Raw genomic sequence first — 41,406 nt, forward strand, 5'->3', positions numbered from 1 at the left:
AGCCAGGGCGTTTCCGTGGTTGACATGGCATACCTCTACATCGGCGGCGATATGTTCGACACCACCCAGTACGCTTATGTCGTTGGCGGTTCTGCCCGTTACGAAGGCCACTACACTGCTGTTACTGTCAAGACCGCTGATGGTGAAAAGGAACTGACCAAGGACAATAAGCAGGTAACTGCATATAATGAGGACACCGGTCTCATCACGATTGACGGCGTCAACTACTATGTTGATACCACCAAGACCGATATCATCAACGTGAACGGCAACAAGCTCCAGGAAAAGGTTTATGTTGACTGCTTCGGTTCTGCAGGTGAGATCCTCGACCTGCTGGTGATCTACTAATCCCCAGTACAGTCAAATAATTTGGTTCTGAGGTCACTCTCATGAATCACATCCACCCCCGGGCTACGGCCCGGGGGTGTTCTTTATCCTGTACGGACGAATTGGCGATTTTACCGGAATTTACAGCCAGACGCAGCACATAACTTTTTCTCTTTGGGCCATCATAAGTCCCGGAACGATTCCTCATCGTTCTTTCTGAACGTTACAACGACCAATCAAAGGAGAAATATTGTTATGGCAAGCAACAAGTCTTCCGGCAGCAAGAAGATCATGGTCCCCGGCGCCCGCGCCGCAATGGAGCAGTTCAAGATGGAGGCGGCCATTAACCTGAAGAAGGGCTACAACGGCTCCCTGACCTCCCGTGAGGCTGGTTCCGTGGGCGGCCAGATGGTCAAGAAGATGATCCAGTCTTATGAACCGAGGAGTGATCCTGCGCCGGTACCGGGACGCAGCAGAAAAGGCTGGGAGGCCATGGTCTCCCAGCCTTTTGCTTTCGTTACACTTCCATGACCACAGGCAGGATCATGGGGTTGCGCTTGGTCTTCCGGTACAGGTACCGGGAGAGTTCCCCCTTCATGGCGGACTTGATGGTGGCCCAGTCGCTGATGTTGCGCACCTGGCAGGCCTCCAGGGCCTCCAGGGCCACCTCGCGGAGCTCTTCCATGAGGCTCTCGGACTCCTTCACGTAGACAAAGCCCCGGGTGATGATATCCGGGCCGGAGACCAGTTCGCCGGTCTCGCCGGACAGGGAGACCACCACCACGATCATGCCGTCCTGGGCCAGGTGGCGGCGGTCCCGCAGGACCACGCTGCCCACGTCGCCCACGCCGTAGCCGTCTACGAAGACCCGGCCGGAGGGCACGGTGCCGCCCAGCTGGGCGGAGTTGGCGGTGAGCTCGATGACCCGGCCCACGTCGCTGATGATGATGTTTTCCGGGGGAGTGCCCATCTCCTGGGCCACCCGGGCGTGGGTCTGCAGGTGGCGCTGCTCCCCGTGGACAGGGATGAAGAACTTGGGCCGAACCAGCGCATGGATGATCTTCAGCTCATCCTGGCAGGCGTGGCCGGAGACGTGGAGGGCGCCGGCGTTCTCGCTGACCACCTCGGCTCTCTTCCGATAGAGCTCGTTGATGATGTTGTTCACGGCGTTCTCGTTGCCGGGGATGGCCGAGGCGGAGATGATGACCCGGTCCCCCGCCTGGATCTCCACCTGCTTGTGGGTGGAGAAGGCGATGCGGAAGAGGGCGGACATGGCCTCGCCCTGGCTGCCGGTGGTGATGATGCAGATCTTATCCCGGGGGAGGGATTTGATGTGGTTGATATCCACCAGTACCCCCTGGGGGATCTCGGTGTAGCCCAGCTCTGTTGCCACCCGCATGGAGTTCTCCATGCTCCGGCCGGTGATGGCCACCTTGCGTCCGTATCGGGCCGCCACGTTGATGATCTGCTGGATCCGGTCCACGTTGGAGGCGAAGGTGGTCACGATGATCCGCTCCTTACAGCTCTTGAAGAGCTCGTCGAAGCTGGCCCCTACCGCCCGTTCGGAGCGGGTGTAGCCGGGGCGCTCCACGTTGGTGGAGTCGGCCAGCATGGCCAGGACCCCTTCCTTGCCCAGCTGGCCCAGGCGGGTCAGGTCCATGATCTTGCCCTTGATGGGGGTGGGGTCGATCTTAAAGTCCCCGGTGTGGATCACCGTGCCCACAGGGCTCTTGATGGCGAAACTCACTGCGTCCGCAATGGAATGGTTGGCGTGGATGAACTCCACCGAGAACTTTCCTGCGCGGATCACATCCCCTGCCTCGCAGGTCACCAGCTTGGTGGTGTCCAGCAGTTTATGCTCCTCCAGTTTCAGGTGCACCAGGCCGAGGGTCATACGGGTGGCGTAGATGGGTGCGTTGAAGGACCGCAAAACGTAGGGCAGGGCGCCGATGTGGTCTTCATGGCCGTGGGTCAGGAAGATGCCGCGGATCTTATCCTGGTTCTTGATGAGATAGCTCACGTCCGGGATCACCACGTCGATGCCGTACATATCATCGTCGGGGAAGCCCATACCCACGTCCACCACGATGATGTCGTTGCCATACTCGTAGACCGTGAGGTTTTTGCCGATCTCATTCAATCCGCCCAGGGCGATAATTTTCAGTTTTTCTGCCATAGTAACTCCTTTTCTTCAAATTCCCCGCCAGAAGACCCGGGCAAAATTTGGTGCAGTGACACAGAGGAAATGCCCGGCGCACCCTCTCGCCCTGTCCCGCGGAGGGTTTGCCCGGCTCTTCCCCATATGCCCCATGGTTTCGCCATGGCTTCTGTGGGTTATCTATGGATTCCGCATTGGCGGAAAATTCACGGTAAAAATGATGTCCGCTCCGCCCCGAAGGGAGAGATCTCCCCCCTTTGCTTCACAAGGACGGCCGCAGACACAGCCGAAAAATCATCGCTTATAGTATATCACAACTCCATGGAAAAGTATACATCTTTTTCTTTTCCTGGGCACAGGGCGGAATCTATGGTAGAATAGAACCAAAAACAAGCTCCCCCGGGAGCAGGGAGGATCGCCATGAATATTCAGATTTTCGGAAAACCCAAATGCTTCGACACAAAAAAGGCAGAGCGCTACTTTAAAGAGCGCCGCATCAAGTTCCAGGCCATCGACCTGGCCAGATACGGGATCAGCAAGGGGGAGCTCACCAGCGTTCTCCGGTCGGAGAAGTTCCCGGACATTGTAGACCCCAAGCACCCGGACGCCCCCCTGCTGCAATACCTGGCCTACGACCAGGACAAGATCCAGAAGATCCTGGACGACCCCACCTTCCTGCGTACCCCCATCGTCCGCAATGGCAAGCAGGCCACCGCAGGCTACCAGCCCGAGGTCTGGAAGACCTGGGAATGAGGGACCCATTTCGGGACAGGTCGGAAAACTGCCTCTTGCATGATTAGAACATATGTTCTATAATAATTTCACAACATCGTTTAAAGAGGAGGGACCACCATGGGAAAGCATGCCGACCAGCGAGACCGCACCTTGTGCCTCATGCGCATCCTGTATGAAGAGACCGACGAAAAGCACCCCCTTCCGCTGAGCGCTCTGCTGGCCCGTCTGGCCCGACAGGGCATCGCCGCAGAGCGGAAAAGCATCTATCGCGACATGGCCGCCCTGCGCAAGCACGGCGTCCACACAGAGTACCGCGCCGGGCTGGAAGGGGGCTGGTATCTGGCCAGCCGGACCTTTACCCCGGAAGAACTGCGGATGGTCATGGACGCCGTGGCCGTCTACCGCTGCCTGAACCCCGACGTGCGCGCCGGCCTGCTGGAAAAACTCGCCAGCCTCGCCCCGGCCTATCAGAGAAAGACGCTCCACCGCCCGGTGACGCTCCGGCCCGGCCGGGAAGAGGAGGAATTGCAAAAAGCCCTGGACCGCATCCACACCGCCTGCCAGACCCAGCGGGCCCTGAGCTTCCAGCCCTTTCTCTACACCCCCCTGGGCCGCAAAGAGCCCGACGGCCCCCGCCGGATGGTCAGCCCCAAGGCCGTCATCTGGGAGGAAGAAGGCTACCACCTTCTCTGCTGGGACCATCGGGGGAAAGCCGCCGAGGTCTTTCGGGTGGACCGCATGAGCGAGGTCCTGGTCACAGGGATGCCCGCCCAGGGCGACGAGCTCCAGCCGGAGATCTGGACCAAGGTCCCCTTCAGCCTGAACCCCCAGCGCAGAGAGCGGGTCCGCCTGCGCTGCCGGTCGGAGTTCGCCGGGGAGATCCTTGACCGGTTCGGCTCGGACACCAAGCTGGAGTCCGAACCCAACGGATTCACCGTCACTGTAGAGGTTGGGGTGGGCGGCGCCTTCTGGGGCTGGCTCACCCAGCATAGCGAAGAGGCCACCGTCGTCGCGCCCCCCTGGGCCGCAAAACTCTGGTCGGAACGCTGCCGCCCTCGTGTGTCCCCGGGGAGCCTGCGGGGCCGCAGTGACGGCCCCCTCTGGGGACAAAGTCAGGCAGTTTGACCCCATACCCCCCTGCTCATCGGGCAGAACAGGGGGGTTCCGTCGGGCGACAAAGAGAGAACCGAAACAGAAAACAAGGGGCAGAAAGGTGTACGCAAACGTTCCCGAAACAGGGCGGTCACACATATCATAGAATCTATCCAGAAAGGAGACGTTACTATGGCAAGCACCAACAAAACCACCCAGCTTCAGAGAACCGGTAGATCACCTCGGACCCGGTGCTCTGGGTGGACTTCAACGCAGACAACAGTAAGATCGACTCAGAGGTCAGCGCCCGGGCGATAGTCCGGTTGTAATCCTACACCATCAGTAGGTGCATCTCAGCCTTTCCCATCAACCTGACCGATTAGGTGCAGACCTATGTCTTCTTCTATCCTGTGACCTCCTCCACCAGCGCCTCCGGCGGCGTGGGGGGCTTCTGGTTTGCCCCCGGGGCATCTGGAACTGCCAGCGGGAGCTTCTCGTTCCCGGGGCTGAACCCCTATGACCTCAGCAGTCTGGAGTTCCGCTGCGGAGACTCCGCTACCTACCAGACCGAGACCACCTGCGACGGCTACGCCATTAAAAAGTAAATTGCGAAATAAAAAGCCCCCCCGGGCCGTAGCCCGGGGGGGTTGCGTCAGCGTATTGCTGGGTTGCTGGGTCGGCCCAATCTATTGGATTACTTGCCGTAAACCAGGTGGGTCAGGACAACAATGCCGTCAGAATCGGGAGCGACATCGGGAACCAGAACCATATCGCCCTGGGTGATGCTGGTCACCTGCTTGCCGTTCAGGGGATACATAGCGGTGTCGTTATTGACCTTGGAAGGGATGACCTGGGGCACACCGAAGATCGCTTGGACGTTGCTCAGGAAGAAGCCGGTGTACTTGAAGATGCCCAGGATGAGCAGGTAGAGGGTGACGGTGAGGATGAGGGCCCGCCGCCGGGGGCTCTTCTCCCGGGCGGACTGGATGAGCAGACCGCCTATCCAGCAGATAAAGACCATGCCAAGCAGAAGGAAGAGGTAACGGGGCCCGGACCAGCTGTAAAACACCAGAGAAAAGGCCAGCGTGGCAATATTTTTCGCCCTGGTTGATTTCAGGGCGATTTGAGAGACAAGATTCGCAGTGAGAAAGAGAAAGACGAAGAGCATACTGGCGAAAACCATGAGATCACTCCTGGCAGTTGAGATGGGCGCAGGGAAGAGAGGAAATTATTTTCCTCATAGTACCTTTCGTTGCACTATAGCTTTCGACAGGATTCAACATCATTCGACAACAAATGGAAAGAAAACGATGGATTCTGTAAAAACAAAATCCATCGTTTCAGCAGGGTTCAAAAGAGCAGGAACTGGGCCAGTTTCTCCATGGCGTCTGAGGACTGTTTAAGGGGGAACATTTGAAAAACATGCCAGAGTTCCGGCCAGCATTCCATCACGCAGGGGACCCCGTGGTCCAGCAGTTTCTGGTAGAGCCGCAGGGAGTCGGAGTAGAGCAGTTCCTTTCCGCCCACTTGGATGAGGGTGGGCGGAAGCCCCTGAAGGGGGGCGAAGAGAGGGGAGAACTTGGGGAGGCTCCAGTCCTGGTTGGGGGCGTAGGCAGCCCGGGCGGCGTGGATATAGTGGATGGTGAGCATGGGGTCGGCTTCCTGCTGAGTCTGGTAGGAGTGGCCGCTGGCGGTCATATCGGTCCAGGGGGAGAAGAGGACCAGCCGGCCGGGGAGCATCCGTTTGGTCTCCTTCAGGTGGAGGGCCAGGCAGAGGGCCAGGTTTCCGCCTGCGGAGTCTCCCACCAGAGCGACATCCTGGGCGCCGTAGCCCAGATACATCAGGTAATCCCAGGCGGCCAAGGCATCGTCCAGGGCGGCGGGGTAGGGGTGCTCCGGGGCCAGACGATACTCAAAGGAGAGAACATCCCGCCCGGTGACGCTGGACATCTTGGAGGACAGCACCCGGGCGTAGCCCAGGTTGCCGCTGATATACCCTCCCCCGTGGCAGTAGAGAATGACTTTTTTGGGGTCGTGTCCCCGTTCCGGGCGCACCCATGCCATGGGGAGGTGATGGAGAGAAAAGGGCTCCCAGTGGAAGCCAATGGGGGGCGTAATGAGACGGCCCAGAATATCCTGCCCCTTCCGCTGGCGCTCCAGTTCTTCCGGGGTCATGGATTCCGGGGTCGCTGCGGAGTGGACCGCCCGCAGGGCGGTCATCATAGCGTTGATGAGCTTGTGGTTGCGTCGGTCTTTCATACGGTGCCCTCGTTTCTATTTTATAAAAGGGTTTCTTGAGTCCAGTATACTACAAATTCCTTGCCGACGCACTAGTTTTTCAAAAAGAGACCCCGGCCGGTTTTCTCCGGTCGGGGTCCTGGTCACGCAGGGGAAAAGGTCAGGGGCTTCCCGTCATGGGATTCCAGCAGAAGGTCGCCGGTCACGTGGGTCACCGTGAGGGTGGAGCCCTGCCTGGTGATGGTGAAGATCCCCCAGAAGGGACCCAGTTCCGGGTTCCCCGCAGGGTTCATCTCAAACATCACCGACCCGGGGGAATACTGTCCCTGGGCGCTTTCCGAAATGACATAAAATGTGCCGCTGTATTTTCCCTGTGGCTGGTCTTTTGGGGGACCGTACCAGAAGGTCATCTTGGTGTCAGCGGCAAAGGACAGGCCGCAGGAGCCGTCCGAAGCCACCCAGTCCCCCAGAAAGTCGGTGGGCAGGGGGCCGGTATCCGGGCGGTAAGAGGGGCTGAAGTCCCGCAGCGTATCCCCCCTACCGGCAGGGCGACAGACCCGTCGCACAAGCTCAGGCTGGGGGCATAGGTGAGGGTCTGCCCACTGCTGTCTTTCAGGGTGATGAAGAGGTTGGGGATGATGTCGCTCTGGTTCCCAATGAGCAGGACGGGCTGTCCGTCCTGGCTGGAGAAGAGGACCTTCCCCGGTTCCTGCTGATAGTGGTTGCTCTCGTTGCAGATGAGTTCCTGGACGGTGAGGGAGACAGTCTCGTCCAGGGGGACCAGGCAGTAGACCTCATCGCCGGTTTGCTGGGTGATCCGATCCTCCGGGATGTTCCGCAGGAAAGGATAGGCCTCCAGGGATTCGTGCTGCAGCAGGGAATTCAGACCGCTGCGATCCCCCTGGGGAAGGGTACCCAGGAAGGCGATGGCACCGATGTTTCCATTCTCCTTCATTTCCTGCCGCAGCTTGGTCAGGGAGGCATCTTCCGGGGCGGGGTCGGGCTGGGAAGTGCCTGGGGGATCAGAAGGGGGAGTGGGGGTCTCCTCCGGGGTGGAGGGGGCGCCGCAGGCCGCCAGCGACAAGGCCAGCAGCAGCGCCAGACAACCCATGAGCCAGGGGCGGATTTTCATAGCAGGATCTCCTTTTTGTCAAGGTTCCGGGGATGTCAGCTGCAAGCTGGTGACGATCCCCTGGATGGTGGGGTTCCAGACCGCCTCCTGGCTGCCGCCGGTGAAGTAGAGGTAGGCGGCGAACATAGGATAGGTCTCGGTTCCCAGGTCGGAGCCGAACTGGACCAGCACTTCACTGTGCCAGCCGTCGTCGTCCTGATAGACGATGGAGCAGGCGGGGTATCCGGCGACGGTAAGGTCACCGGTCTCATAGTTTTGGTAGTCGGGATGGGAGGCTTTTTCGTCGAACCCTGCGAGCCATTTGTCCACCCGTTCCTGGGAATCCAGCTTGGTCACCCAGCCCTTTACTCCGTCGTCGGAGTAGAGATCAGAGAGACCGGCCGGGTCCTGATGGAAACGGTCAGAAGGGTAACGGACGGTATAGAGGTCGCCGTAGCAGGAGAAGACCGAGGTGCCGGCCTTTTCCTGCTGGGTCACCTGCTGTCTGGCCAGGGCCTCAGAGCCGTCTTTCATAAAGGTGTAGGTCATGCCCATCATGTCAAGGGTGATGGTGTCGTCTTTCAGGGTACCGGTGCCCACGGTTTCTCCCCCCATGGTGAGGGTGATGGCGGTCCCGTCCAGGCGCCAGGTCCCTTCGTCCGGCTCTTCGGAGAGGAAAAGGGACATTTTCCACTGGTCGCTGAGTTTGAGCCATTTCTTTCCTGGGGTCATGGGCACCTGGTCCATCTGCATGGCGGTGCAGAGATAGGTCCCCAAGACCGCCTGGGGAGGGGGAGATTTGGCCTGCCTGCCGGAGCAGGCGGGCAGGAAGAGAACCGTCACCAAGGCAAGAAGGAGACAGAGGGAGCGTTTCATAGGGCGATCAATCCTCGTTTCGTGTGGCGCGGCGGAGGAAGGTGGGTCAGCGGTTGGTGGGATTCAGAATGGAATCGATGACAGCGCGTCCGCCGCCGTAAGAGATTTCGGAGGCTGCTTCTGCGACTTCCTCCAGGTCAAACTCGGGGTGCTTCAGCCACTCTACGTAGAGGGCGGTGATCCCGGAGGCCACGTACTCGGAGTAGAGGTTGAGCTTGACGGGGGAGACGGAAGAGACAGCCAGATGCTCGCTGTATTTTTCGTTAAAGAAGGCTTTCATGCAGGCCTTCAGCTTGTCATGAAAGAAGCCGTACTGGTCAGAGACGGCCAGCCGGTGGTAGAAGGCGGGGTTTTGGTTGAGGAGGTCGTTGATTTTCCGGAAGAGGGGAAGGGCGTCAAAGGAGGAGGTCAGCAGTTCGCACTCCTCTACCATCTGTCCTACGCAGCCCAAAAACTCATCCTGGATTTCGGTGAGCACGTCGAAAATAGACTTATAGTGCAGGTAAAAGGTTTTGCGGTCAATGTCAGCCCGCTGTGCCAGCTCCTTGATGGTGATTTTCTCGATGTTTTTTTCCATGATCAGAGCGGTGAACGCGTCTCGAATGCGCCCTTTGGTACGGATTTGGCGGCGATCCAGTTTTTTCTCGTGTTTTTGTTGCATAGTTCCAGGTCCTTTCTTTGGCGCGTATCCAACGGGAAAAAGAATAGCCTACGGCTTATATGTACTATAATTCACGCATGTTGAAAAGTCAACATCATTCCTTGGATTTGTTGGAGAAAGGAGCGGAAAAGGGAAAACCGCCTCCGACGGAGTCGGAGGCGGTTGAAAAAGCGGATAAGCCGCAAGAGAAGATAACGATAAAATTATCTCTCTTCGATCCAGTGCTTGCCGATGGGATCCAGGTTGGGATCCTTGTTCATGTTGTGAGCAATCATCAGAGTCTGGTTGCGGTTCTCAACATGCAGGGCATTCTCGAAGCCGGAAGCGTCGACGTTGCAGCGCATAGCTTCCTTGGTCAGGCGGACAGCCATGGGGTCCTTAGCAGCGATGACGCGAGCCAGTTCCAGGCCAGCGGGCATCAGGGAAGGACGATCCTCGACAACCTTGGTCACCAGGCCCAGGTTCCAAGCTTCGTCAGCGTTGATGAAGTTGCCGGTCAGCATCATCTCGTATGCACGGCCGGTGCCGATCAGACGAGGCAGCTGATAGGAGGAGCACATATCGCAGCCGCCGATACCCACGTTAGCATAGAAGCAGGAGAAACGAGCGGTCTTGGTGCAGATACGGATGTCGGAAGCCATAGCCAGGGAGAAGCCGCCGCCAGCGGAGACGTTATCAACCAGAGCGATCCAAGCCTGAGGAGTCTGGGTCATCTTCAGCTCCAGCTCGCCGAGCTTGATCTGATAAGCATAGAAGCCGGGGACGGTCTTCTCATACTCGTCCAGGCCCTGCTTAACGTCCAGGCCAGCGCAGAAGCCCTTGGACTCGTCGCCGCCGTACAGGAGGACAACACGGACGTTGTAGAAGTCTTCCTTCAGTCTTTCGCACAGGTCGGTCAGCTCAGCGACCAGAGTGTGGGACAGAGCGTTGTAAGCCTTAGGTCTGTTCAGGGTGACCTTCATGATGTTGGGCTCGACCATCTCGGTCAGCAGAGTCTCATAGGTAGGATAAGTAACGACCTGCGGATATTCGATCTTCATGATAATCAATCCTCCATATAAATTTTTGGCCAGAGGCCATAATCCTTATTTGCTTACGTCAGCCGGCCCTTGCGGGCCGACTGGCGAAAGAAATACAAAGTAAGTGCTGAGAGAGATTAGTTGGTGTTGCCGTTCTGAGCGACGTACATACCGTGGATGAGGTACTGGATGTCGCCGGAGCCCTCGATGTTGGGAGCAACAGCAGCGTCTCTCAGGAAGCGCTCTGCCTGGTACTCGTCGCAGACACCGTAAGCGCCCATAGCGTTGACAGCCATGGTAGCGACCTTGGTAGCGGTCTCAGCGGCATAACCCTTAGCCTGAGCGGTACGAGCCTGAACAGCGCGCATCACATCGATGTCGTCGGGCTCGAAGTGGTTGTGGTCGCAGTAGTCAGCAGCTTCCAGCAGCAGCAGCTCAGCAGTGTGAGCATAGGTCAGCATGGTGGACAGACGCAGCTGAGTGGTGGGGAACTTGGTGATGGACTTGCCGCGGTGCAGCTTTTCCTGGCAGTACTTCAGAGCGATGTCAGCAGCACCCAGAGCGGTACCAACGAACACGGCGGTGAAGCCCAGCTTACCATAAGCGGTGGTGCCCAGCAGCTGAGTGAAGCCGTCGCCGGGCTTGCCCAGGATCTGGTCCTCGGTGACCTTCACGTCGTCCAGGAAGATGTCATAGACCTCGGAGCCGCGATAGCCGATCTTCTCCCAGGGGGAGGAGATGGAGTAGCCTTCGCAGAACTTGTCGATCACCAGACCGGTGACCAGGTCCTTGCCGGACTCCTCGTCCTTCAGCAGAGCGAACAGCACGCAGGGGCCGTCATAACCAGCGTTGGAGATGAAGCGCTTCACGCCGTTCAGCTTATAGGTGCCGTCAGCCTGCTTCTCCAGGCGGGTCTTCAGCATCTTGGGGTCGGAGCCGGTCTCGGGCTCAGTGAAAGCGAAGGAGACGGTCTGCTCGCCGGTGCAGCAGGGAGCCAGATACTTTTCCTTCTGCTCGGGGTTAGCATACAGGTCCAGAGCTTCCAGGCCCAGGATGTACACGTCCAGGCACTTACCGACGGAGGGAGAAACGCGGCTCAGTTCCTTGATGACGATAGCCTGCTCCACGTGGCCCATGCCCAGTCCGCCGTATTCCTCGGGGAAGCTGATGCCGATGAAGCCGCACTCTGCCAGCTGCTGATGGATGTCGTGGGGCAGCTGGGGATGGGACTGGCCATTGCTGACCTGAACCATTTCGCCTTTTTCGATCTCCTCGATGCGGGGCAGCAGGACGGATTCAGCAAAGTCCTTGGCAAGGTCATGAATCATCTGCTGGTCTTCGTTCAGTTTGAATTCCATGTAAAATTCCTCCTGTAAAAATAATTCTTACGTAAACAGGCATTCGTCAATATTGCCTGGGCACGAGAAGAATGCCCACAGCAATATCTTAGAACGGGCAACTTCTACGCCGTTATTATATCATAAGAAACCAAAGGGCACATGCCACATATTGATTATTTTTCTCATAAACCGTACTTAATAGGTACTATCTGCGGAGGGGGCTTCCCGGGGAAAATAATCAAAATTGATAAAAAATGCAGGAACCATTGCACGAAAATTACTAAAAAAAAAGGAGAAGCATCCGGGGAGAGCGCATAAGGCCATAACCAGGGAAGAAACTGTGAAAATGTAAAAAAGCCTCTTGACGAAACACGGTTCTTCCTGTAAGATAAGACAAACCAAAAAGGAGATCCTGGTGGTGCGGCTTTATCCGAAGGAGGAGTCGTTCCCTTTTTTTCCGGGAGGAAACCGGCATGCCCAGGGGATCCGGTGAAGCTGATTATGATACGTTTCCTGCAAGGAGACGATATATTTTCAATGTGTATAAGGAGTTGCTGAAACATGGAAGTGAAAGTTGTTGGCGTATACGGCGCTGGTACAATGGGACGAGGCATCGCACAGGTTGCCCTGCAGGGCGGCTACGACGTCGTGCTGTACAACCACAGAACCCCCACCCTGGAAAAGGGCGTGGCAGGCATCAAGCACAACTTTGAGAAGAAGATCTCCAAGGGTAAGCTCACCCAGGAGCAGGCCGACGCATGGATGGGCCACCTGAAGGCGACCACCGACCTGAACGACCTGAAGGACGTGGACATCGTCTTTGAGGCTATGGTGGAAGACATGGAGCTGAAGAAGGACGCCTTCGCCAAGATGGCACCTGTCATCAAGCCCGAGGCGATTTTTGTTTCCAACACCTCTTCTCTGAGCATCACGGAGCTGGCCGCCGCTTCCCAGCGTCCCGAAAAGTTCCTGGGCATGCATTTCTTCAGCCCTGTGCCCGCCATGAAGCTGGTGGAGATCATCAACGCTTACGACACTTCCAAGGATACCATCGAGACCGGCAAGGAAGTTGCTGTTCGTTTCGGCAAGGAGTTCGTTACCGTCTCCGACGTGCCCATGTTCATTGCCAACCGCGTCATGTGCCCCATGATGAACGAGGCTGCCATCCTGGCCGGCGAGAACGTGTGCTCCTACGAGGACATCGACAAGGCCTGCGAGCTGGGCTACAACCTGCCCATGGGTCCCCTGAAGCTGGCTGACGCCATCGGCATCGACGTGATGATGATGGTCATGGAGTCCCTCTATCAGGAGACCGCCGACTCCAAGTATCGCCCCGCTCATATGTACAAGGTGCTCTACCGCGCCGGCCGTCTGGGCCGCAAGACCGGCAAGGGCTTCTACGACTACACCAAGTAAGAAACCGGCGCAGACCGGAGAACCAGCGGCGCCGCCTCAAACCGAGGCGGCGCCGTGTTTTTGTTGTCTCTTGCAAGGAAGTATGGTAGGATAAAAAATACGATTGCCCGGCGCAAGAGACTTGCCGGGGCAAACAGAAAGGAAGGAGGGACTTGCAGCGATGCGCATTGCCAACGTAGTGAATGATTCCATCGTGGATGGCCATGGACTTCGTTTTACCGTGTTCACCCAGGGCTGTCCCCACCATTGCCCGGGATGCCACAATCCCGACACCCATGATCCCGCCGGAGGGCGGGAAGCCTCTCAGGAAGAGCTGCTGGCAGCCATGGAGAAGAATCCTCTCATCGAGGGGTTGACCCTGTCAGGGGGAGAGCCCTTCCAGCAGGCAGAGGCCTGTGCGGCGCTGGCTGCGGCGGTCCGCCAAAAGGGCTGGAACGTCTGGACCTACACCGGGTACCGATACGAGACCCTGCTGGCCGCAGGGGACCCCCATTGGGATGCCCTGCTGCGGCAGACCGATGTGCTGGTGGACGGGCCCTTTCTCCAGGAGGAGAAATCCTATGAGCTGCACTTCCGGGGCAGCCGGAATCAGCGGCTCATTGACGTGCCGGCCAGTCTGGCCCAGGGGAAGGTGATCCTCTGGGAGGAACAGGATGTTCTGGCCCAGTTTACGGTGCCGGAGTCCTGAGCATCAAAAGGGAGGAGACGACATGACACCGGAGGAGATGAAAACCTATTTTCAGCACCGGGAGCTGGGGGTGCAGGGGGCGGCAGGAGAGTACGCCATCCTGGTCCCCCTGGTGGAGCGGGAGGGGACCCTCTGTCTGCTCTTTGAGACCCGGGCCTCTACCCTGGTGGGCCACCAGCCCAGCGAAGTCTGTTTCCCCGGGGGCCGGCGGGAGCCGGGAGAGAAGCCTGTGGAGACGGCCTTGCGGGAGACCTGGGAGGAGATCGGCATTCCTGCGGAAGAGATCGAGATCCTGGCGCCTCTGGACGTGATGCAGGACATCAGCGACCGGGTGGTCTATCCCTTCCTGGGCAAGATCTCCCCCAAAGGGGTGGCGGAGATGGCGGTGAGCCGGGCCGAGGTGGCGGATGTGTTTTTTGTCCCCCTGGAGGTGCTCATGGACTATGAGGAGGAGGTCTACCGCTACCGGGTCTCCGCCCAGGTAGACGATGGGTTCCCTTACGAGCGGATCGGGTTTCCCCGCACCTATCCCTGGCGCACCGGATGGATGGATGTGCCCATTTACCAGTACGAGGGACATACCATCTGGGGCATGACCGGGCGTATGGTCCGGTGGCTGGTGAAAGAGCTGCGGACCATGCAGGAAGGAAACGAGGAGGGATGAGCTGTGGAGAGCAGGGAATATCTGGGACAGTACACCCTGACCCAGTCAGATGAATATTTCAAGCTGGGCCGGGACAGCGTCCTTCTCTCCCGGTTCTGCACCCTTCGGCCCAACTGGATGGTATGTGACCTGGGATGCGGCGTAGGGTCCCTGCTCCTGCTGCTGTCCCAGCGGGAGGAACGGCTGCACCGGGTCGGGATTGAGCAGAACCCGGGGGCAGCGGACCTGGCCCGGCGGAACCTGACGGAAAATGGTCTGGAGGGGGAGGTCCTCACCGGAGACCTGCGAGACAGCTCTTTGCTGCCGGGGGATCGGTTTCACCTGGTGGTGTCCAACCCGCCCTATTTCCGGGCGGGATCGGGAAAATCCGGAGGAATGGCCCGGATGGACGACACCTGCTCGGTGACCGAGCTGTGCCGCAGCGCGGGACGGCTGGTGCGCACCGGCGGACGGTTTGCCCTGGTGTACCGGCCGGAGCGGTTGGCGGAGCTCTTTGCTGCGCTGTTGGAAGCACGCATCCAGCCCAAGCGGATGCAGCTGCTGTCCTACCGGATCGACCACAGCCCCTATGCGGTGCTGGTGGAAGGGGTCAAGGATGGGGGACCGGGGTTGGAGATCCTTCCCACCCACTATCAGGAGCAGACAGGGAAATAGGAGGAACACCATGGCAGGAACATTGTATTTGGTCGCCACTCCCATTGGAAACCTGGGAGATCTGACCTTCCGGGGGGTAGAGACCTTAAAGCAGGTGGATTTCATCGCAGCGGAGGACACCCGCGTCACCGTGAAGCTGCTGAACCACCTGGAGATCAAGAAACCAATGGTCAGTTATTACCGGCACAACACCGGGACCCGGGGGGAAGAACTGATCGCCCGCCTGCTGGCGGGGGAGAGCTGCGCACTGGTCACCGACGCCGGAACCCCGGCCATCAGCGACCCGGGGGAAGAGCTGGTGGCCCAGTGCGCCCAGCACGAGATCCCCGTGGTTCCGATTCCCGGAGCTTGCGCTTTTGTCAACGCCCTGGCAGTGTCGGGGCTGCCCACCGGCCGGTTTACCTTTGAGGGCTTTCTGGCCATGAACAAGAAAAACCGCCGGAGCCACCTGGAGAGTCTGGTGGGGGAGACCCGGACCATGATTTTCCACGAGGCACCCCATAAACTGCCTGCTACCTTAAAAGACTTGCGGGAGGCCTTTGGGGCAGACCGGCGGATCAGCCTCTGCCGGGAGCTCACCAAGCTCCATGAGCAGGTGTGGCGGACCACCCTGGGAGAGGCGGCGGACCACTACGCCCAGACCCCGCCCAAGGGGGAATTCGTGCTGGTAGTGGAAGGGGCGCCCCAGCAGGAGAAGGAAAGCTACACCCTGGAAGAGGGACTGGAACAGGTGGAGAAGCGGCTGGAGGAAGGGACCTCTCTGCGGGACGCGGTGAAGCAGACTGCGGCGGCCATGGGACTGTCCCGGAAGGCCCTGTATGATCTGGCAGTGTCTCGAAAGGACTGAGTGGTCCGCTCCCTTTTCTGATAAAAAATGACAAATACAGAGCGTATAATTCAATAACCCTCTGGAGATTCCCGGAGGAAAGAACAGGAAGGGCACATTCCCGGTGGGGAATGTGCCCTTCCTGTATGGGGAGATGGGAAGACAGCTTACTTATTATGCTGGAGTTCTTTCAGGCAATGGACGCAGATGTTTTTGCCTTTGAAGACGGTGATATCTTTGGCGCTGTCGCAGAAGATACAGGCAGGTTGATATTTTTTCAGCATAATGGAGGAGCCATCCACATAGATCTCCAAGGAATCTTTTTCAGCGATGTTTAAGGTGCGGCGCAGCTCGATGGGCAGGACGATACGGCCCAGTTCATCGACTCTGCGGACAATACCTGTGGATTTCATAGAGAAGCACATCCTTTCGTGTCAGCTGTTTTGTCTCTCTCTTTTTGCCGTGGGGGCCCAAAGGGGGCGGCCACGACAAAAACAGCCAAAAACTACAAAAAACTCATGGAAACAATTTGATTATAACAAAACGTATTTAGAAGTCAATCGAAAAATGTCGCTTATTCGGAAAACAGGAAAAAGAAGGAAGAACATGATTTCCAGTTCTGCTGCATAATCTTGGAAAACAGGAAGGGAAGTCCGGAAGGAGGAGACGAGGATGGCAATGACAGTGATCTGGACCGGGATGACCGCCCTGTCCCTGGTATGCGGCCTGGCCTTGGGGAAGGCGGATGCCCTGGCGCCCGCCGCCCTGGAGGGGGCGGCGTCAGGGGTGGAACTGGCCATCTCCATGGCGGGGGTGCTCTGCCTGTGGATGGGGGTGATGGAGGTGATGCAGCGAGCGGGGCTGGCGGAAAAGCTGGCCAGGCTGCTGCGCCCGGTGCTGGGCCGGTTGTTTCCGGACTTTGCCAGAGACCGCGGGGTGATGGACACCCTGGCGGCCAACGTATCGGCTAATCTGCTGGGATTGGGCAACACAGCCACGCCCCTGGGAATCGAGGCGGCCCGGCGGATGGGCCGGCGGACGCCGGGGGTAGCAGGTGACAGTTTGTGTATGGTGTGCAACACAGCTTCCATCCAGCTCATTCCCACCACCGTGGCGGCGGTTCGGATGGGGGCGGGGTGTGCGACCCCCTTTGATCTATTGCCAGCGGTCTGGGTGACCTCGGCCCTGTCTGTGGTGACGGGGATTTTAGCGGCGAAAGGGTTTTCCCGGGTTTGGCGGGACTGACGAAGGAGAGGGAGAGAGCATGAAGCCGTTGCTGGACCTTTTGGTGCCCGGGATCATTGCAGGGGTCTCCTGCTATGGCATGGCGAAAGGAGTGGACGTATACGAGGCCCTGTTGGAGGGGGCGGCCCGGGGCTTGGAGATCTTACTGCGCATCCTGCCGGCGCTGGTGACGCTGCTCACGGTGGTGGCCATGCTGCGGGCGTCGGGTGCGCTGGAGCTGGCAGCCCAGTGGATGGAGCCGGTGCTCCGGTGGGTGGGCATCCCTCCGGAGACGGTGGGACTGATGATGGTGCGGCCCATCAGCGGCAGCGCGGCCCTGGGGGTGGGCTCGGAGCTCATCACCACCTATGGCCCGGACTCCCTGGTGGGGCGGACGGCAGCGGTGATGCTGGGGTCCACCGAAACCACCTTTTATACCATTGCCGTGTATTTTGGCGCTACGGGGATCAAAAAGACCCGGTATGCGGTGCCGGCCGCTCTGTGCGCGGACCTGGCGGGATTCTTTTTTGCCTCCCTCACCGTCCGGCTGTTTATGGGATAAGTTGAGTCTGGCGGCGGGGTGTGGTAGAATGGAGGGCAAAGAAAAGGCGGACACGGGATTCGTGTCCGCTGTAAGCGAGGTGCTTATGGGAGAGTCTGGTTCAGCCGATGGATTCGACGGCGCCAGGCAAAGTACTGGGCCAGCCAGACCACCAGAAAGATGGCGGTAAAGAGGCCGGCGTAAGAGAGTACACCGATCACAGAGTGCGCCATCCAGTGGGTCAGGTAGGCCACCGGGAGCATGGCCAGGCTGGTCAGCAGAAAGTACAGGCCGGTCTGCTTCAGGATGCTCCAGGTTTCCATGTCCCAGATGACCGAGGCCCCGGCGAAGACGGCGCCCAGCAGGCCGCACAAGGCGGTTTGCAGGGTCACTGCTTTGAGTTCGCTTCCCACGGCCTGGACCATGGCGGGAACGCAGGCGGCGTAGTATTCTCCGGAGAACACCCAGGAGGAAAGAATGGAGATCAGGGTCCCCAGGGCGATGCCCAGGGGGATACCCAGCAGAATACGAGAAAGTAAGGTCTTTTTCATGGTGTGTCACCTCATAGTCCAAAGCGCTGTTTGAGTTTGGAGACGTACCGCCGGGAGACGTACGTGGTGGTCCCGTTGAGAAACCGGACGCAGATGGTCCCGGCAAGGCTCAGGTCAAAGCCCTTGACCTGGTGCAGGTTGATGAGTTCCGACTGGGAGATGCGGGCAAAGCGGGGGGCTTGCAGCCGCTGTTCTGCCTCGTAGAGGCGGAGCCGGAGCTGGAACTCTCCCTCGGCGGTCACCGCGAAGAGTTTTCCAGCGGCGGTGTAGACCCTTATGATCTCCTCTGGCCGAAGCAGGGTCATGGTGTCTCCCTGGAAGCCCGGCAGGGCGTCCAGGACGGGTGCGGAGAGGGTTTGCAGGATGGCGCTGCATTCGTCGGTCATCTGGTTGGTGCAGAGGATGAGTTTGGGTTCGGTACAGGACGGGTCGATTTTTACTTCGATCTGCATGGGATCCCCTCCTTTTGGTGTTCTCATGGTACAGGAAAAGGGCCGCGTTGTCACGGGCAAGGCCCTAAGTGGTTGATTTTTCACGGTAAGTGGTCGCTGCCATTCTATCACGGAGGAAAGGACGGTGTCTATGGAAGGTCTGACGCTGCATACCCCCCTGTCTGCCCTCACCGGGGTGGGCCCCGCCAGGGAGAAGGCCCTGGACAAGCTGGGGCTGCGCACAGTGGGCGATCTTTTGTCCTACTTCCCCCGGGAGTATGAGGACCGGACGGTACGGGAAGGCATCGCCTTGCTCCCGCTGGAGGAACCGGTGTGCTTTCCTGCCCTGGTGGCAGAGCCCTTCCGCACCAGTTACATCCGCAAGGGGATGGAGCTTACCAAGGGCCGCCTGGTGGACGGAACCGGCCAGGTGGCCGTGACTTTTTTTAATCAGAGTTATGTGGCCAAGGCCCTGCACCCCGGAGAGACCTACTATTTCTATGGAAAGCTGTCCGGAGCGGGGCTGCACCGGCAGATGACCAACCCGGTGTTCGAGCGGGAGGGGCATCAGGTGCATACAGGTGGTATTGCCCCGGTCTATCCTCTCACCGCCGGTGTGACCAATCGGCTGATGATTGGCTGGCAGCGGGAGGCGGCCACTTGTCTGCCCCAGATCCAGGAGACCCTGCCGGAGAAGGTGCGGCGGGCCTGCGGATTGATCCCCGGGCCCAAAGCCTACGAAGCCATCCACTTCCCCTCCTCCTGGGAAGAACTGTCCAAGGCCCAGCGGCGTCTGATGTTTGAGGAACTCTTCTGCCTGAATCTGGGCTTGCGGCTCATTCGGGGACACCGGAGCCGGCAGAAGGCAGTCCCCTTTGTGCGGCAGAATCTTGCCGCCTTTTTGGAAAAGCTCCCCTTTCCCCTCACCGGCGCCCAGCGCCGGTCGGTGGAGGAGGCGGCGGGGGATTTGCAGCGGCCTACCCCTATGAACCGTCTTTTGCAAGGGGACGTGGGATCGGGAAAAACGGTGGTGGCTGCCGCCTGCGCTTTTTTGGCCTGGGAGAACGGCTGCCAGACCGCCCTCATGGCCCCTACGGAACTGTTGGCCCGGCAGCACCTTCGCACCATGGAGACGCTTCTGGAAGGGACAAACATCCGGTTGGGGCTGCTCACCGGGTCCATGACCCCGGCCCAGAAGCGGCGGACCTGGGAAGCTGCGGCTTCCGGGGAGGTGGACCTGCTGATCGGTACCCATGCCCTGCTCAGCGAGCCAGTGTCCTTTTCCAACCTGGGCCTGGTCATCACCGACGAGCAGCACCGGTTTGGGGTGGGTCAGCGGGCGGCCCTCTCTGGAAAGGGAGTGGGAGACCTGGTGCCCCATGTGCTGGTCATGTCGGCCACGCCCATCCCTCGGACCCTGGCGCTCATGATCTATGGGGATCTGGACCTGTCGGTGATCGACCAGCTTCCCCCCGGCCGCACCCCGGTGGAGACCTTCCTCATTGGGGAGGACAAGCGGCAGCGGCTCTATGGTTTTGTACGTAAGCAGGTGGCCCAGGGACGACAGGTGTACATTGTCTGCCCTGCGGTGTCCGAGGAGGACACCAAGGGCAGGAAGGCAGTGGAGCAGTACGGCAGGCAGCTGCGGGAAGAGGTCTTTCCCGACCTCTCCGTGGCCATCGTCCACGGACAGCAGAAGGCCCGGGAAAAGCAGAGCGTTATGGAGGCCTTTGCAGCCGGGCAGGTGGATGTGCTGGTCTCCACCACGGTCATCGAGGTGGGGGTGGACGTTCCCAACGCCACTTTAATGATCGTGGAGAACGCCGACCGGTTTGGCCTCAGCCAGCTTCACCAGCTGCGGGGCCGGGTAGGCCGGGGACAGCATCACTCCTATTGTATTTTAATTTCCGATAACCACAGCGAAACCACCCGGAAACGGCTGAAAACCATGACCGCCACCAACGACGGTTTTGTGATCGCCGAGGAGGACTTAAAGCTCCGGGGCCCGGGGGACTTCTTCGGGGCCCGGCAGCACGGTTTGCCCCAGCTGAAACTGGCCAGCCTGGAAGGGGACTTGCGGCTGCTTCACCAGGCCCAGGACCAGGCCAAGACCCTGCTGGAGGAGGACCCGGGGCTGGTGCGTCCGGACCACCAGGCCCTGCGCAGCCGGGTGGAGAAATTGTTCCAGGTCAGCGGCGACACCATGAACTAAACAGGACCAACGGACGAAAAAACCGCCGTTCCAACGTTTCGGGTTGGGACGGCGGTTTTGGTTACGGAGGGGAGAGGGGGTCCTGGGAGACCAGGAGCCGCAATTCTAAGGAGAGAGCCACAGGGGAGAGCTGGAAGAAGATCACATGTTCCCCTGGTTTGGCGTCGTTCACAGTAAGGACGTGGGTGGCTTCCGGGGGGATCACCGCGTTGTGTTCCTGCTTCCGGTCCTGGTAGGCAATGATCAACCGCAGCTCCACCGGGTTGGGGTTGCGGATCTCAATTTGGTAGGCTTTGTCCTCTTTGGCCTGTTCCCAGCGCAGGGAGCTGGACACGAAGGGGGACTGATAGCAGTTGTACTGCTGGGCGGAAGGCAGGTCCTGGGGGAGTTCTCCGGCGGTGAGAGAAAAGGTTTTCTCTGGCTGGCTGCCCTGGAGAAGGAACAGTCCCACCGCCAGCAGCAGAGCGGCGCATCCCGCCAACCCCCAGAGAAGGACCCTTTTCCGGGAGAGTGGTTTGGGCAGATCGGGCAGGGACTGGGTCAGGGTTTGCGCCATCTCATCCGGGGAACCGAAGGCGCCCACCAGGTCATCATACGTGGGCTGGGGAATCTCCTCTGTCAGGGGAAAGAGGGACTGGCGGAACTCCTCCAACACCAATTTGCGCAGCTTGCGCCCCCGGGGCAGGGCGTGGAGCAGCTCCTTTTCATAGCGGGAGAGGGGGGACATCAGGCTTCCTCCTTTCCGGAGAGAATGTGGTTGATGCCCAGGAAGAAGCACTCGTAGGTTTCCAGCAGGGCGGACAGATGGGCGCGTCCTTCCGGGGTGATGGTATAGTACTGGCGCAGCCGCCCGTCGGGGGCGGTCTTTTTTTCGGACTCTTTCAGATAGCCTGCTCGGGTGATGCGGTAGATGGCGGCGTAGGGAAAGACCACGGACAGGGCGCCGTGGCTGCGTGCCTCCAGCAGGGGGGACAGCTCCCCAATGTAGTGTTCTTTCTCGCTGAAGAGAAAGAGGATGAGCAGCTCGGTCAGGGCTTTTTTCAGGTTTTCTTCAAAGCTGGTGACCGGCTGGGCGGGCATCTCCTGCTCCTGGGGTTTCTTGCCCATGGCCCCTCTCCTCCTTCCTCTGGTTTGGTACCCTCACTATAGCACAGGGAAGGGGTCTTGTGAATCTTTTTCAAAGACAAATTTTTTTATTGACAAAAAAGTTGCTCCATGGTATGGTGACAGTAGAAAGGGGAGGCCATCCCCTGCATAGAAAACCCACCCCCGTATCGTGTTAGAATCGACAGGAGGGATGTTTTATGAAAAAGCGAATGGTATGTTGGACCCTTTTGGCGGCCTTTCTTCTCCTGGCGGGGTGCTCCGTCCATCCGGAGGAACCCAAGGAGACCCTAGACCCTCTGCTGGCCCAGGAACTGAACGTATCCTCGGAGATGGCGGAGAAACTGGCCTCCGGCATCCAGACGGTGGACCAATGGGCGGAGGGGGAGCAGGCCAAGCTCCACGTGCGCCAGACCTTTGGCAACTGCCAGGAACTGTATGTGCTCTATGACGTCACCTTTGCAGAGGGGATCGATCCCGAGGGGGAGAACGTTTATATGGAAGGCGCACGATTCACCGACGAGAAATGGATTCGTGCGGAGAGCCACCAGTCGATCAAGCGGGAGGGTCAGACGGTCACCTATCTGACCTATCTCGCCCGGACCTACGGCGCCTGGGAAGACAGGCCCTACACCTTTGAGGTAGGCCCCCTGCGGCAGAGCAGCAGCGGTACCGACCCGGCCTCCTGGGCGGTGCTGGCAGAGGCGGTGCAGGTCTCCTGGACGCCTAAGAACACCGGGGAGGTCTGGAAAGGGACCATCCTCTCCCAGGAAGGAGAGGACTTGGGTCTGGTCACCCTCTCGCCCTTCGGCATGTATTATCTTCTCTCCTCCTCCCGACAGCCCAGCTATGACGCCCTGGAAGCCACGGTGAAACTGACCAACCAGGAGGGGGAAGATATTCCTATCTATTCCTTTGGCGGAAGCCACAGCAAGGGAACGCGAGGAGGAGAAGCGGTCCTGCTGAGCGTCAGGGGGGACTATCTGTTCCCGGAAGTGATGGACCTGTCCCAGGTGAAGAGCCTGTCCATTGACGGGCATACCGTGACCTTTGACCGGTAAAGAGGGACAACAGTGGGGGCGGGCTGCTGGGAGCGTTGAGGCGATCCAGGCCCTTGGCCTCCCGGCGGACTTTCTGTAAGAGCCTCCTGCCAGGGGGCGTAAGTGACAAAAACCCCGGAGGAATTAGCACCGGGAACGGTAAAGTGAAAAAATTGAAAAAAGGACTTGCTTTTTTGGGCAAGGGGATGCATAATAGGGTTAGCACTCAGGGGTTCTGAGTGCTAACCCTATGTTTGGAGGCAATTACAAATGGAAAAGAAACAATTTAAAGCCGAGTCTCAGCGGCTGATGGATCTCATGATCAATTCCATTTATACCCATAAGGAGATCTTTCTCCGTGAAATCATTTCCAACGCCAGCGACGCTGTGGACAAGCTGGCCTACCGTTCCCTCACCGACGACAAGGTGGGTCTGAACCGGGAAGACTTTCAGATCGTGGTGGTGCCCGACAAAGAGGCCCGCACCCTCACCGTGTCCGACAACGGCATCGGCATGACCCAGGAGGAGATGGAGAACAACCTGGGTACCATCGCCAAGAGCGGCTCCCTGCAGTTTAAGAAGGAGACCGAGGACGCAGACGACGCAGAACTGGACATCATCGGCCAGTTTGGCGTGGGCTTCTACTCTGCCTTTATGGTAGCCAGCAAGGTGACGGTGATCTCCAAGACCTACGAGTCTGACACCGCTTTCCGCTGGGAGTCCGAGGGCGTGGACGGCTACACCATTGAGCCCTGTGAGAAGGAGACCGTGGGTACCGACGTCATCATGACCATCAAGGAGGATGGGGAAGAGGAGTCCTACAAGGAGTATCTGGACCCCTATCACCTGTCCAACCTTATCAAGAAGTATTCTGACTACATCCGTTATCCTATCCGCATGGAGATGGAGCACAGCCGCCAGAAGCCCAAGCCCGAGGATGCCGGCGAGGACTACAAGCCCGAGTACGAGCAGGTGAAGGAATGGGAGACCATCAACTCCATGGTGCCCATCTGGCAGCGTCCCAAGAGCAAGGTCACCCAGGAAGAGTACAATGAGTTCTACAAGGGCAAGTTCGGTGACTGGCAGGACCCGGTGCTCACCATCCACGTGGCCGCAGAGGGTAACTTTGAGTACAAGGCCCTGCTGTATGTGCCCAGCCAGGTGCCCATGCATTACTACTCCACCGAGTATAAGAAGGGCCTGCAGCTGTATTCCTCCGGGGTCATGATCATGGAGAAGTGCCCCGATCTGCTGCCTGACCATTTCAGCTTCATCCAGGGTATCGTGGATACCCCCGACGTCTCCCTGAACATCTCCCGTGAGATGCTCCAGCACGACCGCCAGCTGAAGGTGATCGGCAGCAACATCGAGAAGAAGATCAAGAACGAGCTGGTGAAGCTCATGAAGGATGACCGGGAGAAGTATGAGAAGTTCTGGTCCTCCTTTGGGATGCAGTTTAAGTATTCCCTCATGAATGCTTATGGTCAGAACCGGGATACCATCCGGGACCTGCTGCTGTTCTGGTCCTCCAAGGAGAACAAGCTCACCTCCCTCCAGGAGTATGTGGACCGGATGCCCGAGTCCCAGGATAAGATCTACTATGTGTGCGCCGACAGCGTGGAGCACGCCGCCAAGATGCCCCAGGCCGAGCGGGTGCTGAAGGCAGGCTACGAGGTGCTCTACCTCACCGTGGACGAGGACGAGATCGTCCTGCAGATGCTGGAGAACGTGAAGGACAAGCCCTTCGTCTCCGTGTCTGACGAGAACGCCCTGCCGGTCACCGACGCAGAGAAGGCCAGCGTGGAGCAGGCAGAGAAGGACCACAAAGAGGTGCTGGAGTTTGCCCAGGAGACCCTGAAGGATCAGGTGTCCAAGGTGCGTCTGTCCAAGATCCTCCAGAGCGGTTCCGTGTGCCTCACCGCAGAGGGCCCCGTGACCCTGGAGATGGAGAAGTACTTCCGCAAGATGCGCACTGACTTCCCCATGCAGGCCCAGCGGGTCTTGGAGCTGAACCCCGCTTCCGATGCCTTCCAGGCTCTGTGCCGGGTCTACGAGACCGACAAGGAGAAGGCCGCCACCTACGTGGAGGTCCTGTACAACCAGGCCCTTATCATTGCGGACCTGCCTCTGCCGGACCCTGCCCGGTACGCAGAGCTGGTGTGCAGCCTCATGGCATAACACATATCTCTAACCGGACCCATCGCCGGGGGCATTTGCCCCCGGCGATTCTTTTTGCTGCGGGGACTTGACAAGGCGGGAAAGGTCTGGTATACTCCTCCCTGTGGTTAGCTAAAGCTAACTAATGAACAGATGCGGGGCGTGTGCCCCTTCTTTTCTCCCGACTGGTTAGCTAAAGCTAACCTTTGAAGGGAGTATGCGTACATCGGAACGATAAGGAGGAACCGAACAATGGAAACCATGGCTGTTATTTTTTGGTCTGGTACTGGCAACACAGCCGCAATGGCTGCGGCGGTCGTAGAAGGCACCGGCAAACAGGCCAAGCTGATGAACGTGACCGACACCAACGCAGAGGAAGCTGCGCAGTATGAAAAGCTGGCCCTGGGCTGCCCCTCTATGGGCGACGAGGTGCTGGAAGAGGATGAGTTTGAGCCCTTCTTCACGGCGCTGGAAGGCAAGCTCAGCGGCAAAAAGGTTGTGCTGTTTGGCTCCTATGACTGGGGCGACGGACAGTGGATGCGGGACTGGGCCCAGCGGACCAAGGACGCAGGCGCGATTCTTTGCGCGGAGCCTCTCATTGTAAACCTGACGCCGGACGCCAGCGGGCTCAAGCAGTGCCGGGCTTTGGGCGAGGCTTTGGCCAATGGCTGAGGGCGTTTGACCAATCAGCGGAACGACTTCTTTTTTGATGACACGGGAACCCCACAGAGGAGCTCTGCGGCGGTTCCCGTGTCATTTTTGTCTTTAAAATGGAAGAAACATGCGGGGAAGGGAAAAGATGGAAGGCCAAAGGGAAAAGAGGGCGGGAAAGGGTGGGCTTTCCGGTTGACAAAGTTTTTTGGGGCACATATAATGAAAAATAATGCCCCTTAGGAGGCAAAACCAAAAGATAAGTGAGGTGGAACAGGATGGACGCAGGCGGTAGTAACGGCACTTTGGGGGGCCGATGTTTTCAGTTGACGGACGAACCGCCGGAATGGGCGTCCGTTTTCCTCCTTTAATTGTATAATCGGCCGACCGGGTGTCTTACTTCCTGCTAAGAAACTGGGCGCAGACCTGCGCCTTGAAACGAAAAAAGCCGGGAGGAGATGCCACATGGCAGAGCGAGCAATTGTTACGCTGGAAGAGACCCTCACCGCTTTGGTAGAGGGGAAAAAATATACGACCCTTCGGGATATTCTTGTGACCATGAATGCGTCGGACATTGCGGCGCTGTTTGAGGAGATGCCCGAGGCAAAGCTGCCCCTTCTGTTTCGGCTGCTGCCGAAAGAGCTGGCGGCGGAGACCTTTGTTGAGATGGAGCCGGAGGCCCAGGAACTGCTGATCCAGGGTTTTTCCGACAACGAACTGAAAGACGTCGTCGACGAGCTGTACGTGGACGACGCGGTGGACATCGTGGAAGAGATGCCCGCCAATGTGGTCAAGCGCATTTTGAAGCAGGCCGACCCGGAAATGCGCAAGATGATCAACGAGATCTTGAAGTACCCGGATGACAGCGCCGGGAGCATTATGACCACGGAGTACGTCAGTCGCCGGCCGGTGATGACGGCGGAAGAGGCCATCAAGCGGATTCGCCGCACGGGTGTGGATAAGGAGACCATCTATACCTGTTACGTGACCGACAACAACCGAAAGCTTATCGGCATGATCTCCATTCGCACCCTGCTGCTCAGCGAGGACGACGACGTGCTGGAAGAGATCATGGAAAGTAACGTGATCTCGGTTAACACCCTGGAAGACCAGGAGAGCGTGGCCCAGATGTTTGCCAAGTACAACTTTGTGGCCCTGCCGGTGGTGGACCAGGAAAACCGCCTGGTGGGTATCGTCACCGTTGACGACGCCATCGACGTTATGCAGGAAGAGGCCACGGAGGACTTTGAAAAGCTGGCCGGTATGACCCCCAGCGATAAGCCCTACCTGCGCACAGGAGTGCTGGAGACCTGGAAGTCCAGAATCCCCTGGCTGCTGGTGCTCATGCTTTCTGCCACCCTGACCAGTATGGTCATCACGGGGTTTGAGACCTCTCTGGCAGCCTATTCCGCGCTCATCGCCTTTATCCCCATGCTGACTGGTACCGGCGGCAACAGCGGTACCCAGGCTTCGGTGGCGGTGATCCGTGGTCTGTCCCTGGGCGAGGTGGAGTTTACTGACACGGTGCAGGTCATCTGGAAGGAGATCCGGGTGGCGGTGATGTGCGGCGTGACCCTGGCCGCCTGCAACTTCGTAAAGCTCATCCTGGTGGACCGGATGCTGTTCCACAACCAGGCAGTGACCATTCCCGTGGCGGCGGTCATCTGCCTGACCATGGTGTGCACTGTCATCTGCGCCAAGGTGGCGGGCTGCGTGCTGCCCCTGCTGGCTGAGCGGATCCATCTGGACCCGGCGGTGATGGCCAGCCCCTTCATCTCCACGGTGGTGGACGTGATGACCCTGGTGATCTATTTCCAGGTGGCGCGTGTGATCCTGCATATTTGACCCCCTGACGTTGGGAGCAAGTCCGCTCTCCGTAGCGCGGGAACGGAGCCTTCCGGCTTCGGGCCCGCCCTATGGAGAGCGGTTTTGATTGCCACAAGGAATGAACGGAGGAATCGATATGAGAAGAAAAGACCTTGCAGTAACCGAACCGGAAGCGGTGGATGAGATCATTCACGGGTGCGACTGTGTCCGGCTGGCCTTTGCCGACGGGAACAAGCCCTACCTGGTGCCTGTGAGCTTTGGGTACACCCGGGAGGAGGGCGTGGGGAAGCTCTACTTCCACAGCGCAGACGCCGGGAAAAAGGTGGAGCTCTGCCGGCGGCTGGGCTACGCAGCCTTTGAGATGGACACCAAGCGGACGGTGAAGGCCAGCGACCAGGCCTGCAACTTCTCCATGGCCTACCAGAGCGTCGTGGGGGAGGGGAGCGTGAAGGAGCTCACCACCCGGGAGGAGAAGGCAGCAGGACTTCAGGTGATCATGCAGCAGTATTCCGGCCGGGCCGACTGGGACTTTCCGGCGGCGGCGCTGGACAAGACCTGTGTCTTCTGCCTGACAGTGGAAGAGATCAGCGGAAGAGAACATCATTAACGTACGAAACGGAACAAGGCCGTGAAAGCAGCGCTTTCACGGCCTTGTTGCAGAGAGGCTTATACCAGTTCTTCCACCAGCTGGATGGTGTACCCATCGGGGTCGGGGAGGAAGTAGAAACGGAGAGAGGGATTGGGAGAGGCAGGGGGCGGAAGGGGGATGTCGTGGGCCTCCAGCGTGCGCAGGAGGGCGTCCATGTTGTCGGGGGCGAATCCCATGGAGATCCCCAACCCGACGGGATGGGGCAGGGGAGCGCCGGTGCACAGCAGCTCCAGTTTGGTGCCGTCCGGGGTGCCCAGCATGGCGATCTCGCCGCTCTTGGCGGGGAAACGGGAGTGGATGGGCAGGCCCAGCAGATCGTGATAGAAAGCCAGGCTCTTGTCCAGGTTGCTGACCTGCAAGGTAGTCCAGGTAAATTTCATCGCAGGTACTCCTTTCCGGGAACGGTGGTCCCAGTGTCAGAGTACCACAACCGGGACCGGGAGACAAGGGGTCAGGGACGGGAAGAGAGGGCGTGTTTCAGGTTCTCCCACCACTCCACCGCCTTGAAGCGGATGACATAGGGCTGGGATTCCTCTGTGAGCAGGGCGCTGTCTTTCCGGGAGAGCCCGGCGGTTTCCAGGGAGCCTTCCGTGACCGAGGGCATACAGAGGGAGGGAAAGACCACGCACCACCAGTTCTTCCCCTGCCCTTCCCCGATGATGACCCGCAGGGCCTCATAGGTCCCGGCGGGAAGGGAGAAGCCGTCGTACTGCCGGGTGGGGAACCAGGTGTCCTCCAGGGTTACGGTAACGGGGTAGGTGTAACCAGCAGACTCGATCGCCCGGGCGGCGGTCTCCTGTAAGGCGGGGAGCTCTGCCCGCAGCAGGGCTTCCGCCTGCTCTGCCGACAGGTCCCCTTCCAGCAGATGGTTGGCCTGGGCCAGCACCTTGTCCCGGACCTGGAGTTTCAGGGCCTGGTCCTCCGGGGTGTCGGAGTTGGCCAGCACATGGAAGCGAATGACCTGATCGGCCAGATGGTTTTGCTGGACCTCCGCCCAGAGGGCGGTGCAGACCAGAAAGGCGACGAAGAGGGCGCCCATCTGCCGCCAGGGGAGGGAAATGATTCGCGTATGTAAGCTGTTCATAAAACAACACCGTCCTGTTTCGTAGTTGACGAAAGTATGGACGGTGTTGTTTGTGTTTATACCGGTTCGGTCAAAAAAACCTCTGGCTGCTGGGTGCGCAGAAGGTCTGCTGCCTTCTTGGCCAGGGCTTTCTGTTGGAAGAGGCCTACCACTGTGGGACCGCTGCCGCTCATGGCTGCGCCCAGGGCGCCCTCCGAGAGAAGGGCGTTCTTGATGGCGTCGATCTCCCTGCGCTGGTGGAGGGAAAGCACGTCCTCAAAGACGTTGAACATCCGCCGGGCCACCCCGGTGAGGTCGCCGGTGCGGAGAGCTTCCAACATCCCCTTGGTGTCGGGACGGAGCCGCCGCTTCTTTTTGTCCCACTCCCGGAAGAGAGCGGGGGTGGAGATGGAAAACCGGGGCTTGCAAAGCACCAGATAGCAGGGAGGCAGGGTAGTCAGGGGCGTGAGTTTTTCTCCGCGGCCCTGGGCCAGGGCAGTGCCTCCCATGACGCAGTAAGGAACGTCCGATCCCACTTCTTCGCCCACTTTTGCCAGCTGGGGCAGGGTGAGAGGGGAGCCGGTGAGCTGGTTCAGTCCCCGGAGAACGGCAGCAGCGTCGCTGCTGCCCCCGGCAGTTCCGGCGCAGACGGGAATGTGCTTTTCGATGGAGATGAGCAGGTCGTTCCAGGTCTGACCGGTGGCTTTGCGGAAGGCCAGGGCGGCGGCCACGGCCAGATTCCCCTTGTCGTTGGGGAGAAAGCGCAGGCCGGACTCTGCCCGCACGCCGCCAGGGAAGCCCATGTTCAGGCGGATGGTGTCGCACAGAGAGACCGACTGCATGACCATTTCCATCTCGTGGTACCCGTCAGGACGGGCCCCCAGAATGTCCAGGGTGAGATTGACCTTGGCGGGGGCCTGGAGGGTGAGGATGCTCACTTGATCTTCCGGGCTTCCAGGTAGAACCGCTTGTCGTGGGCCTCGCCCATGGAGAAGGTCTTGCGGGGGAGAGCACCGTCAAAGATGACGGTGGGGAAGAGCTGGTCCTTACCCATGGAGGGCAGCAGGAAGCCGATGCTGTTGGGCTGGGCGGTGAGCTGGTCTACCACGTCCTCGCCGTGGATGTAGTCGATCTTTCCGCCGTTTTCTTCCAGGTAGCGGTCCAGGAAGGACTGGAGGGTACCCACGGCCAGCTGGGCAGTGGGGTTGGGGACGGTGACAACGCCCTTTTCCCCGTTGTGCACGTAGGTGATAACGTGGCCTTCCCCTTCGCCGTAGTGGGCGCCGGGGTAAGCGGCCAGGAAGTCGTCCAGGAGCTTCTGGGGGTCTACGTCGAAGAGGACCCGGTGAATGGCCTCAAACTCCAGGGAGTCGTCGTGGAGGTTCACCAGTTCCACCAGAGCGTAGCGGGCGGGATGGGTCTCCCGCTCAGCTTCGGGGAGGGTGGCTTTCAGCTCTTCCCAGCAGGCCTTGGCAGTGGCCAGGGAGTGGTTGCCGTCGCCCATGGCGAAGGTGAGCACGGGCTTTCCTTCTGCGTGGTAGAACTGGGCAAACCGCTGGGGATCGGCCAGCTTGGTGAGCTTGTCCATGACCTCGTCGTTCTGCTTCTGGTCCAGACGGTAACCGGACACCCGGCCGCCCTGCTCCATGAGGGTGGCGCTGTAGAGCATCTGCATCTTCTTGCGGTTTTCCTTGCTCTGGAGGGGTTCGATGATCTGCTTGTCCGGGTCGTCGATGAGCACCATGATGTGAGGTAGCTCAATGGGGGCGTTCTTACGGACCTTCATCCGGGGCGGGATGCGGGAGAGGACGGTGCCCTCGGTGGCGCGAATGGGGGTGCCGGAGCCCTTCTCGTAGCTGTACTGTTCCAGATCCAGCTTGCCCACCAGACCCAGACGGGTCTTGCCGTTGTGGAGCTTCCGCTCCAGGAAGATAAAGGAGTTTTCAATGGGGCGCAGGCGTTCCTCTTCCAGGTACTGCTCCATGGTCTCGTTGATCTTTTTGATCTCTTCCTCTACGTTGTCGCTCTCCAGCTTGCTCTCGGGGAGGATGAGACGGAGGGTAGAGGGGGCGTCGCCCACGAACTGATCCACTCGCTCCCAGTATTCGGGCTGGGAGGTGTACTGGTCGCAGGCCACCACGGCCCACTTGGTGAGGCCGCAGTCAAAGGGGAGCAGAATATCTGCAGGGGAAAAGGCAATCTTGCTCATGGTGATTCCTCCGTTGATGTTGAGATTTTGGGGTGATTACAGTTGCTCGAAGAGCAGGGGCATGAGGACCGCTGCGCCGGCCTGATAGAAGGGGCCTTTCAGACCGGATTCCTCACAGTAGGGCAGACCCAGACCGGTGTCTTTCCGGCTGTCATACAGCAGGTAAGGGACAGGATCGCCGTCGTGACCCCGGGTGGAAGTGAGGGTCTTGTGGTCGGAGAGGATGAGCAGACGGTAGTCGGTGCCCTCTTCCTCCAGGGCCTTGGTCAGGGGGCCCACCACCCGGCTGTCCAGCCACTGGATGCCCTGGAGCTTTCCGGGCAGGTCGCCGTTGTGGGTGCATTCGTCGGGGGCTTCCACGTGGACGGCCACAAAGTCCTTGCCGCTGCGGAGCTCGTCCAGGGCGGCAGCCACCTTGCCCTCGTAGTTGGTTTCCAGTTCGCCGGTGGCGCCCTCTACCTCCCGGATGTCCAGGCCGGACAGACGGGCGATGCCGAAGCACAGGGGAACGGCGGAGATGACGGTGCCGGTCTTGTGGTACTTATCCCAGAAGGAGTCCAGGGCCACGGCGCTGCCCTCAGCCCAGAACCACACGCCGTTGGCGGGGAGCTTACCTTCCTTGCGGCGCTGCTGGTTGATGGGGTGCTGATCCAGCACCTGGTGGGCCAGCTTCATAAGCTCCTTCAGCACGGCGGCGTTGTCGCAGCCGGAGGGGAGCAGGGGACCGATGACCTCACCCAGATGATCGTGGGGAGGAATGAGGGAGATGCCAGTGATGTTGGCCCCGGACTGCACGGCAATGTGACGGAAGGATGCGGCGGGGTAGACCTTCATCCCGGCCTTTTGGGCGGCCGCCTGGAAGGTGGGGTCCTGGAAGAGGTCGGTGACCAGCTGGATGGACTGTTCCCCTTCAATGGAGCCGCCGGAGTGGGAGAGGATCTTCTTTTCCTCGAAGGGCAGGTCGCTGTCCTCGTAGGCCACCATGTTGCAGCGGTAGGAGACGTCGCCGGTGGCCAGCTGGATGCCGGTGGCAGCAGCTTCCAGAGGGGAGCGGCCGGTGTAGCAGAGGTTGGGGTCTGCGCCGAAAATGGAGAGGATGGCGGTGTCGCTGCCTGCGGGCAGACCGGCGGGGCAGTTCACAACGCTGCCCACTTCACCCTTGGCGGCCAGGGCATCCATCACGGGGATGCTGGCGGTCTGCAGGGGGGTCTTGTTTTCCAGGCTGGGGACGGGGTTGTCGGCCATGCCGTCTCCGATGATGAGGACATATTTCATGGTGGGGGGAAGCTCCTTTCGGGGTGGAATTGGAAAAAGAACGTAGGAATTACGTTGGGTCAAAGGGGGTGGGGCGGATGAAGTCGTGCCAGGTGGTCCGCTCGTGGAAGGTCCCGTCCTGCACGTCCAGCAGCTCCAGAATGAGGGTGTTGGAGAGCAGGAAGCCTTCTGGGGTCAGATGCCAGCGGTGGCCGGACTGCTCTGCCCAGCGGTGCCGCTCAAAGAACTCCAGCCGTCGGCTGATGGGCTCAAAGTTCAGGCCGAACTTTCTCCGGTACTCCCATTCTTCGATGCCTCTCTGGGTGCGCAGGCGCAGGAGGAGATACTCTCTGGCCTGTTCCGTTCGGCTGATGGGCTGGGACTCGTCAATGGGAGGAGAGCCCGTCTCCACGCCGGCGATGTAGGCCAGAAGGTCCCGCTGGTAGGAGTAGCGGCAGCCGTCGAAGTAGGAGTGGGCGCCGGGGCCGAAGCCTATGTATTCCCGCCCCATCCAGTATTTCAGGTTGTGGCGGGATTCCATGCCCGTTTTGGCGAAGTTGGAGATTTCGTACTGCCGGTACCCGGCCCGCTGGAGAAGCTCCACGGCTTTCAGGTAGAGATCTGCCTGGCAGTCGCTGTCCGGAAGAGCCAGACCGTGGTCTACTTTGTAGGCCAGGGGGGTGTTGGCCTCTACCTTGAGACCGTAGCAGGACAGATGCTCCGGTTCCAGGGCGATGGCAGCTTTCAGGGTGTCGATCCAGGACTCCATGGTCTGGTCGGGCAGACCGTAGATGAGATCCAGGCTCAGGTTCTGGATATGCGCTTTGCGGACGTCTGCCACCGCCTGTTCTACCTGCCGGGGGGTGTGGATGCGGTGGATGCACCGCAGCTGTCCGGGGTCTGCTGACTGCATCCCCAGGGAGATACGGTTGACACCGGCCCGGCGGAGGCGGGCCATGGAGCGCCAGTCCACGCTGTCGGGGTTGCACTCCACGGTGATCTCGGCCTGACGGCTCACAGAGAGCTTTTGCTGCAGCAGGGCCAGAATCTCCCGCAGCCGTTTCTGTCCGTAGTAGGAAGGGGTTCCGCCGCCAAAATAGATGGTGTCCACCGCCCGGCCTTTCAGCAGGGGTGCGAAGGCCTTCATGTGGGTGAGCAGCGCTTTCTGGTAGCGGTTCATCAGTTCTTCCTGCCCGGCCAGGGAGTAGAAGTCGCAGTAGTCGCACTTGCTTTTGCAGAACGGAATATGGATATAGATTCCAAGAACACCAGACATAAAGAATCCCTCCAATTCTGCTAAGAATACAATGTATCTTCCTATTATACGATTCTTTCCCCCGAATGGCAAGATAGTATCGGTTCCGTGGGGGATTTGGGGGAAGGATGGTTGTCACCGGTGCTCTGGGGATGGTATACTGTGGGACAGTTGTGTCAGGTGAGCTGGGCAATGAGAGGAGCCAGAGATTCCAGGTCCACAAAGTCCACGGCCCCGCCGTAGGTGTCCACCATGGTTCGGGTGTCCGGGTCCATGGTTTCACGGGGCTTCTTTTTCAGGAAGCGAATGAACATGGCCATCATGAGTTTGTGCTTGGGACGAAGGACCTTGTAGTCGATCCCGCCCCGCAGATGAAAATAGACGGCGCTTTTTTGCAGGGCTTCGGGGACCTGCTTGGCCAGCGAGGCTCGGATGGTCTGAACGGTTTCTTCCCGGGCAGGGTCTCCCAGCCCCACAGTGGCCAGGAGGAACCGGGGGTGTTTCTCCTTGGGGAGCTTCCCCAGGGTTTGTTTCAGTCCCATTACGGTCCCGGCGTACAGGCCCCCGATGTAGACCAGGGTGTCCACCCCGTCCAGGGAACCCACCTGGCGGAAGGGCCGAGCGGGAATCCCGGTTTTCTGGGAGAGAGCCTGGGCATAGCGCTGGGAGGTTCCGTAGCAGCTGCCGTAGACGATCAGTGCATTCATACAAGGGTGTCCTTTCTTTTTTCGTCGGCGAAAGCCATGAGCTCTTCTTCGCTGGTGATCTCTCCGGGGTAGGGATAGGACCGGGCGGTTTTCTGGAAGCGCTGCCGGATGGCAGCGGCGGCCTCTTCGTCCTTCTCTGCCAGCAGGGCACAGAAGTACTGGGTCCGCAAAACGGAGGGATAGGCTTTCATGGATTTCATAAAGGAGCGCTGCTGCTGCTCGTCCAGTTGTGCGGCGGGGTTGGGATGGCTGCCCAGCAGGAGCTGGCAGCACACCAGGTCGCACCGGAGCAGACAGCGGTAGAGTCCAGGGAGCGGTTGTCCAGATGTCAGCAGCGCAGAGATTGCCTCTTCTGCCTGGGAAAAGGCGTGGGCATCCACCAGACGGTTACAGGCAAAGACCTGGATGGCAGCGGTCAGACCGTTGCCGGGCCCTTCCTGGGTGGGCAAACGGAACCAGTCCTCTGGCATGTCTTTGAGACGGACCCCCTGGGCGGTCTGCCCGGCGATCTCCAGTTGGATCAGAAGAGCCCTCCGGGAGACCGGGTCATTTCTTAAAGAGAGGGCGTTGCGTCCGTCGTTGTCGATCATCCCCAGACGGAGGGGGATGCCGTTGGTCAGGGCCAGGAACAGGCCAATAAGGGCGGACAGCAGGAGAAGGTCCGAGACCGCCGGATGGGAAACCACCCGGGAGAGAAGAAAGCACACCAGAGCGGTGATGGCGTTCATGAGAGAGCCGCCCAGATGATAGAGCAGCTGGGGGGTAGTGTCGTCCCAGTGCTCCGGGGGCAGCATGAGGCACTGGCCGGCGGTGCCCGCCAGGGACAGCCGTTTTAGGCGGATACCCTGAGGCGTTTTGATCCAGACAAAGCTGGCGATTCGGAAGGAAGAAAACCGGTAGCCGGTGAGCAGACCAAAGACCAGGTGCCCTGCTTCGTGGAGAATGATCTGTACGTAGAAGACGGCCAGAAGGATCAGGAGCAGCCCTGCCAGGTACAGGATCAGAGGGCTGCCTGGAGGACGAAGTGCATCGCCGGCTCGGGCCAAGAGATGGCCGAAGATACCGCCCATACCCATGGCGAGAAGAAACACGATCACCTGGGATGGTTTGAGACGGCGGAAGGGATTGCGGGGACGTTTCATGGTTTGAACTCCTTGCGAAAGAAAAAGATAGACAGATTTTACCATAGACCATCTGGTTTGACCAGAGGAAAGGAGGGTGCAGCGTTGCGAAGGCTGACCATGACCATTTTACCGGCCCAGGAGGGGAAGGATGTGAACACCCTCCTGCGGAAGGAGTTGGCCCTGTCCGGGGCCAGTGTCCGCCGGGCCAAGCAGCGCCCGGAGGGGATCTTGTTGGACGGACAGCCGGTGTTTACCACCGCCCGGGTACAGGCGGGGCAGGTGCTGTCTGTGGAAGTGGGAGACTTAGCCTGCAATGAGGATATCCCTCCGGTGGACGGCCCTCTGGACATCTGCTATGAGGACGAAGACGTGGTGGTGGTGAACAAGGCGGGCGGGGTGCCGGTACATCCCAGCCAGGGCCACCACGGGGATACCCTGGCAAATGTTCTCATGGCCCACTATGCCCGGATCGGGCTGACAGCAGCCTTCCACCCGGTGAACCGCCTGGACCGAGGGACCTCCGGCCTTATGGCGGTGGCCAAGCACGCCCACGCCCATGAGCTGCTGCAGCGTCAGCTCCAGCGGGGCGACTTGCGGCGGCGCTATGTGGCGGTGTGCGAAGGGATCGTCACCCCCGAGACCGGGGTGGTGGAGCAGCCCATCTGCCGGGAACCGGGCTCGGTGCTCCGGCGGCAGGTTTCCCCGGAGGGGGCCTTTGCCCGGACCCATTATGAGGTTTTGCAGACCGGTGGGGGACGCAGCCTGGTGTCCCTTACCTTGGATACCGGCCGGACCCATCAGATTCGGGTCCATATGGCCTATCTGGGGCATCCCCTCACCGGAGACTTTCTCTATGGAAGGGAGCACCCCGACCTGCCGGATCGGTTTGCCCTGCACTCGGCGGAGCTGACCTTTTTCCAGCCCATTACCGGAGAACCGGTAACCCTCCGGGCAGCGGAGCCCCCAGTATTTCATTCCTTATTGAACCAGACAGAAGAGGAGGAAATCCCATGAATCCATTGTCCATGCTGCCCATCCCCCTGCTGCAGTGGTATGGAGAGAATGCCCGGGACCTGCCCTGGCGGAAGGATCCCAGCCCCTATCAGGTGTGGGTATCGGAGATCATGCTGCAGCAGACCCGGGTGGCAGCGGTGTTGGGATATTATACCCGGTTTATGGCGGCCTTTCCTACGGTGGAGGCCTTGGCGGCAGCCCCGGAGGACCAGCTCATGAAGATGTGGCAGGGGCTGGGCTATTACAGCCGGGCCCGCAACCTGCAAAAGGCCGCCCGGCAGATCGTAGAGGACCATGGCGGCGTGTTTCCCTGTACCTACGAGGAACTGCGCACCCTGGCCGGGGTAGGAGAATATACGGCCGGAGCCATTGCGTCCATTGCCTTTGGCCAGCCCACCCCAGCGGTGGACGGGAACCTCCTTCGGGTATCTGCCCGTATCCTGGGGGATGACATAGAGATCACCTCCACCAAGGGAAAGAAGAAGCTGACCCAGGCCCTGCAGGAGATCATCCCCCTGAACTTTCCCGGTCAGTTCAACCAGGCCATGATGGACCTGGGGGCCATGGTGTGTCTGCCCAACGGCGCACCCTTGTGCGACCGGTGCCCAGCGGCGGACTTTTGCGTGGCCCATCAGCAGGGGAGGACGGAGGAGCTGCCGGTGCGAAAAGCCAAGAAACCCCGGCGGGTGGAGGAACGACAGGTCTTTTTCTTCTTTTGGGAGAAGAAGGTGGCCTTGCGCCGCCGCCCGGACAAAGGCCTCCTGGCGGGACTGTGGGAGTACCCCAACCTGCTGGCAGAGGAGGAACTGCCGGAGGAATGGGGAGAGCTGGTTTCCGGCGAGCCGGAGTTTGCCGGGACAGGGATCCACATTTTCACCCATGTGGAGTGGCACATGCGAGGGCAGCTTTATCGAGTGTCCGGCCCGGACCTGCCCGAAGGATGGGTGTGGGCGGACCGGTCTGCCCTTCGGGAGACCTATGCGGTGCCCAGTGCCTTTTCCGCCTTTGAGACCATGGTAGAGGAGGAACTACGATGAGCGAATCTTTTTGGGACCCCACCAGCTGTACCCAGTGTCCCCGGCAGTGCCGGGGAGACCGGACCCAGGGGAAAGGACGATGCCGGATGCCCTGGGAACCCATGCTGGCCCGGGCGGCCCTGCACCACTGGGAGGAGCCGCCCCTCTCCGGAACTCGAGGGACAGGGACGGTGTTTTTCTCTGGTTGTTCCCTGGGATGCCTGTTTTGTCAGAACGACAGCATCAGCCAGAAGGATTTTGGAAAAGTAGTGGACCGAAAAAGGCTGCGGGAGATTTTTGAGGCGCTCATTGCCGCCGGGGCCCATAACATTGACCTGGTCAACCCCACCCACTACGCTCATGTGGTGAAGGACGTGCTGGAGGAGCCTCTCCCGGTTCCCGTGGTGTGGAACAGCGGAGGATACGACCGGGTGGAGACCTTACAGGCGCTGGAAGGAAAGATCGCCATTTATCTCCCGGACTATAAGTACCCGGACGCCCAGGGGGCGGCCCGGTATTCGGGGGCAGAGGACTACCCGGCAGTGGCGCGCGCGGCCATTCAGGAGATGGTGCGGCAGACCGGCCCCTATGTGATCGGGGAGGACGGCATCATGGAGCGAGGGGTCATCATCCGCCATCTGCTGCTGCCCGGACGGCTGGCCCAGGCCAAAGAAGTGATGGACTGGGTGGTGGAGACTTTCCCGCCCCATACGGTGCTCTTTTCCCTGATGAGTCAATACATCCCCTGGGGGCGAGCGGCGGAGGACCCGCAGCTGAGCCGCCGCCTGCGGAAAAGCGAGGTGCGGGCGGCCCAGGCGTACATGGAAAACCTGGGGCTGGACGGGTTCAGCCAGGAGGAGAGCGCGGCGAAAGCGGAGTATATCCCGGATTTTGACTTAACCGGCCTCTGAAAAATGAAAAAGTGTGTATAAGAAGCCTTTGTGCTGTGAAGAATAGGCTGTGAAGACAACCTCCTGCGGGAGGTTCCGAGAATTTGCGCACAGTTGGAGGTTTCTTATGAAACAAAAATCGAACCATCGGAAGCCGGGTGGCTTCCTGGAGGGGAAGGGCTACTACATAGCCCTGTTCCTCTGCGTAGCAGCCATTGGAATTTCGGGCTATTTTCTGTTCAGCGGGCTGGGAGAGCAGCCTGAGGGCTTCGGACCGTCCTCTGCGGTCAGCGGCCAGGCGGAGATGAAGAAGGACGCCAGTGACTCCGCCGGCGGCCAGCCGGAGGACAAGGAAGGCGCGGCAGCCTCCGAGGACGAGAAGAAGGAGGACTCCCAGGAAACCGGCACGGAGACCCAGACGCCGGAGAAGAAGGAGCCCACCAAGCCGGACCCGGAGGCAGCGGCTTCCCTGGCTTATGCCTGGCCGGTAGAGGGAAAAGTGCTGCGGGATTTCAGCCTGGAGGTCTTTGCCTATGACGAGACCATGGGGGACTGGAGAACCCATGAAGGGCTGGATATTGCGGCGGAGGCGGGCGCACCAGTGGCGGCCTGCGCCAAGGGCACCGTCAGCGAGGTCCGGACGGACGAGATGCTGGGGGTCATGGTGGTGGTGGACCACGGCAAGGGCATGGAGAGCCTGTACGCCAACCTGGCGGAAGGGGTCAATGTCCAGGTTGGTACCCCCGTGGAGGCCGGCACGGTGCTGGGCACCGTAGGGAACACGGCCATTTCCGAGAGCGCCGATCCCAGCCACCTGCATTTTGAGCTTATTGAATACGATGTATCCATTGATCCTCTGAACTATCTGCATTAAACAAACCCCCAGCGCTCTCCCAAACAGGGAGGGCGCTGGGGGTTTCTGTTGGTCGTTAGGGCAGAGGAGGTTCGTTCTCAGAGGGCGGTGGGGATGTGTTCCGATGCCTGGCAAGCCCTTCGGCCAAAAGGGCCCGGCCTTTGAGATAGAACAGAAGGCTGGACAGAAGCAGGGCCAGCAAAAACAGCCCGATGGTATTGGGCAGCGCGGCGGATACGTGGGCCAGAGTCAAAAGCCCGTAGGAGAGGGCGCTGGAGAGCAGGGCAGCGGGCAGGTAGAGCAGGCTGGTCACGGTTTGCAAGGTGCGGAAAGGGAGGGACGTAATGTAATCGTCCATAGAGATACCTTTCTGCTTGAGGGTGCGCTTTTTTAAAAGGCCGATCAGCAGGAGAAAGCCCACCAGAAAGAGTTTATCACAAAAAATTTTTAAGCCTGCGGCCAGCAGGATCCATACGATACCCATAGGGAGACCTCCTTTGGGATGGGTGATCCCATGATAAACCCGACAGCAGCGGGAAGGTCAAGGAAAAAGAAACATCCCCCGGTCCGGCAGGGACCAGGGGATGGAAAGGGTGAGAGACAATTAAGCCAGCTTGGACTTGGACAGCTCGGTGAGAGCAGCGAAAGCGGGCTTGTCGTTGACAGCCATCTCAGCCAGCATCTTACGGTTGATCTCCACGCCAGCCAGCTTCAGGCCGTGCATGAAGTTGGAGTAGTTCATGCCGTTGAGCTTGCAAGCGGCGCTGATGCGGGTGATCCACAGCTGACGGAAGTTGCGCTTCTTCTGCTTGCGGCCCACATAAGCGTAGGTCAGGGACTTCATGACCTGTTCGTTGGCCATCTTGAAGTGCTTGGACTTAGCACCCCAGTAGCCCTTGGCCATCTTCAGGATTTTATTTCTTCTTTTGCGCGTCATCATCGCGCCTTTCACTCTTGCCATGGTATGTCAGCCTCCTATCTGTTGTAGTAATTATTTATACAGGATCATGCGCTTGATTGCGGACTCGTTGGTCTTATCCGCATAGGCGCCGGCGCGGAGGCCGCGTTTACGCTTGGTGGTCTTCTTGTTCAGGATATGGCTCTTATTGGCGTGGGCACGCTTGACCTTGCCGGACTTGGTGAGGCTAAAACGTTTTTTAGCGCCGCTGTGAGTTTTAATTTTAGGCATGGCGGAAAACTCCTTTGTAAGATTTTACTTTTTGTTGTCTTTGCTCTGTTTGCAAGACAGGAACATGGTCATGTGACGTCCATCCAGCTTGGGCTCTTTATCCATGGTCGCCACGTCGGCGCAGTCTGCTGCAAACTTTTCCAGCAGGCGCTTGCCGATATCGGTATGAGCCATTTCGCGGCCGCGGAAGCGGACAGCGACCTTGACCCGGTTGCCGTCAGCGAGGAACCGCTGGGCGTTGCGGACCTTGACATTGAAATCATTGACGTCGATTCCCGGGGACATACGCACTTCTTTGACTTCCACGATCCGCTGGTTTTTCTTTGCTTCCTTGTCGCGCTTGGTCTGCTCGAAGCGGTACTTGCCATAGTCCATGAGCTTGCAGACGGGCGGGACAGCATTAGGGGAAATCTTCACCAGGTCCAGGTCAGCCTCGTTGGCCTTGGCCATGGCCTCTGCCAGGGGCATGATACCAAGCTGTTCCCCCTGGGCGGAAATCAGGCGTACTTCCTTGTCGTGAATTTCCTCATTGATCTGATGAGCCGTGTTACTGATAGTGAACGCACCTCCAGTTCTGAAAGATAAGCATAAAAAATGGATACCTGAGAAAGGTATCCGCACATAGGAAAAGCAACATCTG

Annotated in this window: 47 protein-coding genes and 1 pseudogene; 22 read left to right on the plus strand and 26 right to left on the minus strand. The window is 59.4% G+C overall.

The features are described 5' to 3' along the window. Positions 1–348, plus strand: a 348-nt coding sequence (locus SOR61_RS04485; RefSeq protein WP_320611480.1) for a hypothetical protein, incomplete at its 5' end; no start/stop codon positions are given. A gap of 234 nt (positions 349–582) precedes the next feature. After that, positions 583–765: pseudogene (locus SOR61_RS04490) on the plus strand (alpha/beta-type small acid-soluble spore protein); the annotation flags it as partial. Between the two features lie 79 nt (positions 766–844). Here SOR61_RS04490 and SOR61_RS04495 read toward each other — a convergent pair. After that, on the minus strand, positions 845–2,503 hold the full coding sequence (locus SOR61_RS04495; RefSeq protein WP_320611481.1) for a ribonuclease J: 1,659 nt from the start codon (positions 2,501–2,503) through the stop codon (positions 845–847). Between the two features lie 402 nt (positions 2,504–2,905). On the opposite strand from SOR61_RS04495, the gene SOR61_RS04500 reads away from it, so the two are divergent. The 3 genes from SOR61_RS04500 to SOR61_RS04510 all read left to right on the plus strand — a co-directional run bounded on the left by SOR61_RS04500 (position 2,906) and on the right by SOR61_RS04510 (position 4,917). Next, a complete protein-coding gene (locus SOR61_RS04500; RefSeq protein WP_320611482.1) occupies positions 2,906–3,238 on the plus strand; it encodes an ArsC/Spx/MgsR family protein in 333 nt (110 codons plus the stop codon). Positions 3,239–3,337: 99 nt separating this feature from the next. After that, positions 3,338–4,345 carry a WYL domain-containing protein gene (locus tag SOR61_RS04505; protein WP_320611483.1) on the plus strand — a complete coding sequence of 336 codons (1,008 nt, stop codon included), beginning with the start codon at positions 3,338–3,340 and terminating at the stop codon, positions 4,343–4,345. 350 nt (positions 4,346–4,695) lie between these two features. Beyond that, the gene (locus SOR61_RS04510; protein ID WP_320611484.1) at positions 4,696–4,917 is read left to right on the plus strand and encodes a hypothetical protein; all 222 of its coding nucleotides are present in this window, start codon (positions 4,696–4,698) and stop codon (positions 4,915–4,917) included. An 89-nt stretch (positions 4,918–5,006) separates the two neighbouring features. Here the strand turns inward: SOR61_RS04510 and SOR61_RS04515 are convergent, their stop codons facing one another. The 8 genes from SOR61_RS04515 to SOR61_RS04550 form a co-directional block, all read right to left on the minus strand. Further along, positions 5,007–5,495: a hypothetical protein gene (locus SOR61_RS04515; RefSeq protein ID WP_320611485.1), complete on the minus strand. Its 489-nt coding sequence runs from the start codon at positions 5,493–5,495 to the stop codon at positions 5,007–5,009. A gap of 167 nt (positions 5,496–5,662) precedes the next feature. Then, positions 5,663–6,571, minus strand: coding sequence for an alpha/beta hydrolase (locus tag SOR61_RS04520; RefSeq protein ID WP_320611486.1), 909 nt, complete (start codon positions 6,569–6,571; stop codon positions 5,663–5,665). Between the two features lie 122 nt (positions 6,572–6,693). Then, on the minus strand, positions 6,694–7,008 hold the full coding sequence (locus SOR61_RS04525; protein ID WP_320611487.1) for a hypothetical protein: 315 nt from the start codon (positions 7,006–7,008) through the stop codon (positions 6,694–6,696). Then, positions 6,957–7,682: a hypothetical protein gene (locus tag SOR61_RS04530; protein WP_320611488.1), complete on the minus strand. Its 726-nt coding sequence runs from the start codon at positions 7,680–7,682 to the stop codon at positions 6,957–6,959. Before SOR61_RS04530 ends, SOR61_RS04525 begins: the two co-directional genes overlap by 52 nt. Positions 7,683–7,700: 18 nt before the next feature. Beyond that, positions 7,701–8,537, minus strand: coding sequence for a hypothetical protein (locus SOR61_RS04535; protein WP_320611489.1), 837 nt, complete (start codon positions 8,535–8,537; stop codon positions 7,701–7,703). A gap of 46 nt (positions 8,538–8,583) precedes the next feature. Further along, the gene (locus SOR61_RS04540; protein ID WP_320611490.1) at positions 8,584–9,198 is read right to left on the minus strand and encodes a TetR/AcrR family transcriptional regulator; all 615 of its coding nucleotides are present in this window, start codon (positions 9,196–9,198) and stop codon (positions 8,584–8,586) included. 203 nt (positions 9,199–9,401) lie between these two features. Next, the gene (locus SOR61_RS04545; RefSeq protein ID WP_320611491.1) at positions 9,402–10,238 is read right to left on the minus strand and encodes an enoyl-CoA hydratase/isomerase family protein; all 837 of its coding nucleotides are present in this window, start codon (positions 10,236–10,238) and stop codon (positions 9,402–9,404) included. A gap of 116 nt (positions 10,239–10,354) precedes the next feature. Further along, complete coding sequence (locus tag SOR61_RS04550) at positions 10,355–11,575, minus strand: acyl-CoA dehydrogenase family protein (RefSeq protein WP_320611492.1); 1,221 nt, start codon at positions 11,573–11,575, stop codon at positions 10,355–10,357. A 543-nt stretch (positions 11,576–12,118) separates the two neighbouring features. On the opposite strand from SOR61_RS04550, the gene SOR61_RS04555 reads away from it, so the two are divergent. The 5 genes from SOR61_RS04555 (at position 12,119) to rsmI (ending at position 15,826) form a co-directional block, all read left to right on the plus strand. Continuing rightward, positions 12,119–12,973, plus strand: coding sequence for a 3-hydroxyacyl-CoA dehydrogenase NAD-binding domain-containing protein (locus tag SOR61_RS04555; protein WP_320611493.1), 855 nt, complete (start codon positions 12,119–12,121; stop codon positions 12,971–12,973). A 160-nt stretch (positions 12,974–13,133) separates the two neighbouring features. Then, a complete protein-coding gene (nrdG, locus tag SOR61_RS04560; RefSeq protein ID WP_320611494.1) occupies positions 13,134–13,661 on the plus strand; it encodes an anaerobic ribonucleoside-triphosphate reductase activating protein in 528 nt (175 codons plus the stop codon). Positions 13,662–13,683: 22 nt separating this feature from the next. Continuing rightward, positions 13,684–14,325, plus strand: coding sequence for a CoA pyrophosphatase (locus tag SOR61_RS04565; RefSeq protein WP_320611495.1), 642 nt, complete (start codon positions 13,684–13,686; stop codon positions 14,323–14,325). A 3-nt stretch (positions 14,326–14,328) separates the two neighbouring features. Beyond that, entirely contained in the window at positions 14,329–14,979 is a 651-nt protein-coding gene (locus SOR61_RS04570; RefSeq protein WP_320611496.1) for a methyltransferase, read from the plus strand. Between the two features lie 10 nt (positions 14,980–14,989). Further along, the gene (gene rsmI, locus SOR61_RS04575; protein WP_320611497.1) at positions 14,990–15,826 is read left to right on the plus strand and encodes a 16S rRNA (cytidine(1402)-2'-O)-methyltransferase; all 837 of its coding nucleotides are present in this window, start codon (positions 14,990–14,992) and stop codon (positions 15,824–15,826) included. A 146-nt stretch (positions 15,827–15,972) separates the two neighbouring features. Here rsmI and SOR61_RS04580 read toward each other — a convergent pair whose 3' ends face one another. Further along, a complete protein-coding gene (locus SOR61_RS04580; protein WP_320611498.1) occupies positions 15,973–16,218 on the minus strand; it encodes an AbrB/MazE/SpoVT family DNA-binding domain-containing protein in 246 nt (81 codons plus the stop codon). Positions 16,219–16,477: 259 nt separating this feature from the next. Between SOR61_RS04580 and SOR61_RS04585 the strand changes: the two genes are divergently transcribed. After that, positions 16,478–17,050 carry a spore maturation protein A gene (locus SOR61_RS04585; protein ID WP_320611499.1) on the plus strand — a complete coding sequence of 191 codons (573 nt, stop codon included), beginning with the start codon at positions 16,478–16,480 and terminating at the stop codon, positions 17,048–17,050. Between the two features lie 19 nt (positions 17,051–17,069). Continuing rightward, a complete protein-coding gene (locus SOR61_RS04590; protein WP_320611500.1) occupies positions 17,070–17,591 on the plus strand; it encodes a nucleoside recognition domain-containing protein in 522 nt (173 codons plus the stop codon). 83 nt (positions 17,592–17,674) lie between these two features. Here the strand turns inward: SOR61_RS04590 and SOR61_RS04595 are convergent, their stop codons facing one another. Beyond that, positions 17,675–18,121, minus strand: coding sequence for a DUF3021 domain-containing protein (locus tag SOR61_RS04595; protein WP_320611501.1), 447 nt, complete (start codon positions 18,119–18,121; stop codon positions 17,675–17,677). 11 nt (positions 18,122–18,132) lie between these two features. Further along, complete coding sequence (locus SOR61_RS04600; protein WP_320611502.1) at positions 18,133–18,573, minus strand: LytTR family DNA-binding domain-containing protein; 441 nt, start codon at positions 18,571–18,573, stop codon at positions 18,133–18,135. A gap of 124 nt (positions 18,574–18,697) precedes the next feature. Between SOR61_RS04600 and recG the strand changes: the two genes are divergently transcribed. Then, complete coding sequence (gene recG / locus SOR61_RS04605) at positions 18,698–20,764, plus strand: ATP-dependent DNA helicase RecG (RefSeq protein WP_320611503.1); 2,067 nt, start codon at positions 18,698–18,700, stop codon at positions 20,762–20,764. A gap of 61 nt (positions 20,765–20,825) precedes the next feature. Here the strand turns inward: recG and SOR61_RS04610 are convergent, their stop codons facing one another. Both SOR61_RS04610 and SOR61_RS04615 read right to left on the minus strand, forming a co-directional pair. After that, entirely contained in the window at positions 20,826–21,491 is a 666-nt protein-coding gene (locus SOR61_RS04610; protein WP_320611504.1) for a hypothetical protein, read from the minus strand. After that, entirely contained in the window at positions 21,491–21,871 is a 381-nt protein-coding gene (locus SOR61_RS04615; protein WP_320611505.1) for a PadR family transcriptional regulator, read from the minus strand. The genes SOR61_RS04610 and SOR61_RS04615 overlap by 1 nt, the downstream gene beginning before the upstream one ends. Before the next feature lie 197 nt (positions 21,872–22,068). Between SOR61_RS04615 and SOR61_RS04620 the strand changes: the two genes are divergently transcribed. From SOR61_RS04620 to SOR61_RS04640, 5 genes are all read left to right on the plus strand, one after another. Beyond that, positions 22,069–22,929: a hypothetical protein gene (locus tag SOR61_RS04620; RefSeq protein ID WP_320611506.1), complete on the plus strand. Its 861-nt coding sequence runs from the start codon at positions 22,069–22,071 to the stop codon at positions 22,927–22,929. A 249-nt stretch (positions 22,930–23,178) separates the two neighbouring features. Continuing rightward, the gene (gene htpG, locus SOR61_RS04625; protein ID WP_320611507.1) at positions 23,179–25,086 is read left to right on the plus strand and encodes a molecular chaperone HtpG; all 1,908 of its coding nucleotides are present in this window, start codon (positions 23,179–23,181) and stop codon (positions 25,084–25,086) included. A gap of 231 nt (positions 25,087–25,317) precedes the next feature. Beyond that, on the plus strand, positions 25,318–25,737 hold the full coding sequence (locus SOR61_RS04630; RefSeq protein WP_320611508.1) for a flavodoxin: 420 nt from the start codon (positions 25,318–25,320) through the stop codon (positions 25,735–25,737). Positions 25,738–26,181: 444 nt separating this feature from the next. After that, positions 26,182–27,561 carry a magnesium transporter gene (gene mgtE / locus SOR61_RS04635; protein ID WP_320611509.1) on the plus strand — a complete coding sequence of 460 codons (1,380 nt, stop codon included), beginning with the start codon at positions 26,182–26,184 and terminating at the stop codon, positions 27,559–27,561. A gap of 118 nt (positions 27,562–27,679) precedes the next feature. After that, a complete protein-coding gene (locus tag SOR61_RS04640) occupies positions 27,680–28,150 on the plus strand; it encodes a pyridoxamine 5'-phosphate oxidase family protein (protein ID WP_320611510.1) in 471 nt (156 codons plus the stop codon). Between the two features lie 59 nt (positions 28,151–28,209). Here the strand turns inward: SOR61_RS04640 and SOR61_RS04645 are convergent, their stop codons facing one another. From SOR61_RS04645 to SOR61_RS04680, 8 genes are all read right to left on the minus strand, one after another. After that, on the minus strand, positions 28,210–28,572 hold the full coding sequence (locus tag SOR61_RS04645; protein ID WP_320611511.1) for a VOC family protein: 363 nt from the start codon (positions 28,570–28,572) through the stop codon (positions 28,210–28,212). A 71-nt stretch (positions 28,573–28,643) separates the two neighbouring features. Continuing rightward, the gene (spoIIR, locus tag SOR61_RS04650) at positions 28,644–29,276 is read right to left on the minus strand and encodes a stage II sporulation protein R (protein ID WP_320611512.1); all 633 of its coding nucleotides are present in this window, start codon (positions 29,274–29,276) and stop codon (positions 28,644–28,646) included. Positions 29,277–29,332: 56 nt separating this feature from the next. Continuing rightward, entirely contained in the window at positions 29,333–30,193 is an 861-nt protein-coding gene (gene ispE / locus SOR61_RS04655; protein WP_320611513.1) for a 4-(cytidine 5'-diphospho)-2-C-methyl-D-erythritol kinase, read from the minus strand. Then, positions 30,190–31,464 carry a DUF1015 domain-containing protein gene (locus SOR61_RS04660; RefSeq protein ID WP_320611514.1) on the minus strand — a complete coding sequence of 425 codons (1,275 nt, stop codon included), beginning with the start codon at positions 31,462–31,464 and terminating at the stop codon, positions 30,190–30,192. The genes ispE and SOR61_RS04660 overlap by 4 nt, the downstream gene beginning before the upstream one ends. Before the next feature lie 36 nt (positions 31,465–31,500). Continuing rightward, positions 31,501–32,739 carry a 2,3-bisphosphoglycerate-independent phosphoglycerate mutase gene (gene apgM, locus SOR61_RS04665; RefSeq protein WP_320611515.1) on the minus strand — a complete coding sequence of 413 codons (1,239 nt, stop codon included), beginning with the start codon at positions 32,737–32,739 and terminating at the stop codon, positions 31,501–31,503. A 49-nt stretch (positions 32,740–32,788) separates the two neighbouring features. After that, positions 32,789–33,994: a radical SAM family heme chaperone HemW gene (gene hemW / locus SOR61_RS04670; protein WP_320611516.1), complete on the minus strand. Its 1,206-nt coding sequence runs from the start codon at positions 33,992–33,994 to the stop codon at positions 32,789–32,791. 155 nt (positions 33,995–34,149) lie between these two features. After that, a complete protein-coding gene (locus SOR61_RS04675; RefSeq protein ID WP_320611517.1) occupies positions 34,150–34,680 on the minus strand; it encodes a flavodoxin domain-containing protein in 531 nt (176 codons plus the stop codon). Then, positions 34,677–35,822: a hypothetical protein gene (locus SOR61_RS04680; protein WP_320611518.1), complete on the minus strand. Its 1,146-nt coding sequence runs from the start codon at positions 35,820–35,822 to the stop codon at positions 34,677–34,679. The genes SOR61_RS04675 and SOR61_RS04680 overlap by 4 nt, the downstream gene beginning before the upstream one ends. An 84-nt stretch (positions 35,823–35,906) precedes the next feature. Here SOR61_RS04680 and SOR61_RS04685 point away from each other — a divergent pair, with 84 nt between their 5' ends. The 4 genes from SOR61_RS04685 to SOR61_RS04700 all read left to right on the plus strand — a co-directional run bounded on the left by SOR61_RS04685 (position 35,907) and on the right by SOR61_RS04700 (position 39,598). Next, positions 35,907–36,818 carry an RluA family pseudouridine synthase gene (locus tag SOR61_RS04685; protein WP_320611519.1) on the plus strand — a complete coding sequence of 304 codons (912 nt, stop codon included), beginning with the start codon at positions 35,907–35,909 and terminating at the stop codon, positions 36,816–36,818. Continuing rightward, positions 36,815–37,855: an A/G-specific adenine glycosylase gene (mutY, locus tag SOR61_RS04690; protein WP_320611520.1), complete on the plus strand. Its 1,041-nt coding sequence runs from the start codon at positions 36,815–36,817 to the stop codon at positions 37,853–37,855. The genes SOR61_RS04685 and mutY overlap by 4 nt, the downstream gene beginning before the upstream one ends. Beyond that, positions 37,852–38,745, plus strand: coding sequence for a 4Fe-4S cluster-binding domain-containing protein (locus SOR61_RS04695; protein ID WP_320611521.1), 894 nt, complete (start codon positions 37,852–37,854; stop codon positions 38,743–38,745). Before mutY ends, SOR61_RS04695 begins: the two co-directional genes overlap by 4 nt. Before the next feature lie 106 nt (positions 38,746–38,851). Continuing rightward, the gene (locus tag SOR61_RS04700) at positions 38,852–39,598 is read left to right on the plus strand and encodes a peptidoglycan DD-metalloendopeptidase family protein (RefSeq protein WP_320611522.1); all 747 of its coding nucleotides are present in this window, start codon (positions 38,852–38,854) and stop codon (positions 39,596–39,598) included. A gap of 55 nt (positions 39,599–39,653) precedes the next feature. Here SOR61_RS04700 and SOR61_RS04705 read toward each other — a convergent pair whose 3' ends face one another. The 4 genes from SOR61_RS04705 to infC form a co-directional block, all read right to left on the minus strand. After that, positions 39,654–40,061 (minus strand): hypothetical protein, encoded by a 408-nt coding sequence (locus tag SOR61_RS04705; protein ID WP_320611523.1) that lies wholly within the window; start codon positions 40,059–40,061, stop codon positions 39,654–39,656. A 120-nt stretch (positions 40,062–40,181) separates the two neighbouring features. Next, the gene (gene rplT, locus SOR61_RS04710) at positions 40,182–40,538 is read right to left on the minus strand and encodes a 50S ribosomal protein L20 (protein WP_320611524.1); all 357 of its coding nucleotides are present in this window, start codon (positions 40,536–40,538) and stop codon (positions 40,182–40,184) included. Positions 40,539–40,568: 30 nt separating this feature from the next. Further along, positions 40,569–40,766, minus strand: a complete 198-nt coding sequence (gene rpmI / locus SOR61_RS04715; RefSeq protein ID WP_320611525.1) for a 50S ribosomal protein L35 — start codon at positions 40,764–40,766, stop codon at positions 40,569–40,571. 24 nt (positions 40,767–40,790) lie between these two features. Next, entirely contained in the window at positions 40,791–41,387 is a 597-nt protein-coding gene (infC, locus tag SOR61_RS04720; RefSeq protein WP_407066506.1) for a translation initiation factor IF-3, read from the minus strand. Positions 41,388–41,406 lie beyond the last annotated feature (19 nt).

The sequence above is a fragment of the Evtepia sp. genome, from assembly GCF_034090835.1.
In the GTDB taxonomy this organism is placed as follows: Bacteria; Bacillota; Clostridia; order Oscillospirales; family Oscillospiraceae; genus Evtepia.

What these genes read in the sequence shown, in the direction of transcription:
- SOR61_RS04555 (WP_320611493.1), top strand. Translation starts at nt 12,119, where the DNA reads ATGGAAGTGAAAGTTGTTGGCGTATACGGCGCTGGTACAATGGGACGA.
- nrdG (WP_320611494.1), top strand. Translation starts at nt 13,134, where the DNA reads ATGCGCATTGCCAACGTAGTGAATGATTCCATCGTGGATGGCCATGGA.
- mgtE (WP_320611509.1), top strand. Translation starts at nt 26,182, where the DNA reads ATGGCAGAGCGAGCAATTGTTACGCTGGAAGAGACCCTCACCGCTTTG.
- SOR61_RS04515 (WP_320611485.1), bottom strand. Translation starts at nt 5,495, where the DNA reads ATGGTTTTCGCCAGTATGCTCTTCGTCTTTCTCTTTCTCACTGCGAAT.
- mutY (WP_320611520.1), top strand. Translation starts at nt 36,815, where the DNA reads ATGAATCCATTGTCCATGCTGCCCATCCCCCTGCTGCAGTGGTATGGA.
- SOR61_RS04565 (WP_320611495.1), top strand. Translation starts at nt 13,684, where the DNA reads ATGACACCGGAGGAGATGAAAACCTATTTTCAGCACCGGGAGCTGGGG.
- SOR61_RS04580 (WP_320611498.1), bottom strand. Translation starts at nt 16,218, where the DNA reads ATGAAATCCACAGGTATTGTCCGCAGAGTCGATGAACTGGGCCGTATC.
- SOR61_RS04600 (WP_320611502.1), bottom strand. Translation starts at nt 18,573, where the DNA reads ATGCAGATCGAAGTAAAAATCGACCCGTCCTGTACCGAACCCAAACTC.
- SOR61_RS04620 (WP_320611506.1), top strand. Translation starts at nt 22,069, where the DNA reads ATGAAAAAGCGAATGGTATGTTGGACCCTTTTGGCGGCCTTTCTTCTC.
- SOR61_RS04615 (WP_320611505.1), bottom strand. Translation starts at nt 21,871, where the DNA reads ATGGGCAAGAAACCCCAGGAGCAGGAGATGCCCGCCCAGCCGGTCACC.
- SOR61_RS04595 (WP_320611501.1), bottom strand. Translation starts at nt 18,121, where the DNA reads ATGAAAAAGACCTTACTTTCTCGTATTCTGCTGGGTATCCCCCTGGGC.
- SOR61_RS04550 (WP_320611492.1), bottom strand. Translation starts at nt 11,575, where the DNA reads ATGGAATTCAAACTGAACGAAGACCAGCAGATGATTCATGACCTTGCC.
- SOR61_RS04630 (WP_320611508.1), top strand. Translation starts at nt 25,318, where the DNA reads ATGGAAACCATGGCTGTTATTTTTTGGTCTGGTACTGGCAACACAGCC.
- SOR61_RS04700 (WP_320611522.1), top strand. Translation starts at nt 38,852, where the DNA reads ATGAAACAAAAATCGAACCATCGGAAGCCGGGTGGCTTCCTGGAGGGG.
- SOR61_RS04505 (WP_320611483.1), top strand. Translation starts at nt 3,338, where the DNA reads ATGGGAAAGCATGCCGACCAGCGAGACCGCACCTTGTGCCTCATGCGC.
- SOR61_RS04535 (WP_320611489.1), bottom strand. Translation starts at nt 8,537, where the DNA reads ATGAAACGCTCCCTCTGTCTCCTTCTTGCCTTGGTGACGGTTCTCTTC.
- SOR61_RS04610 (WP_320611504.1), bottom strand. Translation starts at nt 21,491, where the DNA reads ATGTCCCCCCTCTCCCGCTATGAAAAGGAGCTGCTCCACGCCCTGCCC.
- SOR61_RS04705 (WP_320611523.1), bottom strand. Translation starts at nt 40,061, where the DNA reads ATGGGTATCGTATGGATCCTGCTGGCCGCAGGCTTAAAAATTTTTTGT.
- spoIIR (WP_320611512.1), bottom strand. Translation starts at nt 29,276, where the DNA reads ATGAACAGCTTACATACGCGAATCATTTCCCTCCCCTGGCGGCAGATG.
- rpmI (WP_320611525.1), bottom strand. Translation starts at nt 40,766, where the DNA reads ATGCCTAAAATTAAAACTCACAGCGGCGCTAAAAAACGTTTTAGCCTC.
- SOR61_RS04540 (WP_320611490.1), bottom strand. Translation starts at nt 9,198, where the DNA reads ATGCAACAAAAACACGAGAAAAAACTGGATCGCCGCCAAATCCGTACC.
- SOR61_RS04640 (WP_320611510.1), top strand. Translation starts at nt 27,680, where the DNA reads ATGAGAAGAAAAGACCTTGCAGTAACCGAACCGGAAGCGGTGGATGAG.
- SOR61_RS04675 (WP_320611517.1), bottom strand. Translation starts at nt 34,680, where the DNA reads ATGAATGCACTGATCGTCTACGGCAGCTGCTACGGAACCTCCCAGCGC.
- rplT (WP_320611524.1), bottom strand. Translation starts at nt 40,538, where the DNA reads ATGGCAAGAGTGAAAGGCGCGATGATGACGCGCAAAAGAAGAAATAAA.
- SOR61_RS04545 (WP_320611491.1), bottom strand. Translation starts at nt 10,238, where the DNA reads ATGAAGATCGAATATCCGCAGGTCGTTACTTATCCTACCTATGAGACT.
- SOR61_RS04500 (WP_320611482.1), top strand. Translation starts at nt 2,906, where the DNA reads ATGAATATTCAGATTTTCGGAAAACCCAAATGCTTCGACACAAAAAAG.
- SOR61_RS04645 (WP_320611511.1), bottom strand. Translation starts at nt 28,572, where the DNA reads ATGAAATTTACCTGGACTACCTTGCAGGTCAGCAACCTGGACAAGAGC.
- SOR61_RS04495 (WP_320611481.1), bottom strand. Translation starts at nt 2,503, where the DNA reads ATGGCAGAAAAACTGAAAATTATCGCCCTGGGCGGATTGAATGAGATC.
- hemW (WP_320611516.1), bottom strand. Translation starts at nt 33,994, where the DNA reads ATGTCTGGTGTTCTTGGAATCTATATCCATATTCCGTTCTGCAAAAGC.
- htpG (WP_320611507.1), top strand. Translation starts at nt 23,179, where the DNA reads ATGGAAAAGAAACAATTTAAAGCCGAGTCTCAGCGGCTGATGGATCTC.
- SOR61_RS04520 (WP_320611486.1), bottom strand. Translation starts at nt 6,571, where the DNA reads ATGAAAGACCGACGCAACCACAAGCTCATCAACGCTATGATGACCGCC.
- SOR61_RS04660 (WP_320611514.1), bottom strand. Translation starts at nt 31,464, where the DNA reads ATGAGCAAGATTGCCTTTTCCCCTGCAGATATTCTGCTCCCCTTTGAC.
- rsmI (WP_320611497.1), top strand. Translation starts at nt 14,990, where the DNA reads ATGGCAGGAACATTGTATTTGGTCGCCACTCCCATTGGAAACCTGGGA.
- SOR61_RS04530 (WP_320611488.1), bottom strand. Translation starts at nt 7,682, where the DNA reads ATGAAAATCCGCCCCTGGCTCATGGGTTGTCTGGCGCTGCTGCTGGCC.
- SOR61_RS04585 (WP_320611499.1), top strand. Translation starts at nt 16,478, where the DNA reads ATGGCAATGACAGTGATCTGGACCGGGATGACCGCCCTGTCCCTGGTA.
- SOR61_RS04695 (WP_320611521.1), top strand. Translation starts at nt 37,852, where the DNA reads ATGAGCGAATCTTTTTGGGACCCCACCAGCTGTACCCAGTGTCCCCGG.
- apgM (WP_320611515.1), bottom strand. Translation starts at nt 32,739, where the DNA reads ATGAAATATGTCCTCATCATCGGAGACGGCATGGCCGACAACCCCGTC.
- SOR61_RS04680 (WP_320611518.1), bottom strand. Translation starts at nt 35,822, where the DNA reads ATGAAACGTCCCCGCAATCCCTTCCGCCGTCTCAAACCATCCCAGGTG.
- SOR61_RS04590 (WP_320611500.1), top strand. Translation starts at nt 17,070, where the DNA reads ATGAAGCCGTTGCTGGACCTTTTGGTGCCCGGGATCATTGCAGGGGTC.